Below are 56,243 nucleotides of genomic sequence, written 5' to 3' on the forward strand. Positions count from 1 at the left end.
GTCGATACCACGGCGCCTGGTCGAGAGTCCCGCTCCCGGGCCGTCCGGTCGTCTTCCCTCGCGCGGTGGAGGGACGGGAGTCAAGGGTGGAGCGCAGCGCAATCGGCGCAGCCGACGCGCAGCGCAGCGGAGCGCCCTTGACGCCCGGCCCGGAACCGCCAAACTCCAGGGAACCGGACGGCACCGGCAACCCACACCGTCGCCGGACCAGCACAGCCCCCGCTCCGGCACGGCACCGCACCGCACCGCACGACGGACGTACGCGCATGTTTCCGGCCCTCCGTGGTACCTGTGGAGTGGCTTGGCCACAGCCGGGGGCAGGTGCCGCAGGGCCCTCTGTCCGTTCGCGGCATCTGTGCCATCCGCAGTGCCATCCGCAACGAATTCGGGTGGCGGACGGTTCGTCTACGGAAGGGCGGCGCGCTACGGCGTACGCATATGACCAGTGCCTTGCCCCCTGAAAGGGCCGGGAGTTTACCCCTCTCAAGTAGCGCTCATGCGCCTCGCGGCCACTTTTTCTTACCCTATCGGGCTGAACTTTTGTTGATCGTGGGTCAGTTGGCCCACGGCGAGCCCTACCCTTCAGAGGGTGAACCAACTGATGTCACGAGATTCCGAGCGCGAGTCCGAGCGCGAGTCCGAGGCCGATCTGCCCGGCGAATCCGCAGGGGGCGCATCCGGGGGAGCCGCACTCCCCGGCACCCTCCCGGCCGCCCTGCGCAGCGAACTCATCGCCTTCCGGCGCGACTTGCACATGCATCCCGAGCTCGGCAACCAGGAGTTCCGTACCACCGCGGCCCTCAAGGCCCGGCTCGAAGACGCGGGGCTCCGGCCGCGCGTACTCGACATCGGCACGGGCCTCGTCTGTGACATCGGCACCGAGGAGTGGGACGGCGTACGCCCCATGCTCGCCCTGCGCGCCGACATCGACGCCCTGCCCATTCCCGACACCAAGACCGGCGTCCCGTACCGCTCGACCGTGCCCGACCGCGCCCACGCCTGTGGGCACGACGTGCACACCACCGTGGTGCTCGGGGCCGGGCTAGTCCTCGCGGAGTTGGCGAAGGAAGGGAAACTGCCGCAGCCCGTGCGGCTGATCTTCCAGCCCGCGGAGGAGGTCCTGCCCGGCGGCGCGCCCGACGCCATCGAGTCGGGGGTGCTCAACGGCGTGGGACGCATCGTCGGCGTGCACTGCGACCCGCGCGTCGACGCCGGGAAGATCGGGCTGCGGCACGGCCCCATCACCTCCGCCTGTGACCGGCTCGAGGTTTCGCTCGACGGCGCAGGGGGGCACACCGCGCGGCCCCACCTGACGACCGACCTGGTGACCGCCGCCGCCAAGGTCGTCACCGAGGTCCCCGCCCTGGTCGCCCGGCGTATCGACGCCCGCTCGGGGCTCGCGGTGACCTGGGGCCGCATCGAGTCCGGGCACGCCTGCAACGTCATCCCGCAGCACGCCGAACTCTCCGGCACCGTCCGCTGCCTGGACCTCACGGCCTGGCGGCAGGCGCCCGACCTGGTGCACGGCGCCGTCCAGGAGATCGCCGACCTCTACCGCGCCAAGTCCGTGGTGAATTACATCCGTGGCGTGCCGCCCGTCGTGAACGACCCCGACGTGACCGACCTGCTGCGCGACTCCATGGAGCTGCGGCGCGGCACGCACTCCGTGGAGGACACCGAACAGAGCCTCGGCGGCGAGGACTTCTCCTGGTACCTGGAGCACGTGCCCGGCGCCATGGCCCGCCTCGGCGTCCGTACGCCCGGCGAGCGCACCGTTCGCGATCTGCACCAGGGCGACTTCGACGCGGACGAGTCGGCGATCACGGCGGGCGTCGAGATGTTCACCGCGGCGGCGCTGCTCGACGGCGCGCACCGGTAACCACCGCTATCGGCCGGTTACGACGGACCCGTTCACCCGGACGTAACCGGCCCTCGGCACGAATAGGTAACGGCAGTGCGAAACCCCGTTCCCCTCCCTTTCTACGCGCGTTACTGTGCGCCGCAAACAGGCCCCGCCAAGGGTGCTCTGGGGAACGTGAGGGGTGCGTCCTATGCGTCTTCGTCGAGGATCTCGAGGATCTCGTGCAACCGGCGGAACCCGTGAAAACGGTGGAACCCGTGGAGCACGGGCATCAAGGCTTTCCCTAGTGGCCGTGGGCGTGGCTTCTCTCGCCCTCGCGGCATCAGCATGCGGCAAGACCAGCAGCGAGGCGTCCTCGGACGACGACGGCAAGGACGACAAGGCCGGAGGTTCGTCGAAGTACGACGCCAAGGGCATAGGCCTCGCGTACGACATCGGCGGGCAGGGCGACCAGTCGTTCAACGACGCCGCCTACGCCGGATACGAGAAGGCCCGCAAGGACTTCAAGATCGGCGGCGTCGACATGGAGCCCGGCGACGGCGAGTCCAGCGCCGACAAGGTCCAGCGCATCGAGCAGCTGGCCAAGCAGGGTTACGACCCGGTCATCGGGGTGGGCTACATCTACGCCCCCGCCATCAAGGAAGTGGCCTCGAAGTTCCCGAAGACCACCTTCGGGATCATCGACGACAACACCGTCAAGGCCGACAACGTGGCCGACCTGGTGTTCCACGAGGAGCAGGGGTCGTATCTCGCGGGCGTCGCCGCCGCGAAGGCGACCAAGGCCGATCACGTCGGCTTCATCGGCGGCGTGGACATCCCGCTCATCCACAAGTTCGAGGCCGGCTTCACGCAGGGCGTCAAGGACACGAACCCCAAGGTCAAGGTCGAGAAGCAGTACCTGACCGAGAAGCCCGAGGACGGCGGCTTCTCCAGCCCCGACAAGGGAGAGAACGCGGCCAGCGGCCAGATCGAGTCGGGCGCCGACGTGCTCTACCACGCGGCGGGCCTCTCTGGGCAGGGCGTGATCCAGGAGGCCGGCTCGCAGAAGGTGTGGGCGATCGGCGTCGACTCCGACCAGTACAAGCAGAAGGCCCTGGCCAAGTACAAGGACTACATCCTGGGCTCGGCGCTCAAGGACGTCGGCGGCGCTGTCTACGACCTGACGAAGTCCGTCGTCGAGGGCAAGCCGATCACGGGCGAGCAGCGCTACGACCTGAAGTCGGGCCGCGTCGGGTTCTCCGACACGAACCCGAAGTACACGGCGATGAAGGACGTGGTCGCCGCCGTGGAGAAGGCCGAGAAGGACATCGTCGACGGCAAGGTCACCGTCAAGACCACTCCGTAGCCGACTTCGTGACCGGTGGGGCGCCCCTTGCGTGAGGGGCGCCCCACACTGCGTACATGCTCGCGCAACCTCGCGGCCACAGCTCGATAACGGACGGGACAGAAGGGTTCTTATGTCGGGTCTACGCGCGTTACGCTGCGGCGAAATCAGCGCCAGGTGAGGCGCTCGTACGTGCTTGTGCTTGCTTGTACATAAGGAGTTCCTCTCTATGCGCCGGGTTTCCCGAATTGCCGCAGCGGGCGTCGCGACCGCCGCACTCGCCGTATCCGCCACCGCCTGCGGCGGCACGTCCAGCGACGCCGCCGGTTCCAAGAACGACGGCAAGAGCAAGGGCGTCGCCATCGCGTACGACGTCGGCGGCAAGGGCGACCAGTCCTTCAACGACGCCGCGACGGCCGGTATGGACAAGGCCGCCAAGGACCTGAAGATCGGCAAGAAGGCCGTCGAGCCGAACGACGGCGAGTCCGACGCCGACAAGGCCCAGCGCCTCACCCAGCTGGCCAAGCAGGGCTACAACCCGGTGATCGGCGTCGGCTACGCCTACGCCCCCGCGGTCAAGGAGGTCTCGGCGAAGTTCCCGAAGGTCACCTTCGGCATCGTCGACGACGAGACCGTCAAGGCCAAGAACGTCGCCGACCTGGTCTTCAGCGAGCAGGAGGCGTCCTACCTCGCGGGCGTCACCGCCGCCAAGACGACCAAGAGCAAGACCGTCGGCTTCGTCGGCGGTGTGGACGTGCCGCTGATCCACAAGTTCGAGGCCGGCTTCACGCAGGGCGTCAAGGACACGAACCCCAAGGTCAAGGTCGTCAAGCAGTACCTGACGGAGAAGGCCGAGGACGGCGGCTTCACCAGCCCCGACAAGGGCAAGACCGCCGCGCAGGGCCAGATCGAGGACGGCGCCGACGTGGTCTACCACGCCGCCGGTCTCTCCGGTCAGGGCGTCATCGAGGCCGCCGCCGCCAAGAAGGTCTGGGCGATCGGCGTCGACTCCGACCAGTACAAGCAGGACGCGCTCGCCAAGTACAAGAAGTACATCCTGACCTCCGCGACGAAGGACGTCGCCGGTTCGGTGTACAACCTGGCGAAGTCCGTCGTCGACGGCAACGCCGAGGGCGGCGTCGTCCGCGCCGACCTCAAGTCCGGCGGTGTCGCGCTCGCCGACTCGAACCCCGAGTTCAAGAAGAACGCCGACCTCCAGGCTGCCCTGAAGAAGGCCGAAGAGGGCATCACCAGCGGCAAGATCAAGGTCAAGGCGACGCCGTAACGGCAGTCGTGACGGCCGTCGTAACGACAGTCGTGACGGCAGTCGTGACGGCTGCGGCGACCGCTTCGACGGCGCTCGCCACAGCCGTAACAACAGCGTGATGGTCGCGGCACGGGGTGTGGGGGACGATGGTTGCCCCCGCGCCCCGTTCGCGCGGCCCACAGCCCAACTCCCGTCGAACCAGGGGCGCTACGCGCGTAGGTGGCCCCTTTCCTGAGGATTCCCGAGGAGAGTGCGCCATCGACGCGTCCACAAGCCCCGAGAAGGGCACGGCAACGGCCCGGGCCGTTGCCGTTGAACTCAACGGCATCACCAAGCGCTTCCCGGGCGTCGTGGCCAACCACGACATCCGCCTGATCGTCCGCAAGGGCACCGTGCACGCCCTCGTCGGCGAGAACGGCGCGGGCAAGTCGACCCTGATGAAGATCCTCTACGGCATGCAGAAGCCGGACGAGGGCACCATCGCGGTCGACGGCACCCGGGTGAGCTTCTCCAGCCCCGCCGACGCCATCGCGCGCGGCATCGGCATGGTCCACCAGCACTTCATGCTCGCGGACCAGCTCACGGTCCTGGAGAACATCGTTCTCGGCAGCGAGAAGCTGCACGGCATCGGCGGCGCGGCCCGCCGCAAGATCGCCGAGATATCCGAGCGCTACGGCCTCGGGGTCCGCCCCGACGCCATGGTCGAGGACCTCGGCGTCGCCGACCGGCAGCGCGTGGAGATCCTCAAGGTCCTCTACCGCGGCGCCACCACGCTGATCCTCGACGAGCCGACCGCGGTCCTCGTGCCGCAGGAGGTCGACGCGCTCTTCGACAACCTGCGCGAGCTGAAGTCCGAGGGCCTGTCCGTCATCTTCATCTCCCACAAGCTGGGCGAGGTCCTCTCCGTCGCCGACGACATCACCGTCATCCGGCGCGGCACGACGGTGGGCACGGCGATCCCCTCCGAGACGACCCCGCGCCAGCTCGCCGAGCTGATGGTCGGCAGCGAGCTGCCCACCCCGGAGACGGCCGAGTCGACGGTCACCGACCGGGCGATGATCGAGGTCGACAAGCTCAAGCTGCTCGCCGACGGCGAGTCCGGCCGCGCCCTCCTCGACGACATCTCCTTCACCATCCACGAGGGCGAAGTGCTCGGCCTCGCGGGCGTCGAGGGCAACGGCCAGACCGAGCTGATCGACGCGCTCATCGGCCTCAAGCACGCCGACTCCGGCGTCATCCGCATGGCGGGCGAGGACATCACCGACCTGGCCACGCGCCACCGCCGCGAGCAGGGCATCGGCTACATCCCCGAGGACCGCCACCGCCACGGCCTCCTCCTGGAGTCGCCGCTCTGGGAGAACCGCATCCTCGGCCACGTCACCGAGAGGCCGAACGCGAAGGGCTTCTGGCTCGACCCCAAGGGTGCCCAGGCCGACACCCGGCGCATCGTCGAGCAGTACGACGTCCGCACCCCCGGCATCGACGTCACGGCGGCCTCCCTCTCCGGCGGTAACCAGCAGAAGCTGATCGTCGGCCGCGAGATGAGCCACAAGCCCCGCTTCCTGATCGCCGCCCACCCCACCCGCGGTGTGGACGTCGGCGCGCAGGCCCAGATCTGGGACCAGATCCGCGAGGCACGCCGCGAAGGACTGGCCGTCCTGCTGATCTCGGCGGACCTGGACGAGCTGATCGGCCTCTCCGACACCCTCCGCGTGATCTATCGCGGACGGCTCGTCGCCGACGCCGACCCGGCCACCGTCACGCCGGAGGAGCTCGGCTCGGCCATGACGGGTGCCGCCTCCGGCCACCTCGAACACGTAGAAGAAGACCCCGAAGAGGGCTCTGCCGACGCTTCGGAGGACGAGGCCCGATGAAGAAGTTCGACAAGGAGCGCGTGCTCCTCGCGGTGGCCGGACCGGTCATCGCGCTCGTCGTGGCCGTGGCGCTGACCTCGGTCGTGCTGCTCGCCTCGGGCAAGAACCCGATCGAGCCGTACACCCTGATGCTGGAGCAGATCAGCTACTCCGACGTCCAGGTCCTGACCATCAACCAGGCCGGGATGTACTACCTGGCCGCGCTCGCGGTGGCCGTCGGCTTCCGCATGAACCTGTTCAACATCGGCGTGGACGGGCAGTACCGCCTCGCCGCGATGACCACCGCCGTGGTCGGCGCGCACGTCGCGCTTCCGGCTCCGCTCCAGATCCCGCTCCTGATGCTGGTCGCCATGCTCACCGGCGCCTTCTGGGCGGGCATCGCGGGCATCCTGAAGACCACCCGCGGGGTCAGCGAGGTCGTCGCGACGATCATGCTCAACGCCATCGCGACGAGCGTCATCGGCTACATGACCCTCACCGAGAACTTCGGTGTCCCGGTCGGCAACAACCAGACCACCGGCGAGATGCACGAGTCCGGCTGGTTCCCCGGCATCAGCATGGGCGAGTCCGGCGAGATCTACGGCTTCGTGATCATCGCCGCGCTGGCGGGCGTCCTGTACTGGGTGATCCTCAACCGCACCCGCTTCGGCTTCGACCTGCGTGCCACCGGCGCCTCGCCGTCGGCCGCCGCGGCCTCGGGCGTCAACGCCAAGCGCATGGTGCTCAGCGCGATGCTGATCTCCGGCGCGGTCGCGGGCCTCGCGGGCATGCCGATCCTGCTCGGCGACACCCACACCTACAGCCTCAGCTTCCCCGCCGGGCTCGGCTTCACCGGCATCGGCATCGCCCTGCTCGGCCGCAACAACCCGGTCGGCATCGCGTTCGCCTCGCTGCTCTGGGCCTTCCTCGACAAGGCATCACCCGCCCTCGACTACGCGACCCCGGTCGCGTACGACAAGGAGATCGCGGTGATCATGCAGGGCCTCATCGTGATCGCGGTCGTCGTCTCGTACGAGGCCGTACGCCGTTGGGGCCTCAAGCGCCAGCAGCGCCGCGTCGGCGAGGAACTGGCCGCCGCCGCCCGTGACAACAACGGCAACAACGACACCGTGAAGGAGGTGGCTGCCCGATGAGCTCGGCAACCGTAGCCAAGCCCCCGGCCAAGCAGCCCGCGCCGGGCCGCCGCCGCATATCGCTCCCCGTCCTCCTCCTGATCATCGCGGGCGTGCTCGTCCTGACGTCCGTGGTCCGGCTCATCACCGACGCGAACGGCATCACCTCCACCGGCCAGATGTCGACCGCCCTGCGCCTCGCCGTGCCGATCGGCCTCGCGGGCCTCGGCGGTCTGTGGGCCGAGCGCGCGGGCGTGGTCAACATCGGCCTCGAAGGCATGCTCATCCTCGGCACCTGGTTCGGCGCCTTCGCCGGCTACCAGTGGGGCCCGTGGGTCGGCATCCTGTTCGGCATCCTCGGCGGCGCGCTCGGCGGTCTGCTGCACGCGATCGTCACGGTCACCTTCAACGTCAACCACATCGTCTCCGGTGTGGCCATCAACATCCTCGCCCTGGGCGTCACCCGCTACCTCTCCACCTTCGCCTTCGAGAGCAAGGAGGGCGGTACGTCCAAGCAGTCGCCGCCGGTGGACTCGCTCGGGGAGTTCTCCGTGCCGGGCCTCTCCGACTGGTTGCAGGACCTGAACGAGAAGCACTGGTTCCTCGTGTCTGACATCGCCGGCCTGCTCGGCGGCCTGTTCACGAACCTGTCGCCGCTCACCGTCATCGCCATCGCGATGGTGCCGCTGAGCTGGTGGGTGCTGTGGCGCACGTCGTTCGGTCTGCGCCTGCGCTCCTGCGGCGAGAACCCGGTCGCGGCCGAGACCCTCGGCGTGAACGTCTACAAGTACAAGTACCTCGCGGTGGTCATCTCCGGCGGTCTCGCCGGACTCGGCGGCGCCTTCCTCTCCCTGGTCGCCTCCAACATCTACCTGGAGGGCCAGACCGGCGGGCGCGGCTACATCGGCCTCGCCGCCATGATCTTCGGCAACTGGATGCCGGGCGGACTCGCGCTCGGTGCCGGCCTGTTCGGTTACACCGACAGCCTGAAGCTCCGGGGTGGCGGCACGAACGTGCACGCGCTGCTCCTGCTCCTCGCGATCCTGCTGGTCATCGGCGCGATCTACCTCGTATGGCGCAAGCGGTACATCCCCGCGGTGATCACCGCGGCCGTCTCGGCGCTGATGTTCGCGTGGTACGGCTTGACCGACGAGGTGCCCAACCAGGTCGTCACCGCGACGCCGTACGTCGTCACGCTGCTCGTGCTCTCGCTCTCCGCCCAGCGGCTGCGGATGCCGAAGGCGGACGGCCAGCCCTACCGAAAGGGTCAAGGAACGTGACCGAGACCGACTGGGACGCGCTGCGGGACGCGGCGCGCGAGGCCATGTCCCGTGCGTACGCGCCCTACTCGGGCTTTCCGGTCGGTGCCGCCGCCCTCGTGGACGACGGCCGCACGGTGTCGGGCTGCAACGTCGAGAACGCGTCGTACGGCCTCGGTCTGTGCGCCGAATGCGGCCTCGTCTCGCAGCTCCAGCTCACCGGGGGCGGCCGACTGACGCACTTCACCTGCGTCGACGGCAAGGGCGAGATCCTGATGCCGTGCGGTCGCTGCCGCCAGCTGCTCTACGAGTTCGGCGGCCCGACGCTCCTCCTGGAGACGGCCGCGGGCATCCGGTCACTGGGGGACATGCTGCCGGACGCGTTCGGTCCGGAGCACCTCAACTGAGAGCCGGCCCCTGCCTGTTGTGGATCTTCGGGCGGGGGCCGCCTTCATCGCGCGGCTCTATGCGCGTAGAGTCGCCTCACCGTTTTAAGGCGCAAAGAGGGGTTATGCCATGGACGTCATCTCCGTGATTCGTACGAAGCGGGACCGGGGCGAGCTGAGCGGCGAGCAGATCGACTGGGTCATCGACGCGTACACCCGTGGCGTGGTCGCCGACGAGCAGATGTCCGCCCTCGCCATGGCGATCCTCCTGAACGGCATGAACCGCGGCGAGATCGCCCGCTGGACGGCCGCGATGATCGCGAGCGGCGAGCGCATGGACTTCTCGTCCCTGTCCCGCCCCACCGCCGACAAGCACTCCACGGGCGGCGTCGGCGACAAGATCACGCTGCCGCTCGCCCCGCTGGTCGCGGCGTGCGGCGCGGCGGTCCCGCAGCTGTCGGGCCGGGGCCTCGGCCACACGGGCGGCACCCTGGACAAGCTGGAGGCGATCCCGGGCTGGCGCGCGCTCCTCTCGAACGAGGAGATGCTGTCGGTCCTCGACGGCGTGGGCTCGGTGATCTGCGCGGCGGGCGACGGCCTGGCCCCGGCGGACAAGAAGCTGTACGCGCTGCGGGACGTGACGGGCACGGTGGAGGCGATCCCGCTGATCGCCTCGTCCATCATGTCGAAGAAGATCGCCGAGGGCACGGGCTCGCTGGTCCTGGACGTGAAGGTCGGCACCGGCGCGTTCATGAAGACGCTGGAGGACGCGAGGGAACTGGCGTCGACGATGGTGGGCCTGGGCACGGACCACGGCGTACGCACGGTCGCGCTCCTCACGGACATGTCCACGCCGCTCGGCCTGACGGCGGGCAACGCCCTGGAGGTCCGGGAGTCGGTGGAGGTCCTCGCGGGCGGTGGCCCGGCGGACGTCGTCGAGCTGACCCTCGCCCTGGCGCGGGAGATGCTGGACGCGGCGGGTCTGAAGGACGTGGACCCGGCGAAGGCGCTGGCCGACGGCTCCGCGATGGACGTGTGGCGCCGGATGATCTCCGCCCAGGGAGGCGACCCGGACGCCACGCTCCCGGTGGCCCGCGAGACGCACGTCGTGACGGCGCCGTCGTCGGGCGTCCTGACCCGCCTCGACGCGTACGACGTGGGTGTCGCCGCGTGGCGCCTGGGTGCGGGACGTGCGCGCAAGGAGGACGTGGTGCAGGCGGGGGCGGGGGTGGAGCTGCATGCGAAGCCGGGCGCGGCCGTGACCGCGGGTCAGCCCCTGATGACCCTGCACACGGACACTCCCGAGCGCTTCGAGTACGCCTTGCAGGCGGTGCAGGGCTCCTTCGACATCGCCCCGGAGGGCACGGGCTTCGCGGCGACGCCGATCGTGCTGGACCGGATCGCGTAGGGGCTTTCCCCGCTCCTCGAGCGCCGGAGGGGCTGGATTTTCAGCCCGTCCGGCGTTTGAGGACGAACTCGGCGAAGCCGGTGATGACGGTACGCACAAGGCCCTCGCGCCGGCGAGTTTTCGGGAAGGGGCGGGGTTGGGGAAAGGCCCGCCGCAGGCGCAACGGCGGACCTACCGATGAGTTCCAGCCCCCCGCCCAGTCATCCCCACGTGAACCCCAACCCGCACCCAACCCTGACCCTCACCGGCACCCTCGACCGAGAGGTCACGCAGCGCCTCTGCGAAGAGGCCCGCGCCGCGCTGCAAGCGACCGGCGCGGACGTCCTCGACTGCGACGTGGCGGGCGTGGGCCCGCCCGTGCTCGCCGCGATCGACGCCCTCGCGAGACTCCAGCTCACCGCCCGCCGCGCGGGCGGCCGGATCCGCGTACGGAACCCGGCCCCGCACCTGCGCGAGCTACTGGACCTCGTCGGGCTCCCCATTGAGGTCGAGATGGGCCGGCAGGCCGAACAGCGGGAACCACCGGGGCGTGTCCAGGAAGCAGTGGAAGCCCGCGATCCGCCCCTCTGAGATCTCGATGACCTGAACCGCCCACGGTGCGTACCCGCCGTTCTCCGGGTCGGGCTTGTAGTGGGCGAATCCCGGCGTGCCGTTGACGTTGACCGGGAAGAGCCGGCTGTTCGCGCAGGAGGCGCCGATGGTCGACATGAAGCCGGTGATGTCGGACGTGCCGCGCAGCCACAGGTCGAACGGGGGCATCGTCATGATGGCGTCTTCGTGCAGCAGCGCCGTCAGCGCCGCCATGTCGTAACCCTCGAAGGCCGCGACGTACCGCTCGAGCAGCTTCTGCTGTTCGTCGTCCAGGGGATCGGACACCGCCGTATCGTCCCCCGGCCCCTCGGCCAGCGTCGCCCGCGCCCGCTGCAACGCGCTGTTGACGGAGGCCACCGAGGTGTCGAGCAGTTCGGCCGCCTCGCTGGCCTTCCACGCGAGGACCTCGCGCAGGATGAGCACCGCCCGCTGTTTGGGCGGCAGTTGCTGCAGGGCGGCGACGAACGCGAGCCGCACGGACTCCTTGGCCACGGCTGCCTCCGCCGGGTCGCTGACGGACGGCAGCATGCGCGCGTCCGGCATCGGCTCCAGCCATACGTTGTCCGGGCGGGGGGAGAGCGCTGCCTGCGCCAGCGGAGCCGCCGCCGTCAGGTCCATGGGCCGGGCGCGGCGGTTTCCCGCGTTCAGCATGTCCAGGCAGACGTTCGTCGCGATGCGGTACAGCCACGAACGGAGGCTGGAGCGGCCTTCGAACTTCTCGTAGCTCCGCCAGGCGCGGACCATGGTGTCCTGCACCGCGTCCTCCGCCTCGAAGGCCGAGCCCAGCATGCGATAGCAGTACCCGGTCAGTTCGACCCGGTGTTTCTCCAGCGTGACGTCCAGTTCGGACGTCGTGCCTGCGATGTCAGTCATCCCAACCCACCCCTGCGGCTGCCACGAATGTCCCGGCACTTCGGAAGCTACCGCAGCCCACTGACAACGGCCCCCGGAGTCGGAAAACCCGCAGGTGGGAGAGGGCCGCCCGGACGGCTGGCAGACGGCCGGCGGACAGCTAGTGCGCCGCCACGAGCCCCCGCCGCCGCTGCTCCCGCTCCTGGACGCGTGCCGCGTGCGACCCCCACACGGTGATGGACGCGACGCCGAGCACCGCCAGGAGCCCGAGGCCCACCGTCCCGGCCCAGCCCCCGGCGTGGAACGCGACCGCGCCGAGCGTGCCGCCCGCGCTGGAGCCCAGGTAGTACGCGGACTGGTAGAGCGCCGATGCCTGTGCGCGCCCCGCGGTGGCCGTACGGCTCACGGACGAGGAGGCGACCGCGTGACCGGCGAAGAACCCGGCGGTGATCAGGACGAGCCCGAGCAGCACCATGACCAGGGAGTCGGAGAGGGAGAGCAGCAGACCGCCCGCCGTCGTGCTCACCGCCAGGTACAGCGCGCCGCGCCTGCCGAGCCGCGTCACCAGCTTCCCCGCGGCGGCCGACGAGACCGTACCGACGAGGTAGACCAGGAAGATCGAGCCGATGATGCCCTGCGGGAGCGAGAAGGGCGCCTCGGTGAGGCGGTAGCCGATGACGGTGTAGACCGCGCCGAACACCGTCATGAACAGCGCGCCGATCGCGTACAGCCTGCACAGCAGCGGGTTGGAGAGGTGCGAACGGATCGTGCGGCCAAGGGCCTTGGGGTTGAGCGACCCGGCCGTGAAGTGGCGCGGCGCGGGCAGCAGCGCGCGGAAGGCGAGTGCGCACAGGACGGCCACGACACCCACCACGCCCACGGCCACGCGCCAGCCCCATGCCTGCGCGACCCAGCCGGTGATGATGCGCCCGCTCATGCCGCCGATGGAATTGCCCGCCACGAACATGCCGATCGCGGCGACCAGCGCCTTGGGCCTGACCTCTTCCGCGAGGAAGGCCATCGCGGACGCCGGAAGCCCGGCGAGGGCCGCGCCCTGCACGGCACGCAGCGCGATGAGCACGCCGATGGAGGGCGCGAAGGGGACGAGCAGCCCCACGACCACCGCGACCGTCAGCGAGACCGTCATGAGCGTGCGCCGCCCGAACCGCTCGCTGAGCGCGCTCAGGGGCAGGACGAAGAGGGCCAGAGCGCCCGTCGCCGCCGACACCGTCCAGCTCGCCGTGCTCGCGGTGACGCCGAAGTCGGCGGAGACGAGGGGGAGCAGCGCCTGCGTGGAGTAGAGGAGGGCGAAGGTGGCGACACCCGCGAGGAAGAGGGCGAAGCTCATGCGCCGGTAGCCGGGGCCGCCGGGGTTCAGGCGCGTGTCGGCGGGTTCGGTCTGCGGGGACGACGGGGTGAGGGCGGCCGCGTGGGTGGCGGACGCCCCGCTACTGGCAGGAGGCATACGTCGAACGTAGGCACACACGACTCATCCGTCCAATGCATGGACTGGCCATAATCGTTCCCATGGTGCATGAGCGCAGTTCAGAGCGGCGTCTGTCGCAGAGCAGTTACGCAGGAGACATCGGAGCGGCGGCGTCCGCGCCGGCCGAGCTGACCCCGGAGTCCTGGTCCGCGCTGCTCTCGCCGCGCCTCGCGTACTTCGCGGGGGTCGCGCGGACCGAGCATGTGACGCGGGCCGCACAGGAGATGCAGGTCCCGCAGTCGACGCTCTCGCGTGCACTGGTCCGCCTCGAACAGGACCTGGGCGTCGACCTGTTCGCGCGCCACGGCCGCACGGTGTCCCTGACCCCGGCGGGCCGTACGTTCCTCGCCTCCGTCGAGCGGGCGCTCGGCGAGGTGGAGCGGGCCGCGGAGTCCGTACGGGCGGACGCGGACCCCGCGTCGGGCAAGGTGGCCTTCGGGTTCCTGCACACGATGGGCTCGGAGACCGTCCCCGGCCTGATCCGCGCCTTCCGGGCCGATCATCCGAGGGTCCGCTTCAGCCTCGTACAGAACTACGGGGAGGCGATGATCGAGCGCCTGCGGGCGGGCGAGCTGGACCTGTGCCTGACCTCGCCCGTGCCGGACGCGCCCGATCTGGTGGCCCGCCGCCTCGACGAGCAGCGGTTGCGCCTGGTCGTACCGGACGAGCACCGCCTCGCCTCCCGCAAGCGGGTGCGTCTCGCGGAGGCGGCGGAGGAGGCCTTCGTGACCCTCGAACCGGGCTACGGCCTGCGCCGCATCACGGACGACCTCTGCCAGGAGGCGGGCTTCAAGCCCCGCGTCGCGTTCGAGGGCGAGGAGGCGGAAACGCTGCGGGGCCTTGTAGCGGCGGGCCTGGGCGTCGCCCTGCTCCCGCCACCGGCCGTCCCCCGGCCGGGAGTCGTGGAGCTGACGGTGACGGGCCAGCGGGCGGTACGGGAGATCGGCGTCGCCTGGCTGGACGGCCACCCGGACACGCCACCGGTGGCGGCATTCAAGAAGTTCCTGCTGGGCAGGCGGGGGCGGCTGCTGCCGGAGTAGCGGGGCGTTCGTCCTCGAACGGGCCGAAATCCTTCGGCCCGTCCGGCGTTGAGGACGCCGTAACGCGCCCCGCTCCTCAGCGTCGCATCGACTTCCCGAAGCCGGCGGCGAGCGGCATGCGCAGTCCCAGCGGCGGCGGTGCCGCCAGCGCGTCCTCCAGGGGGCGTGCGTACGCGTGCCCGAAGAGCGAGCCCATCACGAAGTCCGATGCCAGGGCCTGCACTTCGGCCTGGTGCTGGTGCAACCGGTGGCGATCGGAGTGGACTTCGAACCGGCACACCTCCCGGTTCGCCTTCTTCGCCCGCTCCGCGAGCCGGAACGAGAGCTCGGGGTCGGTCCGCTCGTCGTTCGTGCCGTGCACGATCAGGACCCGTCGCCCCGCGAGCTGCTTCACCGGTTCGGGAGGGGCGGCCACATCGTCCTCGGGCAGCCAAGGTGCCAGCGCGAGAACGGAGTTGACGGCCTCGTGGCCGCTGGCGCGCAGTGCGGCCCGGCCGCCCATGTCCATGCCGACGAGGCAGATCGAGACGTCGCCGTAGAGGCGTACGACCTCGTCCGCGGCCCACTCCGCGTCCCGTGCGAGATGCGCCTGCGGCCCGTTCCAGCCGCGGCAGCGGTAGTGCACGACGTGCGCCGCGAGCCCCTCGGCGCGGCCGTCCAGGGCGAGCCTGCGGCCGAGCGCGCGCACCGCGTTCGCGGCGAACGGGGACGGCTTGCGGGCGGAGGTCTCGTGGCCGCCGGGGAGCAGCAGCACAGCGCCGCTGACCGCCGTGGGCCGGGCGCCGATCACGCGCCCGAGCCTGGCAGCGCGCGCGGAATCGGGCGTCGCTTGCTGAGCCATGACAGAACAGTGTCAGAAGCAAGGGTGTACGCCACCCGTCCGCGGGGTCACTGTTACGTATCGACCCGTGAGATCCACCCGGCGATCTACGCGCGTAGGCGCTAGAGTGCCGAGATGACGAGCCAGACCACCAAAGCCGGTCAGACGGACCGCGAAACGCCCAGCGCCGACCAGATCCGCCGCGCCCCGAAGGTGCTCCTGCACGACCACCTCGACGGCGGCCTGCGCCCCGGCACGATCGTCGACCTCGCCCGCGAGGCGGGGTACGAGGGTCTGCCCGAGACCGACCCCGACAAGCTGGGGATCTGGTTCAGGGAAGCCGCCGACTCCGGTTCGCTGCCGCGCTATCTGGAGACCTTCGCCCACACCTGCGCGGTGATGCAGACGAAGGACGCCCTCAAGCGTGTGGCGGCCGAGTGCGCCGAGGACCTCGCCGAGGACGGCGTCGTCTACGCCGAGATCCGCTACGCCCCCGAGCAGCACCTGGAGCGTGGCCTCACCCTCGAAGAGGTCGTCGAGGCCGTCAACGAAGGCTTCCGGGAGGGCGAGCGGCGCGCGAAGGCCAACGGCCACCGCATCCGCGTGGGCGCGCTCCTCACCGCCATGCGCCACGCGGCCCGCGCCCTGGAGATCGCCGAACTCGCCAACCGCTACCGCGATCTGGGCGTCGTCGGCTTCGACATCGCGGGCGCCGAGGCGGGCTTCCCGCCCACCCGGCACCTCGACGCGTTCGAGTACCTCAAGCGCGAGAACAACCACTTCACGATCCACGCCGGCGAGGCCTTCGGCCTGCCCTCGATCTGGCAGGCCCTGCAGTGGTGCGGCGCCGACCGGCTCGGTCACGGCGTGCGGATCATCGACGACATCCAGGTCGCCGACGACGGCACGGTGAAGCTCGGCCGCCTCGCCAGCTACGTACGCGACAAGCGCATCCCCCTGGAGATGTGCCCCAGCTCCAACCTGCAGACCGGCGCGGCGACCTCGTACGCCGAGCACCCCATCGGCCTGCTCCGCAAGCTGCACTTCCGGGCCACGGTGAACACCGACAACCGTCTGATGTCGGGAACCAGCATGAGCCGTGAATTCGAGCATTTGGTCGGCACTTTCGGCTACACGCTCGACGACATGCAGTGGTTCACAGTCAATGCGATGAAATCAGCGTTCATTCCTTTCGATGAACGCCTGGCCATGATCAATGACGTGATCAAGCCCGGATATGCCGAGCTGAAGTCCGAATGGCTGTTCCGGCAGACCGCTTCCACCAGCGCTTCTGTCGATGTGTAACAGAATTTGAAGCAATGCGGACGCGGCCGGGAACATTAATTCCCGGCCGCGTTTTTGCTGTTTCGCTGTTTGCGGACTGCCCCATCACATGTTTACGGTCATGGGCCGCTCGAAAGTCCCCGTCATCAAGGACGCATTGAAGATGAAGCAGTCTGCCGCCAAGACCCTCGGTGTCGCCGCTCTCGGCGCCGCCTTCGCCGCCGCCGGCGCGGGTGCCGCCAACGCCGCACCGGGCCTGCCCGACGCCACGGACGCGCTGGGCTCCGCCACCGCGATGCTCCCCGTCGAGCAGGTCGCCGACAACCTGCCCGCCGGTGGCCCCGAGGCCGTCGCCGCCGGCCAGAACGCGGTCGGCAGCACCCTCGAGGCAGCCGCGCCGACCGTCGCCAAGCTCGGCGAGAGCACCAAGCCCGCCGCCGACAGGGCCGCCAAGCCCGTCAACCCCGCCTCCGGTCTGCTCGGCGGCCTGCCGATCGCGAACGCCCTGCCCACCCAGGGCCTGCCGCTGCAGGGTCTGCCGCTGAACGGTCTGCCGCTCGGCTGATCCTCGCCGACTCGCGCATACGCCGATGGGGCGCGCCCTTGTCTCAAGGGTGCGCCCCATCGGCGTACGTATGCGGCAGCGTAAGCCGCCGGTTCACCAGGCGGCCTGGCTGGTCTTGCTCTGGGTGGGCAGCAGGACCCACAGGGCGATGTAGAGCAGGAACTGCGGTCCGGGAAGAAGACACGAGAGCACGAAGATCACGCGCATCGTGGTCGCCGAAGTGCCGAAGCGCTTGGCGAGGGCGGCACAGACTCCGCCGATCATCCGGCCGTTCGTGGGGCGGGCAAGGGCGGTCATGAGGGCTCCTTCGTGAACCGTAGGCGTGTGGTCCGGGACGTGTTCCCCGAGGTCCGGGGCGTGCCCCCGACGTCCGGGGCGTGTACCCCGATGACTCAAAGCTACGTTCACGAAGCGGGCAAAGCGTCGCTCTAGGGTGCGATACCGACCCTGGGAATCGTCGGGGTCGGCCCCTGAGACGTGTCCTCCCGCAGGAGGGCCGGGCGGTGATCCGCATCAGTCCGGCGGCGGAGTCTCGCCCTGGCCGCGGGCACCACGGCGAGGTGCGCGAGGGCCACGCCCAGCGTGTTCAGGAACAGCGAGTCGATGTCGACGACCTGTCCCGGAACCCCGGTCTGGAGCAGTTCGATGCCGAGCGAGATCAGCGCGCCCGCCGCGACCGTCCGCACCAGCGAACCCAGCGGCGAGACATGGACCCGCCCCCCGGCGAGCGGAAGCAGCACTCCGAGCGGGGCCAGAAGCAGCAGACTGCCGCCTATCTGCCGGGCGGCCTGCGCAGGACCGAGCGCCAGATCCGCCTTGATGCCGGCGAACGGCTGAAGGTTCGCCGCACTGACCCAGGCCACGTCCAGTGGACGCAGCGTGAGCCACGCGACGAGCAGAAGATGCGCGACGAGGAGGAATGCCCCTGTCGCACGGAAGCGGATGGCGGCCCCGTGGCCGCCCGAGCCTTGACGCACGCACCCCAAGACGCGCCCAGCGGCAGGATCGGTTCCGCGCATCTCGTCCCGTCACGCGGCACTGTCCTGATCGCACAGGGTGACTGTCCTGTTCGGCCCTACTTCAGCGTCTCGGTCGGCGGAGCCACCGTGCCGGGGCGCTGGCGGACCGCCTGGGTGCATTCGTAGCGGCGCAGCGGGTCGTCGCCAGGGCCGCCCAGAAGCACCGCACGATCGTCGCCCGCCGCCGCGCTGTCCGCGAAGGTGCAAACAATCTGTGCCAATGCGAACGCCGAAAGGTCCTCCGGCGACGTACTGAACCGCAGCGCGTCCCCGGGGTCGCCCTTCGCCGGACCGCTGACGACCGTCCCGCCGCGCACGTCCGTCGCGAAGCCCGCCTGCTTCTCCGGGCCCGACGGCGCCTTCGCCAGCTCGTCGAGGAGCGCCTGGGCGATGCGCACCCGGTCGGTCGTCGCCTTCCGGGCAGGAATCCGCACCGAGCGGTCCACGGTCACGAGCTGCGCGGCGCACACCAGGAAGACCTGCACAGGGACCCCGCTGGTGGACTGCGAGGCGATGCTCGAACCCGACATCACGCACGGCACCCGCGAGGGTCCCGGCCCGAAGTCCGTCGGCACCTCCGTCGAGCGGATCCCGCAGCCGGCGAGCGTCGCGGTCAGCGCGGCGGCGATGAGGGCGGCACGCAGCCGTCGGCGGTTCATGGTTTGTCTCCCTCGACGGCCTCGTCACCGTCCGTGCCCTCGTCCGTCTCGTCCGCCGGCTGCAACGCCGACAGGTCGCGCGGCAGCCACAGCGTGAACACCGCGCCGCCCTCCGGCGAGTTCGCCGCGGTGATCTCACCGCCGTGGATGTGCGCGTTCTCCAGGGCGATGGAGAGCCCGAGTCCGCTGCCCTCCGAGCGCGGCCGGGACGCGCTGGCCTTGTAGAAGCGGTCGAAGACGTGCGGAAGGACGTCCTCGGGGATGCCGGGGCCTCCGTCGTGCACCGCGATGACGAGCCGGTCGCCCGCGATCCGTACCGAGACCTTCACCGGGGAGCCGCCGTGCTTGAGGGCGTTGCCGATCAGGTTCGCCAGGATGACGTCGAGGCGGCGCGGGTCGAGCCGCACCATGATGCCGCGCTCCGCGTCGAGCTCGACCGCGTCGAGCCAGGCACGGGCGTCGATGCAGGCCGTGATCTGGTCGGCGATGTCGACGTAGTCCAGGACGAGTCTGGCCGTACCCGCGTCGAAGCGGGTCACCTCCATCAGGTTCTCCACCAGGTCGTTGAGCCTGCGGGTCTCGCTGACCACGAGGCGCACGGCGGGCTCGATCATCGGATCGACGCTGCCGGTCTCCGCGTCAAGCTCCTCTTCGAGCACCTCCGTCACCGCGGTGATCGCGGTCAGCGGCGTCCGCAGCTCGTGCGACATGTCGGCGACGAAACGCCGCGACGCCTCGTCACGGGCGCTCATGTCGTCGACCTTCTTCTCCAGGCTCTCCGCGGTCCGGTTGAACGTCCGTGACAGATCGGCAAGTTCATCCGTGCCCGACACCCGCAGACGCGTGTCGAGCTTGCCCTCGCCGAGCCGCCGCGCGGCGACGCCGAGCCGGTGCACCGGCTTGAGCACCGTCGTCGCAGCGGCCTGCGCGAGCAGCGCGGAACCGATGAGCGCGAGCCCCGTGGCGATCGCGAGCGACCACCCCAGAGAGCTCAGGTCCTTCGCCTCCGGCTCCAGGGACTTGAGCATGTAGCCGGTCGGCCCGCCGCCGATGACCTTGGCACCGCCCACGAGATACGGGGTGCCGTCGTCGACGGTCCGCTGCCAGTACAGGTGGTACGGGCTCTTGTTGCCGGACGTGAGCGGCTGCTCCTTGTTCACCGTCTTGCGCAGCGACCCGGGCACGTCGGCGAGCGTGAAGGCGTCCAGGTCGGAGTAGCCGACGATCGGGTCACCGTCGGCGTTCTCCCCGATCAGGAGCACGCTGTAGCGCTGGCTGCTGTTGGCCATCGTCCCGGCGGCCTGCTGCAGTTCGTCCTGGGTCGGGTTGGGCGGCAGCGCGCCGGCGCGGGTCTGCATCTCCTGCTGGAAGTCCTTCAGGGCCGCGTCCTGCGCACGCGTCAGGACCGCCTCGCGGTTCAACCAGTACGCGATTCCGGAAGCCGTCACGGCGGCCGTGAGCGCCACCAGACCGAACACGACCACGAGCCGCAGCCGCAGGCTCGTGAAACGAAGTCCCGCCAGTATCGCCTTGCGCGCCGCGGCCCAGCCGCGGAGCCTGTCCTGCGGTTTGGTCACTGAGGAGTGTCCAGCCGGTAGCCGACCCCGCGGACCGTACGGATCAGTGTCGGCGAGGACGGCACGTCCTCCACCTTCGCGCGCAGGCGCTGCACACACGCGTCGACGAGCCGTGAGTCGCCGAGGTAGTCGTGCTCCCACACCAGGCGCAGCAACTGCTGCCGCGAGAGCGCCTGTCCGGGCCTGCGGCTCAGCTCCAGGAGCAGCCGCAGCTCGGTCGGCGTGAGCTGCAGGTCCTCGCCGTTCTTCGTGACGGTCATCGCGGCCCGGTCGATGACGAGCGAACCGAACGTCGCCGCGTCATTGGCCTCGCGCTCACCGCGGCGGAGCACCGCGCGGATACGGGCGTCGAGCACCCGCCCCTGCACGGGTTTGACCACGTAGTCGTCGGCCCCGGACTCCAGGCCGACGACCACGTCGATGTCATCGCTGCGCGCGGTCAGCAGGATGATCGGCAACTGGTCGGTGCGCCGGATACGACGGCACACCTCGAAGCCGTCGATGCCCGGCAGCATCACATCCAGCACGATCAGGTCCGGCCGCTGCTCACTGAGCAGCTTCAGGCCGTCCTCGCCGGTGGCAGCAGTAGCCACCCGATGCCCTTGGCGGGTGAGCGAAAGCTCAAGGGCCGTACGGATGGCGTCGTCGTCCTCGATCAGCAACAGGGAAGGCACGGACGTCATTCTGTCCCATGGCAAGGGCACAGTTCGACTGTTGGAGCTCCCCGGGGTCCTCAAAGGGCCGGCAGGGCCGTCATCCACACGTCTCCCCCACACATGGAAGGGCTGTTGCAGGCCTGTGACAGTCGGCGGACACCGTCATGAAGTGGGGCGTGCAGAGTTTTGGTCACACGGAAAAGCCGGACACCACCGACGGGGGGCGCGAGATGAACTCACTGCACAGCACCAGCTCAAGCGCAGTAATCACGCGACTCCACGACGTGATCCGGACCGCCGAGAGGCACGAGAAGTCCGGTGCCGTGAGCGGGCGGGGGTGCGCTCGCGGCACCGGGCGTCAGCACACCGCGTACATGACGGTGGTTGACGCGTTCCGGGGGGAAACCCACGGGGGTAACGGCGGTACCGATGGGGGGGCTCACGGGGGAGCCGCGTACAGGGAGGACACGGGGGAGCGCACATCGGCTTCGGAGGCGGAGTTCACCGCCTACGTCCAGGAGCGTCGTGCCTCCCTGTACGCAACCGCCTATCACCTGACCGGTGACCGTTTCGAGGCCGAGGACCTGCTGCAGAGCGCCCTCTTCTCGACGTACCGGGCCTGGGACAGGATCAGCGACAAGGCCGCGGTCGGCGGTTACCTCCGCCGCACCATGACCAACCTGCACATCAGCGCCTGGCGGCGCCGCAAGCTCAACGAATACCCGACCGAGGAGCTGCCGGAGACGGCGGGCGACACGGACGCGATGCGTGGCACCGAACTCCGCGCGGTTCTCTGGCAGGCCCTGGCCCGCCTTCCCGAACTGCAGCGGACGATGCTGGTCCTTCGTTACTACGAGGGCCGCACGGACCCCGAGATCGCGGACATCCTCGACATCAGCGTGGGCACGGTGAAGTCCAGCATCTGGCGCTCTCTGCGCCGGCTGCGCGAGGACGACGTCCTCAGCTTCGGCCGTGACCAGGAGGAGTCCTTCGGCGAGTTGGTCGCCTAGGGATCACGGGGGCGCCGCTTCCGGGGGGAGGCGGCGGAGCAGGGGGGACACGGGGGACAACGGGGATCACGGGGGATCCACGGGGGAAAAGTGGCAGGACCGGAAGGCCGGGGGGTCTTTCCGGTCCTTCTGCTTTTGGTGCGGGCTGCTTTTGGCGGGCTGCTTTTGGTACGGGCGGACCGGGGCCCTTAGATGGCGGCCCCCGGAGCCTTCGCGCACCGCCCGGCCGCGGCGGCGGCGACCCGGCCCAACGCCTCGTCCTTCCCGCACGGGTGCGCGCCCAGCGCGGTGTGCCGGGCGACGATGGCGCGCTCGTCGCGCATCAGCCGCCACCCGCGCCGCAGCAGGAACGGCACGGACTTGCGCCCTTCGCGCAGATCCCGCAGCAGCCGCCGCCGGAAAGTGGTGGAAGGGCGGCCCCGCAGGCAGATCGCGTCGGCGAGCACGCCGGTCTCACGGCAGCGCTCCACGATGTCCGCGGCGAAGATCCCCTCGGCGATGAAGAGCGGTGTGCGGTCGATGTCCATGGCGGTCTCGCCCGTACGCGAGCTGCTGGCGATGTCGTAGACGGGGACGTTCGTACGTCCCGTGCGGCACAGCTGCTCGATGGCGTTGAGGGCGGCTTCCGTGTCCCAGGACGCGGGGGAGTCCCAGTCGATGTCGCTGCTGCCGGGGACCTGAGGCAGGGTCGGGTCGTCGGCTTCCTTGTAGAAGTCGTCGAGACACAGGACGGGCAGCCCGGAGCGGGCGGCGAACGACGACTTGCCTGAACCGGAGGGGCCGCAGAGCAGCACGACCCGGGTGGGTATCGGGGGATGGGAACTCACGAGAGACCAGTGTGCTGCATTGCGCCGCCCGGGCGACCCGACGGGTAGGGCTTTGGTGCCCGCGTCACCGCTCAACTACGCTACGTGGGCATCTGATTACTCAAGAGGATATGGGCGGTACCCATGGCACGGCACGCAACAGCCTCCAAGCACCTCTCCCGCGCTCTGCTGCGCGCGGGTCTGACGGTCTCCGTCGCGGGCACGGCGCTCGGTATCGGCGGTGCGGCCACGGCGAGCGCCGCACCGGTCCCCGTGCCGCAGGCGTCGGACAATCTGCCGGCGGCCGGTGCGGGGGTGCTCCGGGCGGTGGAGGAGGTTTCCGCGGGCGGGATCGGACCGCTCAAGCAGCTGAAGCTCAACCCGCTCGCGGGTACCGGGTCCGACCCCCTGGACAACGCCCTCGGCACCCAGATCGCGGACTTCAAGCCGGTCTCGACGGCGCCCCTGACGGCCCCGCTGACGCAGGGCGCCGCGCTGGCCGACCTGCCGCTGGTGGGTCAGGCCGCTGGGCTGCTGCCCGGCTAGCGGCCGGTGGCCGGCAGCCGGCGGATTGCGGCGCGGAGTTCCCCTGTCATCCCTTCCGCAGGGGGACTTCCCGTACCAGCCAGGCCACCGCGAAGGCCGCCGCGCCGAGCAGCGCGGCGCCGAGGACCACGCCGTGCATGCCGCCGGTGACCGCCGTGCGCACCGCTTCCCGTACGCCCTCCGGCATCTTCCCGACCGCCTCGGGAGTCCATGAAGTGCCGCCCTCCGGCATGCCGCCCGATGCCAGACGGTTCGAGTAGACGGCGCCCATGACGGCGATGCCCAGTGAGCCGCCGATCGTGCGCAGGAGTGTGGTGGTGCCGGTGGCGGCGCCCATGTCGCGCGGCTCGGCGCTGTTGATGGTGATGAGCAGGGTGCTCTGGATCAAAAAGCCCATGCCCGCGCCGAGCACCAGCGTCAGGGCGGACGTCACGGCGGTGGGGGTGTCCGCGCCGACCGCGAGGAGCAGGGCGCCGCCGACGGCCGTGAGCGCGCCGCCGATGACGGTATAGGCGCGGTAGCCGCCGCCGTTGGACGTGATCCGGCCCAGCAGGAGTTGCGCCCCGAACATGCCCGCCATCAGCGGGAGCAGCAGCATGCCGCTGGCCGTCGAGGACGCGCCGCGTACGAACTGCATGTACTGCGGCAGATACGCGGATGCCGCGAGCATGGCGGCGCCGGTCAGGAAGGTCAGGATCTGGGCGAGCGTGAAGTTGCGGTCGGCGAAGAGGCGGGGCGGGATGACCGGTTCGGCCGCCCGCCGCTCGACCCGCGCGAACCAGACCAGGGACCCCGCGCCGAGCACGCCGAGCCCGAGGATCTGCGGTGACGACCAGCCGTACGTCGTGCCGCCCCAGCTGCCGAGCAGTGTCAGGGCGAGGATGCCCGTGGAGAGGAGGGCGGCGCCCGCGAAGTCGATGCGGGCCTTCACCCGCTCGGTGCGCAGGTGAAGGCGCAGGCCGATGATGAGCAGGGCGAGTGCGCCGATGGGCACGTTGACGTAGAAGACCCAGCGCCAGTCCAGCTGGTCGGTGAGGAAACCGCCGAGCAGCGGGCCGCCGACCAGCGCCACGGGCATCATCGCGCCGACCATCGACTGCGAGCGGCCCGCCTGTGACGGCGGCAGCATGACGCCGATGATCGAGATGGCGCCGACCATCAGGCCGCCCGCGCCGAGGCCCTGCACGGCGCGGAAGGCGATGAGCTGCCCCATGTCCTGCGCGAGCCCGGAGAGGACCGAGCCCGCGAGGAACACCGCGATCGACCAGATGAAGCTGCCCTTGCGTCCGTACAGGTCGCCGAGTTTTCCCCAGATGGGCGTGGAGATCGAGGCGGTGAGCAGATAGGCCGTGATCACCCAGGAGAGGTGGTCGAGACCGCCGAGGTCGCCGACGATGGTGGGCAGCGCGGTGCCGACGATCGTGCCGTCGAGCAGTCCGAGCATCAGGCCGAGCAGCAGTCCGAAGAGGACCAGTTTCGAGGGTCCGGACTCCTCGGGGGGCCGTGGACCGGCGTCCGCGGGATCGGCGCCCCTGGTGTTCGTCTCTTCCGTGGTCCGGCTCATCGTTCCCCCTGGTGTGCAGCTGGAGTGAAGTGGCGTCGGGTCAGGCGGCGTACGGGGTGTGGGACCTGGCCTCGCGCAGGGCGTGCGCCCACCAGGCCAGTTGGTCGAGCAGCGCCTTGGCCGCCGTGTCGACCGCGGGGTCGTCGACGGCGCCGTCCTCGCCGAACGCGCCGAAGGCGTTGTGGAAGCTGACCGTGTTGCGGATGGTCATGGCGTTCAACTCGGCCATCACCAGGCGCAGTTGTTCCACCGCGCGCAGGCCGCCGGAGAGGCCGCCGTACGAGACGAAGCCGATCGGCTTGCCGTGCCACTGCGTGTTGTGCCAGTCGACGGCGTTCTTCAGGGACGCCGGGAAGCTGTGGTTGTACTCCGGCGTGACGAAGAGGAAGGCGTCGGCCGCCGCGAGGCGCGGCGAGACCAGGGCGAGCGCTTCCTCGGTGCCGGGCGCGGGCGGCCGGCCGAACGCGGGGAAGACGGTGGGCAGCGGCGTCTCGGCGAGGTCGACGACGTCGGTGGTCATGTCGTCGCGCTGGTCGAGGTGCCCCGTCAGCCACCGGGTGACGACGGGCGCGAACCGGCCCTCGCGGGTGCTTGCGACGACGACGGCCACGCGGAGAGGCGTGCTGGTGCGGCTGTTGCTGGACATGGGATCCCCCTGGAGCGCGGATGTGTACGGCGTATCTGGCTGCGTACAACGTACACAGGTAATGTGTACGGCGTCTACTGAGAGATACGTTGTACGCTCACGATCCGATGGGCCGGGAGACGGCCCGGGAGATGACTCCGAGAGACGACTCCGAGAGAGGTGCCCGGCTGTGGCTGGCCAGAAGAAGGACGGCAAGGCGGCGCCGGACAAGACGCTCTGGGAACGCCTGGAGCAGCCGGCCGCCCCCCGCGCCTCGCTCTCCCTGGAGCGGATCGGCGCCGTGGCGGTGCAGGTCGCCGACGCGGAGGGCTTCGCCGCCGTCACCATGCGACGGCTCGCCACGGAGCTGGGGGTCGCGCCCATGGCCGCCTACCGGCACGTCTCGGGCAAGGATGATCTGTGGGCGCTGATGGCCGAGCGGGTGGCGGCCGAGTACCGGATCCCCGACGAGCTGACCGAGTGGCGCGAGGTGCTGCACGCCTACGCCCTGCTTACCCGGGAGCTGATGCTGCGCCACCCGTGGGTGGGCGAGCTGCCCACGGCCCTGTTCGTGCTCACGCCGGGCCGGATGGCCATCGCCGAGCGGCAGTTGGCGGCGCTCGACGGCCTCGGGCTCGACGAGGACACGATGATGGTGGCTTTCCGCACGGTCAGCGCCTACGCGCACGGCGCCGTCTCGTCCGAGGTGGCCGTGCGGGAGTGGACCCAGTCCGAGGGCTGGTCGTCGGGCGCCGAGACCCGGATGGGCCTCGCGCCGCAGATGACGTACCTCATGGACAGCGGCCGCTACCCCACCTACCGGCGCTACGGTCTGCGCTCGCGCCGCAAGGACGACGCCACATGGATGTTCGAGACGGGCCTCGAGTGCGTCCTTGACGGGATCGCGGCCCGGCTGGGCATCTGACGCCGGCCGCGACGACGAAGCCCCGGCCCTCCTGGACGGAGGAGGGCCGGGGCTTCGCCGGGCGGGAAGCGGCTCAGTACGAGGAGCCGGACGCGCCCAGCGAACCCGTGGGGTGCCAGACCGTCTTGGTCTCCAGGAAGGCCGTCAGGCGGTGCGTGCCGGGATCGGCCGACCAGTCCACAGGCTGTGGACGGACGACGCGCTTGAGGTTGTCGGCGGCGGCGACCTCGAGCTCCTTGGCCAGGTCGTCGTCCTCGACGCCCGCGAGGTCGATCGCGTTCACGTCCTGGTGCGAGGCGAGCGACGGGGTGATCTCCGCCGTACGGCCCGAGAGGATGTTGACCACGCCGCCCGGCAGGTCGGAGGTGGCGAGCACCTCGCCGAGGGAGAGCGCGGGGAGCGGGGAGTTCTCGCTCGCGATCACCACGGCCGTGTTGCCCGTCGCGATCACCGGGGCGATCACCGAGACCAGGCCGAGGAACGACGACTCCTGCGGGGCGACGACCGTCACCACGCCCGTCGGCTCCGGCGAGGAGAGGTTGAAGAAGGGGCCCGCGACGGGGTTGCCGCCGCCCACGATCTGGGCCACCTTGTCGGTCCAGCCCGCGTACCAGACCCAGCGGTCGATCGCCGCGTCGACGACAACGGCGGCCTTCGACTTGGACAGGCCCTCCGCGTCGGCGACCTCACGCACGAACTGGTCCTTGCGGCCCTCCAGCATCTCCGCGACGCGGTAGAGGATCTGCCCGCGCAGATAGGCCGTCTTGCCGGCCCAGCCGCCCTGCGCCTTGCGCGCGGCCACGACCGCGTCGCGCGCGTCCTTGCGGGACGAGAGCGGGGCGTTGGCCAGCCACTTGTTCTTCGAGTCAGTCACCTCGTACACCCGGCCGCTCTCGGAACGCGGGAACTTCCCGCCGACGTACAGCTTGTAGGTCTTCAAGACCGTGAGTCGATCAGACATCGAGGTACGCCTCCAGGCCGTGGCGACCGCCCTCGCGGCCGTAACCCGATTCCTTGTAGCCGCCGAAGGGCGAGGTCGGGTCGAACTTGTTGAACGTGTTGGCCCAGATCACGCCCGCGCGCAGACGGTCGGCGACCGCGAGGATGCGGGAGCCCTTCTCCGTCCAGATGCCGGCGGAGAGGCCGTACTGGGTGTTGTTGGCCTTGGCGACGGCCTCTTCCGGCGTACGGAAGGTGAGCACCGAGAGCACCGGTCCGAAGATCTCGTCGCGGGCGACGGTGTGCGCCTGCGTGACGTTCGTGAAGAGCGTCGGCGCGAACCAGTAGCCGGAGGAGGGCAGTTCGCACGGGGCGGACCAGCGCTCGGCACCCTCCGCCTCGCCCGTCTCGGTGAGGGCGGTGATACGGGCGAGCTGCTCGGCGGAGTTGATCGCGCCGATGTCGGTGTTCTTGTCGAGCGGGTCGCCGAGGCGGAGGGTGGAGAGCCGCCGCTTGAGCGCGTCGAGCACCTCGTCCTGGACCGACTCCTGTACGAGGAGGCGCGAGCCCGCGCAGCAGACCTGGCCCTGGTTGAAGAAGATGCCGGTGACGATGCCCTCGACGGCCTGGTCGATGGGGGCGTCGTCGAAGACGATGTTCGCGCCCTTGCCGCCCAGTTCGAGCGTGACCTTCTTGTCCGTGCCCGCGACCTGGCGCGCGATCGCCTTGCCGACGGCGGTCGAGCCGGTGAAGGCGACCTTGTCCACGTCCGGGTGGGCGGTGAGGGCGGCGCCCGCGTCGCCGTACCCGGGAAGGATGTTGACGACGCCCTTGGGCAGGCCCGCCTGGCGGCAGATGTCCGCGAAGAACAGGGCGCTCAGGGGCGTGGTCTCGGCGGGCTTCAGGACGACCGTGTTGCCCGTCGCGAGCGCCGGGGCGATCTTCCACGCCAGCATCAGGAGCGGGAAGTTCCAGGGGATGACCTGGCCCGCGACGCCCAGCGGCCGCGGGTCGGCGCCGTACCCCGCGTGGTCGAGCTTGTCGGCCCAGCCCGCGTAGTAGAAGAAGTGCGCGGCGACCAGGGGGAGGTCGGCGTCGCGCGTCTCCTTGATGGGCTTTCCGTTGTCCAGGGTCTCCAGGACGGCCAGTTCGCGGCTGCGCTCCTGGATGATCCGCGCGATCCGGAAGAGGTACTTGGCGCGCTCGGCGCCCGGCAGCGCCGACCACTTCTCGAACGCCTTGCGGGCGGCCTTCACGGCGCGGTCGACGTCCTCGGAGGAAGCCTGCGCGACCTCGGAGAGGACCTCTTCGGTGGAGGGCGAGACGGTCTTGAAGACCTTGCCGTCGGCCGCCTCCGCGAACTCGCCGTCGATGAACAGGCCGTACGAGGGCGCGATGTCGACGACGGAGCGGGACTCGGGCGCGGGGGCGTACTCGAAAGCCGCGGAAGCCGAAGGTGTGGAAGTCATGGGTCAGTCCACCGTCACGTAGTCGGGGCCGGAGTAGCGGCCCGTGGCCAGCTTCTGGCGCTGCATCAGCAGGTCGTTGAGGAGCGAGGAGGCGCCGAAGCGGAACCAGTGGTTGTCCAGCCAGTCCTGGCCCGCGGTCTCGTTCACCAGGACGAGGAACTTGATCGCGTCCTTGGAGGTGCGGATGCCGCCCGCCGGCTTCACCCCGACCTGGACCCCGGTCTGCTCACGGAAGTCACGGACGGCCTCCAGCATCAGGAGGGTGTTCGCGGGGGTGGCGTTGACGCCGACCTTGCCGGTCGAGGTCTTGATGAAGTCCGCGCCCGCGAGCATGCCGATCCAGGAGGCGCGCCGGATGTTGTCGTACGTGGACAGCTCGCCGGTCTCGAAGATGACCTTGAGCCGGGCCTCGCCGGAGGCTTCCTTCACGGCGCGGATCTGCTCGAACACCGTCATGTAGTCGCCGGCGAGGAAGGCGCCGCGGTCGATGACCATGTCGATCTCGTCGGCACCCGCGGCCACGGCCTCGCGGACGTCGCCGAGCTTCACGTCGATGGCGGCGCGGCCCGCGGGGAAGGCGGTCGCGACGGAGGCGACCTTGACGCCGCTGTCGCCGACGGCCTCCTTGGCGGTGGCCACCATGTCCGGATAGACGCAGACCGCGGCGGTCTTCGGGGTGCCGCGGTCGGTCGGATCGGGGTTCACGGCCTTCGCGCCGAGCGCCCGGACCTTGCCCGGGGTGTCGGCGCCCTCCAGCGTCGTCAGGTCGATCATCGAGATGGCGAGGTCGATGGCGTACGCCTTCGCCGTCGTCTTGATCGAACGGGTCCCGAGCGCCGAGGCGCGCGCCTCCAGGCCGACCGTGTCGACGCCGGGTAGCCCGTGGAGGAAGCGGCGCAGCGTGCGGTCCGACGTTGTGGCGTCGGTCAGTGCGTGTGCGGGTGCAGTGGGCATGGTCACGAGGGGAGCATATCTACGCGCGTAGCGGCTGTACAGGGGGCGGTCGCGGAGAGGGCGCGGGAGAGGTTGTGGGAGGGGGCGCGGGAGAAGTCGCGGGGTGCGGGGCGGGGGTACGGGAGGACCCGCAGGCCCCCCGTGCCAGGCCTCAGGCAGAATCAGGGTATGACCGACCCCCAGCATCCCGTGGCGGAGCCCGAGGACCCCAAGTACAAGGACCGGACGTACCGGTCGTCCGGCGGTATCGCCGGAGGCGTCCTGTTGCTCGCTCTCGGCGGCTGGCTCGGCATCGACGCGATGGTCCGGGGCGAGGGCCGCACCCCGTGGCTCGCGCTCGCCGGGCTGCTCCTGGCGGTGCCGCTCGTCGTCGCCTTCACCGTGCGCCCCGCCGTCTACGCCAACGACGACCGGCTCCGCATCCGCAACCCGTTCCGGACCATCACGCTGCCGTGGGCGTCCGTCTCGGGGCTCCGCTCCGGGTACTCGAACGAGGTCTTCACCCAGTCGGGCACCAAGTACCAGCTCTGGGCCATCCCCGTCTCCCTGCGCGGCCGCAAGAAGGCCGCGAGGAGGAAGTCGCAGGGGGCGGCCGCCGGTGACCCGAGCCTCCTGGACCCGCGTCGCCCCCCTCGGCCGGAAACCCTCCGCGCCCCCGGCGACCAGATCATGGACGACCTGCGCGAACTCTCCGAGCTCCGCGCCTCCGCGAAGTCCGCGCAGGGCGAGCCCGAGGTGCGCTGGGGCTACGAGGTCATCGCCCCGGCCGTCGCGGGAGCGATCCTGCTCGCGGTGCTGCTCGCCGTCGGTTAGGAGCGCGCCGGGGCCAGCGTCGAGCCGCTTACGGGGGCCCGTTCCAGGCGAGGAGCATGTGGCCGCCGAACGCCGCCGACGTCAGCGCCGCCGCCAGGAGCACCGTGACGGTGACGTGCGTACGCGCCCGTGCCAGGGCCGTGGCGAGCGGCAGCAGCAGGGGGAACGCGGGGAGCAGGAAGCGGGAGCGCGGGAAGTAGACGCCCTTGCTGCCGAGGACGATCAGCAGCAGAAGGCCCGTGAAGAGCAGCAGCGGCAAGGGCTGGCGGTCGGCCGCCGACAGGACGAACAGCGCCACCGACCCAAGCAGGGTCGCCGTCACCATCATCAGGAACAGCTGGGGCCGCTCGACCGACAGCAGGTCGAGGATGGTCCGCAGGGTCCCCACCCCGCCGTCCCACTCGTTGCGCCACAGCTTCTGTACGGCGAAGTAGCCGTCCCAGCGGCCGAGCCGGAACCCGACCCAGACGACGTACGAGAGCCAGCCGAGCGGGGCGAGTACGGCGCCCGCCAGGACGCGTACCGCGACACGGCGGCCCCTGCCCCTGCCCCTGTTCCTGCCCCGGCGCCACAGCGTGAGCAGCGCCGTCAGGGAGACCGCCGCGGCGAGCGCGACGCCCGTGGGGCGGGTCAGGCCCGCGAGCGCGGCCAGCGTGCCCGCCCAGATCCAGCGTCCGGTGAGCACGGCGTACAGGGACCACGCGGTGAGTGCCGTGAACAGCGACTCGGTGTAGCCCATCCACTGGACGAGCGCCACGGGCAGCGAGCCCCAGAGCGCCGCGAGCAGGACACCGGCCTTGCGCCCGTACAGGTGGTCCCCGACCGCGAAGATCCCCCACGCCGCGAGGAACGAGCACGTGACGGCGATCGCGAGCCCCACGGCCCCGCGCGGCTCCGGCACGAGCACGCTGCCCGCCCTGATGAGCAGGGGGTGCAGGGGGAAGAACGCGAGGTTGTTCGCGTCGATCCGCGTGCCCAGGGTGTCCGCGTAGCCCTGGTCGGCGATCTTCAGGTACCAGTCGCAGTCCCACGATTCCGCCAGGAGGTGCCATACGTCCCGGCGCTCACCGCGCGCCCAGAGGGCGAAGACTCCGGCACCCAGGAGACGTACGGCGGCGTACGCGAGGAGCGCCGGGGACGCGTGCCGCAGGGCGGAGAGGTTCCGTGCGCCGAGGGTGGCGCGCGGCGGGGGCGGGATGCGGGGTGCTGCGGAGGGGGCCGGGGCCGGGGCGGCCGAGGTCTCTGGGGTCGGTCCGTACGGCACTGCGGCAGCTCCCGGAACGTGATCGTGCGCTGCCGGTCACCCTTTCCCAGGGGACCGGCGGCGCACCGGATCACTGCGGCAGCCGCACCGGCACAACCACTCGTACGGGTGGCCTCACCGGGGTGCGGGTGGCGGGTGGCTCTGCCGGGGCGTCTGCTTCAGGCGGGCGTCAGATGCCCGCCGCCGCGGAGAGGTCGCGCTTGATCGCCGCGAGGAGGTCCGCCGCCCTGGTGCGGGCGGCGGGCAGATCGGCCTTCGCCGTCACCGGGACCACGACTTCCAGGTAGCACTTCAGCTTCGGCTCCGTGCCGCTCGGGCGGACGATGACGCGGGCCCCGTCGAGCGTGTACCGCAGGCCGTCGGTGGGCGGCAGCGTGTCCGTGCCCCGTGTCAGGTCCTCGGCTTTCGTCACCGGCAGGCCGGCGAGCGCCGTGGGCGGCTGCTCGCGCAGGCGGCGCATCGCGTCGGCGATCAGGGAGAGGTCCTCCACGCGGACGGACAGCTGGTCGGTGGCGTGCAGCCCGTGCTCCACGGCCAGGTCGTCCAGGAGGTCGGGGAGCGTGCGCCCCTGCTCCTTCAGCTCGGACGCCAGCTCCGTGAGGAGCAGCGCCGCCGTGATGCCGTCCTTGTCGCGTACGCCCTCGGGGTCCACGCAGTAGCCGAGGGCCTCTTCGTAGCCGTAGCGCAGGCCGTCCACGCGCGCGATCCACTTGAAGCCGGTGAGGGTCTCCTCGTACGCGAGACCCGCCTTCTCCGCGATCCGGCCCAGCAGGGACGAGGAGACGATCGACTCGGCGAACGTGCCGCGGGCGCCCCTGCGCACGAGGTGCGCCGCCAGCAGCGCGCCGACCTCGTCGCCCCGGAGCATGCGCCAGTCCGAGTTGTCGGGGCCGTCCTTGACCGCGGCGGCGCAGCGGTCCGCGTCCGGGTCGTTGGCGATGATCAGGTCCGGGTCCACCTCGCGGGCCTTCGCGAAGGAGAGGTCCATCGCGCCCGGCTCCTCCGGGTTGGGGAACGCGACGGTGGGGAAGTCCGGGTCCGGCTCCGCCTGCTCGGCGACGAGTACGGGGGCGGGGAATCCCGCCCGCTCGAACGCCGCGAGGAGGGTGTCCTTGCCGACGCCGTGCATCGCCGTGTAGACGGTGCGGGCCGTACGGGGGGAGCCGGGGGCGAGGACGGCGTCCGTGCGGGCGAGGTAGGCGTCCAGGACGTCGTCCGTGAGGGTCTCCCAGCCGGACTCGGGGCGGGGGACGTCGTGGAGGGAGGCCACCGCGTCGATCCGCGCGGCGATCTCCGCGTCCGCGGGCGGGACGATCTGGGAGCCGTCGCCCAGATAGACCTTGTAGCCGTTGTCGCGCGGGGGGTTGTGGCTCGCCGTCACCTCTACGCCGGCGACCGCCCCGAGGTGCCTTATGGCGAAGGCGAGTACGGGGGTGGGGAGGGGGCGGGGGAGTACCGCTGCCCGGAGTCCCGCGCCCGTCATCACGGCCGCGGTGTCGCGCGCGAAGTCCGCCGACTTGTGGCGGGCGTCGTAGCCGATGACGACGAGGCCGTCGGTCTGACCCCGGTCCTTGAGGTACGCGGCGAGGCCCGCGGCGGCGCGGATGACCACGGAGCGGTTCATGCGCATGGGGCCGGCGCCGAGCTCGCCGCGGAGGCCTGCGGTGCCGAACTGGAGGGTGCCGGTGAAGCGGGCGGCGAGCTCTTCGGTGGCCGCGGTGTCTTCGGTGCCCGCAGCGCCTGTGGTGTCTGTGCTGTCTGCGGTGGCCGCGGTGGCCGCGGTGGCCGCGGTTTCGATGAGCTTGGCGAGTTCCTCGCGGGTCTCGGGGTCCGGGTCCTCGGCGAGCCAGGCCTTGGCCCGCGCGATGAGTTCAGAGTCGTCCGGCACGTTTCTTCAGCCTCTTCTCGTATGCGGTTCCTTGGCGGGGGCCTGGCGGGTGTTCCTGTACCGCCGCTGTGCGGCGGAGTCTGCCGCCTCGCCGCGGGGTCTCCTTGCCCCGCCGCCGGCGCGGCGGAACTTCCCCACCTACCCCCGCCTGCTTACCCCGCGTGCGACGGGGGCTTCCGGCCCGGCCGCCGGCGCGGGGGTTTCTCCCACCCACCCGCCCGATTACCCCGCGTGGGCGGGGGTCCTCCGGCCCGGCTGTCGGCGCGGCGGGTTCTCCCCGCCCACCCGCCCGATTACCCCGCGTGGGACGCGGGGCTTTCCTGTCCCGCCGCTGGCGCGGCGGATCTCTCCCACCCGCCCACCCGGTTACCCCGCGTGGGCGGGTTTCCGACTCGTCCCGTCCGTCCACCCGAGCACCCCGCGGCGGGACGGGCTTGTGCCTCGCTCGGTATCGCGGGGCGATCGGGCGGGTGGGCGGGAAAGCCTGTGCGGCAGCAGGCGCCACCGAGCGCCAAGGCACGGCACGAGCCCCCCGCCGGACCAGGCCGCGCCGGGCGCCCCCACCGGGCAAGACGCCCCGCCGGCCAAGGCAGAGGCCCCGCCAGCCAAAGAGCACCCCCGCCCAAGGCCCCCGGCCAGCCAAGGCGTCCCCGCCCGCTAAATGCGCCCCAGCACCTGTCCCAGCAGCTCCCCCATGCGGGTGGCGCTGTCGCGGCCCGCCTGGAGGACCTCCTCGTGGTTGAGGGGCTCGCCCGTCATGCCCGCGGCGAGGTTCGTGACCAGGGAGATGCCGAGCACCTCCGCGCCCGCCTCGCGCGCGGCGATCGCCTCGAGGACCGTCGACATGCCCACCAGGTCCGCACCGATCGTGCGGGCCATGCGGATCTCCGCCGGGGTCTCGTAGTGCGGGCCGGGGAACTGTGCGTAGACACCCTCCTCGAGGGAGGGGTCGATCTCCTTGCAGAGGGCGCGCAGCCGCGGGGAGTACAGGTCCGTGAGGTCCACGAAGTTCGCGCCGACGATCGGCGACGTGGCCGTCAGGTTGAGGTGATCGCTGATCAGGACCGGCTGACCGGGTCGCATCCCCTCGCGGAGCCCGCCGCAGCCGTTCGTCAGCACGATCGTCTTGCAGCCCGCGGCCACCGCGGTACGCACGCCGTGCGCGACGGCGGCGACGCCACGGCCCTCGTAGTAGTGGGTGCGGCCCAGGAAGACCAGGGCGCGCTTCTCACCGATCTTGATGGAGCGGATGCTGCCGCCGTGGCCCTCGACCGCCGGCGCCGGGAAGCCGGGAAGCTCGGTGACGGGGAACTCCGCCTCCGGCTCGCCCAGCGCGCCGACGGCCGGCGCCCAGCCGGAGCCCATCACGAGGGCCACGTCGTGGGTCTCGGCGCCCGTCAGGTCACGCAGACGCGTGGCGGCGGCGTCGGCGGCAACGTAGGGGTCGCCCTGGTCGTCCGAAATAACTGAAGCGTTCACGCGGACGAGAGTAGCCGCTTACGCCCTACGCGCGTAGATGACGATGCTCACGGGATTCGGATCGTTGTCTTGTCGTTTCCGACGAGAGCCCTCCGGGCACCTCCGGGCACCCCCTGGAACTCCCTGGAACCTCCTGGGCGGCCTAGCAAGGCCGCTTGCGCAGCTCCATCACATAGTCGTGCGGCGCCCCCGCCGTCTCCGCCGCGTCCGCGAGCTCCCCCAGGTAGCGCGCGGACGGCAGGCCGCCCTCGTAGCCGTTGAGGACGTACACCCAGGCCGGTTCCTCGCCGTCGAGGGTGTGTACGCGCACCCGCATCCGGCGGTAGATGTCGAGGCCCACGCCTTCCCACCGGTCCATGGAGTCCTCGTCCATGGGGGCGACGTCGTACAGCGTCACGAAGACCTGCGAACGCGGCGCCTCCACGAGGGTGGCAAGCGCGCCCTCCCACCCCATGTGCTCCCCGCCGAACGTCAGCCGCCAGCCGTTCAGCCAGCCCGTCTGGCGCAGCGGCGAGTGCGGGGCGCGGCGGGACATGAGCCGCGGATCCAGATTGCCGGCGTACGCGGCGTAGAGCGACATGGGGTCGAGGGTACGGCAGGCGCCACGTGCGTCACTCCGGTGACGGAAGTGCCCTTCTTGTAAGAAGAACAGACTGGATCGGCCCGGATGGCGCCCCCGGGGGCGAAGCACCTTGAAGCGTGCGGGACAATGGAGTACGTGACTCGGATCGTGATCATTGGCGGCGGACCCGGCGGATACGAGGCGGCACTCGTTGCCGCCCAGCTCGGCGCGGAGGTGACCGTCGTCGACTGCGACGGTCTCGGCGGGGCGTCGGTGCTCACCGACTGCGTCCCGTCGAAGACTCTGATCGCCACGGCCGAGGTGATGACGACCTTCGACTCCTCGTACGAGGAGCTGGGCATCATCGTCGCGGACGACACCCCGCACATCGACACCCCCGCGCGTGTGGTCGGCGTCGACCTCGGCAAGGTCAACCGACGGGTGAAGCGCCTCGCGCTCGCGCAGTCCCACGACATCACCGCGTCCGTCACGCGTGCGGGCGCGCGCGTGCTGCGCGGCCGCGGCCGTCTGGAGGGCCAGCAGGACACCGACGGCTCGCGCAAGGTCGTCGTGCGCGCGGCCGACGGGACCGAAGAGACGCTGGTTGCCGACGCCGTGCTCATCGCCACCGGCGGGCACCCGCGCGAGGTCCCCGACGCGCTGCCCGACGGCGAGCGGATCCTCAACTGGACCCAGGTGTACGACCTGGACGAGCTCCCCGAAGAGCTCATCGTGGTCGGCTCCGGTGTCACCGGTGCCGAGTTCGCCGGTGCCTATCAGGCGCTCGGGTCGAACGTCACGCTCGTATCCAGCCGTGATCGCGTGCTGCCCGGCGAGGACCCGGACGCCGCCGCCGTCCTGGAGGACGTCTTCCGGCGCCGCGGCATGAACGTGATGTCGCGCTCGCGCGCCGCCTCCGCCAAGCGGGTGGGCGACCGCGTCGAGGTGACGCTCGCCGACGGCCGCGTCATCTCCGGTACGCACTGCCTGATGGCCGTGGGCGCCATCCCGAACAGCAGCGGCATGGGCCTGGAGGAGGCCGGGGTCCGGCTCAAGGACTCCGGGCACATCTGGACCGACAAGGTGTCGCGGACGTCGGCGCCCGGTGTGTACGCCGCCGGTGACGTGACCGGGATCTTCGCCCTGGCCTCCGTCGCCGCCATGCAGGGGCGCATCGCGATGTACCACTTCCTGGGCGACGCGGTGCAGCCGCTGAACCTGAAGACGGTGTCGTCGAACGTCTTCACCGACCCCGAGATCGCGACCGTCGGCTACAGCCAGTCCGACGTCGACGGCGGCAAGATCGACGCCCGCGTGGTCAAGCTGCCGCTCCTGCGCAACCCGCGCGCGAAGATGCAGGGCATCCGCGACGGCTTCGTCAAGATCTTCTGCCGCCCCGGTACGGGCATCGTGGTGGGCGGTGTGGTCGTCGCGCCGCGCGCTTCGGAACTGATCCATCCCATCTCGATCGCGGTCGACAACAATCTGACGGTCGAGCAGATCGCGAACGCGTTCACCGTGTATCCCTCCCTTTCGGGCTCGATCGCCGAGGTCGCTCGTCAACTTCACACGCGTAAGTCGGCGGGCGAAGCCTGATCGCGAAGTGATCGTCGGTTGAACGCCGAATGATCGAGGTTCGTGCGGGGTAGTAACTCCGCGCAGGTCACGGGCTGTTGTCGCCCATTCGCCCGGCATAGTCGGGGTGAGTAGGCGCCTATACCACTTCCCACCCTGCCGTGCGAACAACTTCTGTAATTCGGCGCAAACTGCTGAAAGCAGACGGTCGTTGGGGTTACTGTCAGTTTCGTGTTCGCTGCAGAACGTCGCCAATTGATCCTCGAAATGGTGCGGGCCAACGGAGCTGTATCGCTCCGGGAGCTCGCCCGCGTCGTCCAGACCTCCGAAGTGACCGTACGGCGGGACGTGCGCGCGCTGGAGGCAGAAGGACTCCTCGACCGCCGACATGGCGGTGCGGTATTGCCGGGCGGATTCACGCGGGAGTCCGGCTTTCCGCAGAAATCACATCTCGCGACCGCCGAGAAGACGGCTATCGCCGATCTCGCGGCGGGACTCGTCGAAGAAGGCGAAGCCATCGTCGTCGGGGCGGGTACGACCACGCAGGAGCTGGCCCGACGGCTCGCGCGGGTATCCGGTCTGACCGTCGTCACCAACTCCCTGCTGGTGGCACAGGCCCTGGCCCACGCCAACCGTGTGGAAGTCGTCATGACCGGCGGCACCCTGCGCGGTTCCAACTACGCACTCGTGGGCAGCGGGGCCGAACAGTCCCTCCAGGGCCTGCGCGTCACGCGCGCCTTCCTCTCGGGCAGTGGTCTGACCGCCGAACGCGGGCTCTCCACGTCCAACATGCTCTCCGCGAGCGTGGACCGTGCGCTCGTCCAGGCGGCCGCCGAGGTCGTGGTCCTCGCCGACCACACCAAGCTCGGCACCGACACGATGTTCCAGACGGTGCCGACGGACCTCATCACCCGCCTGGTCACGGACGAACCGCCCGGCCACGACGACCGCGCGGCCACCGAGTTGCAGGCCCTGGCGGATCAGGGCGTGCAGATCGCGGTCGCGGGCGGAGGGGCCGGCTCCAACTCCGGACCAGGCATGGATACCGTCCCGGCGCGGCAGCCGCGCCGGGACGTGCCACTGCCGGGGCAGCGCCGTAACCACGGCCACGGGGCAGGTCCGGGTGCGCAGTTGCGCAGTGCGGTGCTCGGGGAGCCACAGCCCGGCGAGCGTGCCGCGCGGGTGGCGGATCTACGCCGCCGCTGAACCGGCGGCCCGGCCCGTGCCGGGCTCGTCGGGTGCCGATCCTTCGGGCTTCAGGCCGCGCAGGGTCAGCATCAACAGGCGGTCGGCCAACTCCGGCTCTTCGGGGGTCTCTTCGGCGGCCAGCGCGATCGCGTTGGTCAGCTGCATGAGGTCGCCGATCGAGACGCCGTGGCGCACGGCCCCTGCCTGCTGTGCCCGTACGAGCAGGGCCGTGCCCGCCTCGCGCATCGGCCTGCTGCATCGGGAGAGTGCCGAACTGTCGTCGTGCGACGCCGACATGAGGGCGCGGGAGAGCCCGCGGTACTCACCCGCATGAGTGATGATGGCGCGGAGCCAGGTCACCAGGGCGGAGCAGGGCTGCGGGTCTTCCAGGAGCGCGCGGGAGCGGTCAAGGAGATCGCTCACCGCCTCTTCGAAGACGGCGCTCATCAGGGCGTGCCGGTTGGGGAAGTGGCGGTAGAGGGTGCCGATGCCTACGTTCGCGTGGCGGGCGATGTCCTCCAGCGAGGCGCCTGTGCCGTGTTCCGCGAAGGCGGCGCGGGCCTCTGCGAGGAGCCGGTCGTAGTTGCGGCGCGCGTCCGCTCTTTTCAAGCGGGGGCGCTCTTGCGGGCTCTCTGCCTCTGCCATGCCGGCCTCCCTGGACGTACGCCTGCCTCAAGTCTGCCCGAAGCGTGCGTGCCGTCTGTCACCGGCTTCGCCGAGTTCGTCCTCAAACGCCGGACGGGCTGACAACCGCCAGCCCGTCCGGCGATTGGTCAGTCCTTGATCTCGCAGATGACCGCGCCGGAGGTCAGGCTCGCGCCCACCTCCGCCGTGAGGCCCTTGATGGTGCCCGAGCGGTGGGCGTTCAGGGGCTGTTCCATCTTCATGGCCTCCAGGACGACGATCAGGTCGCCCTCCTGCACCTCCTGCCCCTCCTCGACAGCGATCTTGACGATCGTGCCCTGCATCGGGGAAGCGAGGGTGTCGCCGGAGGCGGCCGGGCCCGACTTCTTCGCCGCGCGCCGCTTGGGGCGGGCGCCGCCCGCGGCAGCCGTGCGGGCGATGGTCATGCCGAGCGAAGAGGGGAGCGAGACCTCGAGGCGCTTGCCGCCGACCTCGACGACCACCGTCTCGCGGCCGGGCTCCTCGTCCGTCTCGGCGTCAGCCGTCGCGGCGAACGCCGGGATCTCGTTGACGAACTCGGTCTCGATCCACCGCGTGTGGACCGTGAACGGGTCGGCGGAGCCGGTCAGTTCGGGGGCGAACGCCGCGTCCCTGACGACCGTACGGTGGAAGGGGATGGCGGTGGCCATGCCCTCCACGTTGAACTCGTCGAGGGCACGCGCGGCCCGCTGAAGAGCCTGCTGACGCGTCGCGCCGGTCACGATCAGCTTGGCGAGGAGCGAGTCCCACGCCGGGCCGATCACCGAGCCGGACTCCACGCCCGCGTCCAGGCGCACGCCCGGACCCGACGGCGGGTCGAAGACGGTCACCGTGCCGGGCGCGGGCAGGAAGCCGCGGCCCGGGTCCTCGCCGTTGATGCGGAACTCGAAGGAGTGGCCCCGCATCTCGGGGTCTCCGTAGCCGAGCTCCTCGCCGTCCGCGATGCGGAACATCTCGCGGACCAGGTCGATGCCGGTGACCTCTTCGGTGACCGGGTGCTCCACCTGCAGACGGGTGTTGACCTCCAGGAAGGAGATCGTGCCGTCCATCCCGACGAGGAACTCGACGGTGCCCGCGCCCTCGTAGCCGGCCTCCTTGAGGATCGCCTTCGACGCCGCGTACAGCTCGGCGTTCTGGGCCTCGCTCAGGAACGGCGCGGGGGCCTCCTCCACGAGCTTCTGGTGGCGGCGCTGGAGCGAGCAGTCACGCGTCGACACGACGACGACGTTGCCGTGCTTGTCGGCGAGGCACTGCGTCTCCACGTGCCGCGGCTTGTCGAGGTAGCGCTCCACGAAGCACTCGCCGCGGCCGAAGGCGGCGACGGCCTCGCGCACCGCGGAGTCGTACAGCTCGGGGACCTCTTCGAGGGTCCTCGCGACCTTCAGGCCGCGTCCGCCGCCACCGAAGGCGGCCTTGATCGCGATCGGCAGGCCGTGCTCCTCGGCGAAGGCCACGACCTCGTCGGAACCGCTGACGGGGTCCGGCGTACCGGCCACCAGCGGGGCACCCGCGCGCTGCGCGATGTGCCGGGCGGCGACCTTGTCACCCAGGTCGCGGATGGCCTGCGGCGGCGGGCCGATCCAGATCAGGCCCGCGTCCAGGACGGCCTGCGCGAAGTCGGCGTTCTCCGAAAGGAAGCCGTAACCGGGATGGACCGCGTCCGCCCCCGCGTCCTTGGCCGCAGCAAGCACCTTGGAAATGTCCAGGTAGCTGGTGGCCGGAGTGTCACCGCCCAGCGCGAACGCCTCATCTGCCGCGCGGACGTGCAGAGCGTCCCGGTCAGGATCTGCGTAGACGGCTACGCTCGCGATTCCTGCGTCCCGGCATGCCCGAGCAACGCGGACAGCGATTTCGCCACGGTTGGCGATGAGCACCTTGCGCACGATGGCTCCCTCCTTGAAACAAGCCGAGTTTAGGGACTGCCGACACGACCTTTCGACCCGTCCCCAATGGTGAGCTTGCCCACACGGAGCGTGATCCGGGGCCTGCCCGTCCGCGAAATCCCTTGTCGCACCACGGTACGCAGGGTCCCTTCTCGGCAGACTAGCGCGCCGATGTGGTCAAGGTCTCTGTGAGAGCGTGCCGCGCCACAGGGGCAATCTTTGTGGAGTCCCTACGAATGGCCCAATGATTCTTTGCCCCTGGCAGGGCCCTTGTCCCCTGGTTTACCCGTTAGTAGCGTTCGCGATGTCTGGCACGTACTAGCGGTAACAGGGGAAGTGGGTGGGCGCCGTGGCGCGTAGACCGGTGGCCTGGGCGGGCGCGATCGTGCTCCTGGCGGAGGCGGTGGGCATCGCGTTGCTCAACTGGTTCCTGGGGCTCGTCGTGAACAAGCAGGACATGTCGCTCGCCGGGCTCGACCCACACGCGATGTCCGTCTCGACGTGGATCGCGGGCGGTGTCTTCGGCCTCTACCTCGCGCTGTGCGCCGTCGTCATGCTGCGCTCGGCGATCCGCGACCGTGCCCCGGGACGCCTCGGCAGGATGCTCCTGATCAGCGCCGCCGTGGTGCACGGAGTGCTCGGCGCGTTCTCGGTGGGCCTGGTGGGCTGGCCCGCCTTCGTCTTCATGATGGTCGTGCTCGGCCTGATCGTCCTGACCCTGGTGGCGTACGACAAGAAGCCCGCCGAGGCCGCCGACGAGCCCCGCGCCCCGCAGCCCGCCTGAGCCTCGCCTCTCGGGGCGTCCGGGCCGCTACTTGGCCCACAACTCCGTGATGCCGACGCCCAGTTCGCCGAGGAGCCGGCGGAGCAGCGGCAGCGAGAGGCCGATGACGTTGCCGTGGTCGCCCTCGATCGAGTCGACGAAGGGGGCCGAGAGGCCGTCGAGCGTGAACGCGCCCGCCACGTGCAGCGGTTCGCCGCTCGCCACGTACGCGGCGACCTCCTCGTCCGACGGCTCACCGAAGCGGACGATGGTCGAGGCGAGCGCCGACACATGCCGTCCCGCCACCGTGTCGTACACGCAGTGGCCGGTCTGCAGGATGCCCGCGCGGCCGCGCATGGACTTCCAGCGGGCGGTGGCCTCCTCGGCGTCGGCGGGCTTGCCGAGCGCCTGTCCGTCCAGTTCCAGGACCGAGTCGCAGCCGACGACCAGGGCGCCCTTGGCGTCCGGGCGTGCGGAGACGACCGACGCCTTGGCCTCGGCCAGCGCGACGGCGAGTTCGGCGGGGGTCGGCGCGGAGATCGCGTCCTCGTCGACCCCGCTGACGATCACCTCGGGGGCGAGGCCGGCCTGACGGAGCAGACCGAGCCGGGCGGGGGACTTGGAGGCGAGGACGAGGCGGCGGGCCTCGGGCTGATCACTCATGCGATCAGGTTAGCGAGCCCCGGTGGGCGCCGGTGTTTCAGTGCATGCCCAGGACGAACATCGCCACGACCATCGCCAGGGCGAGGACGAGACCGGCACGGCGCATCTTCGCCTGCATGTCCCGCATGTCCTTGGGCGGGTTGTTCTCCGGGTCGGACCACAGCATGCAATCGATACTGCGCTCGGTCACGGCGGGGCGCCTGAGTACGCGTACTCAGGCGCCCCGGCCCGTCCCACTCATTCCGGACTGTCCGGCCCGCTCAGCCGGGCCAGTACGTACGGCCCCAGGCCGTCGGACCCGGTGCGGGCAGGCGGTCGCGGGCCACGCGGGCGGGGTCCGCCCAGGCGTCGAGGGCCGCGGGCGCGCCGGACGGCTGGTTCGCGACCGCCGCGGCGCGCGCCTGGACCACCGCGAGCGCGGCGGCGAGCTCCTCCGGGGTGGGATTGCCCCGTACGACCTTGATCATGAGAGGTCTCCTTACTGCGGCACGGCCTGGAGGGGGCCTGGAGGGGCCTAGAGGGGGATGTTGCCGTGCTTCTTCGGGGGAAGGGATTCCCGCTTCGTACGCAGCTGACGCAGGCCCCGCACCAGGTGCGCGCGGGTCTCCGACGGCATGATCACGGCGTCGATGTAGCCGCGCTCGGCCGCGGTGTACGGGTTGAGGAGGCGGTCCTCGTACTCCTGGATCAGGCGGGCCCTGGTCGCCTCGACGTCACCGGTGGCCTCGGCCGCGGCGATCGTCTTGCGGTGCAGGATGTTCACCGCGCCCTGCGCGCCCATCACCGCGATCTGCGCGGTCGGCCAGGCCAGGTTGAGGTCGGCGCCCAGGTGCTTGGAGCCCATGACGTCGTACGCGCCGCCGAACGCCTTGCGGGTGATGACGGTGATCAGCGGGACGGTCGCCTCCGCGTACGCGTAGATCAGCTTGGCGCCGCGGCGGATGATGCCCGTGTGCTCCTGCTCGACGCCCGGCAGGAATCCCGGCACGTCGACGAAGGTGATGACCGGGACGTTGAACGCGTCGCAGGTGCGGACGAAGCGGGCGCCCTTCTCGGAGGCGTCGATGTTCAGGCAGCCGGCGAACTGCGTCGGCTGGTTGGCGACGATGCCCACCGGGCGGCCCTCGATACGGCCGAAGCCCGTGACGATGTTCGGCGCGAACAGCGGCTGCGTCTCGAAGAACTCGGCGTCGTCCAGGACGTGTTCGATCACCGTGTGCATGTCGTACGGCTGGTTGGCGCTGTCCGGGATGAGGGTGTCGAGCTCGCGGTCCTCGTCCGTCAGCTCCAGGTCCGCCTCCTCGGGGAAGGCGGGCGGCTCGCTGAGGTTGTTCGAAGGCAGGTAGGAGAGAAGGGACTTGACGTACTCGATCGCGTCCTTCTCGTCGCCCGCCATGTGGTGCGCGACGCCGGAGGTGCTGTTGTGGGTGCGGGCGCCGCCGAGCTCCTCGAAACCGACGTCCTCGCCGGTGACCGTCTTGATGACGTCGGGTCCGGTGATGAACATGTGCGAGGTCTGGTCGACCATGACGGTGAAGTCGGTGATGGCGGGGGAGTAGACCGCGCCGCCCGCGCAGGGGCCGACGACCAGGCTGATCTGCGGGATCACGCCGGAGGCGTGGGTGTTCCTGCGGAAGATCTCGCCGTACATCCCAAGAGCCATGACGCCCTCCTGGATGCGGGCGCCGCCGGAGTCGTTGATGCCGATGACCGGGCAGCCGGTCTTCAGGGCGAAGTCCATGACCTTGACGATCTTCTGCCCGAAGACCTCGCCGAGGGCACCGCCGAAGACGGTGAAGTCCTGCGAGAAGACGGCCACGGGACGGCCGTCGACGGTGCCGTAACCGGTCACGACCCCGTCGCCGTACGGACGGTTGGCCTCCAGGCCGAAGTCGGTCGAGCGGTGCTGGGCGAACTCGTCGAACTCGATGAAGGAGTGCTCGTCCAGGAGCAGTTCGATGCGTTCACGCGCCGTCAGCTTGCCCTTGGCGTGCTGCTTCTCGACCGCGCGGGCCGAACCGGCGTGCTTGGCCTCCTCGATGCGGCGCTGCAGATCGGCGAGCTTGCCCGCAGTCGTATGGATGTCGATGCCCGTGTCTCCCGCGCCGGGGGCGGTGGGGGTGGCGGGGCTATCGATTGCGGCGCTTGGCACGGGCACGTTGGGCTCTTCCGGCTCGGACATCGGGATGCGGCTCCCTGCCTGCTCAAAGGGGCGGCTTGCGGTTGCGGCTGTGGCTTTGCGGCTGTGGCTTTGCGACTGCGTGGGTTGTGACTCTGCTGTACGGCTGTACAGCCGTACGGCTCTGTTGCTGCTGGTGATCGCTTGCTACTGACTCGTAGGGTAGCGGCGCGCATACGGTTCGGCAGTGCGGCGTTTACCACACCTAAGGTGGCTTGCATGACGCCGCGAGATGCTTCAGAAGACCCTGCCGACCTCCCCGGGGCCAACCGCTGGTCCGACCTCGAAAGGCCGCCGCTGAATGCCGCTTCGTTGCGGCGCGCGCTGGTGCGGGGAGGCCTGTGGACCTCTTTGGAGGTGGTGCCCGCGACGGGGTCGACCAACACGGATCTGGCCGCCCGCGCCGACGAGCTGCCCGAGGGGGCGGTCCTCGTCGCCGAGGAGCAGAGCGCGGGGCGCGGCCGGCTCGACCGGCGCTGGTCCGCGCCTGCGCGCTCCGGTCTCTTCTTCTCCGTGCTCCTGAAACCGGGGTCCGGGGTGCCGGTCGAACGGTGGGGGTGGCTGCCGCTGCTCGCCGGGGTCGCGGTCGCGACCGGGCTCTCGCGGGCGGCGGGGGTGGATACGGCGCTGAAGTGGCCGAACGATCTTCTCGTGACGGTGGGGGGAGAGGAGCGCAAGGCGGGCGGGATCCTCGCGGAGCGGGCTGGTTCGGCGGAGGGCGGTGGCGTGGTCGTCGGCATCGGGCTCAACGTCACCCTGCGTGCGGACGAGCTGCCGGTGCCGGGCGCGGGGTCGCTTGCGCTGGCCGGAGCGGCGACGACGGACCGGGACACCGTGCTGCGGGCCGTGCTGCGTTCTCTGGAGCAGTGGTACGGGGACTGGCGCGCGGCTGCGGGTGATCCGGTGGCCTCCCGCCTCCAGGAGACGTACGCGGCGGGCTGCGCGACGCTCGGCCGCAAGGTCAGGGCGGAACTCCCGGGTGACCGCTCGATCACGGGCGAGGCAGTAGCCCTGGACGGCGACGGCCGCCTGGTCCTGGCCACGGGGGAGGGCATGCAGGAGCCTGTGGGGGCGGGGGATGTCGTGCATTTGCGGGGGGTTTAGGGGGACCGGCTGGGGGTGCGTTGCGGTACGGGGTGGCTCGGGGGCTTGCTGGTGGGGCCGTCCCCTGGTGTCCCTACGCGTGTCGCTACGCCGGGTGCGGGTGCCTTCGGCGCGGGGGCTGTGCCGGTACCTCTGTCTTCGTCCTCCGCCGCCACGTGCGGACCGTCCCGCACGCACCGGCGGCCCCGGGCACGCGCCTGCCCGTCTGTCCGGCGGGGTGGTCGTTCGGGGAATCGGCCGGCCCGCACGTGGCGGAGGCCTCGGGCGCGCACCCGCCCGTCTGTCCGGCGGGGTGGTCGTTCGGGGAATCGGCCGGCCCGCACGTGGCGGAGGCCTCGGGCGCGCACCCGCCCGTCTGTCCGGCGGGGTGGTCGTTCGGGGAATCGGCCGGCCCGCACGTGGCGGAGGCCTCGGGCGCGCACCCGCCCGTCTGTCCGGTGAGGCGGTATTGCGGTGAGGCGGGTGGGTGGGCGGGAGAGCCTGTTCGCTCAGAGGCGGACACGGGGAATCGGGTGGGGATCCGGGGCAAACGGGCGGGACGGGCGGGGGAGCTGTGTTCGATGGGCCCGCCACCGGGGACCCAGTGTCCAAGGCGCCCCGCCAGGCAAGGCGTGAGCTGCGGCACACCTGCCGTAAAGTTGGCGCCGGTCGATACCTGACCGCGGCAGATCGGAAGGGCAGCAGGCGTGACCGTCGACGACACCGGCTCCGGAGCGGGTGCATCCCCCGGCCCAGACGGTGAGCCCGGACGCACCACTGGGTCCGTCGATGCGTTCGATTCCCTGGACTCCTCGCTGAACGGCTCGAACTCCTCACTGGACTCCGGGGACGAAAAGCCGGACGACCCGGAGAAGGACCCCCTCGCCCTGCGCCTGGAAGGGCTGATCCTCGGCGCGGACCGCCGCTACACCCCGTTCCAGGCGGCCCGCAGCGCCGGCGTCTCCATGGAGCTGGCCTCCCGCTTCTGGCGGGCCATGGGCTTTCCCGACATCGGCCAGGCCAAGGCCCTGACCGAGGCGGACGTACTGGCCCTGCGCCGCCTCGCGGGTCTCGTGGAAGCGGGCCTGCTCAGCGAGGCGATGGCCGTACAGGTGGCACGGTCGACCGGACAGACCACCGCCCGCCTGGCCGAATGGCAGATCGATTCCTTCCTGGAGGGTCTGACGGAGCCGCCCGAGCCGGGCATGACGCGGACCGAGGTCACGTATCCGCTGATAGAGCTGCTGCTGCCCGAGCTGGAGGAATTCCTCGTCTACGTGTGGCGGCGACAGCTCGCCGCCGCCACCGGACGCGTCGTACAGGCCGCGGACGACGAGGAAATGGTCGACCGGCGCCTCGCCGTCGGCTTCGCCGATCTCGTCGGCTTCACGCGGCTCACCCGGCGGATGGAGGAGGAAGAACTCGGCGAGCTCGTCGAGGCCTTCGAGACCACCGCGGCCGACCTTGTCGCCGCACACGGTGGACGCCTCATCAAGACGCTCGGCGACGAAGTCCTCTACGCCGCCGACGACGCGGGTGTGGCCGCGGAGATCGCCCTGCGCCTCATCGAGACCATGGCCAACGACGAGACGATGCCGGAGCTGCGCGTCGGCATCGCCTTCGGCACGGTCACGACGCGCATGGGCGACGTCTTCGGTACGACGGTGAATCTCGCGAGCCGCCTCACGTCGATAGCGCCCAAGGACGCGGTCCTGGTGGACGGCGCGCTCGCCGAGGAGCTGACGCGGACGGGGGACGCGCCCGCCTCCGAGACCGAGGCGGCGGAGGCTGCCGAGGCCGCGGAGAAGGAGGGGACCGAGCCGCCTTCGTACCGCTTCGCCTTGCAGCCGATGTGGCAGCGCCCTGTGCGAGGCCTCGGTGTGGTGGAGCCCTGGCTCCTTGCCCGGCGCGGCTGAGGTCCTCTCTCGTCGCGGTCCCGTCGCGGTCCCTTCGCGGCGGATTTCCCGTCCGCCCGCCCGTTCGCTCGGTAGCGGTGGCATGATCCGCAGGGTGGCCCGGTAACGGGCGTTAACCAGACGCGGAGGAAAGCCATGGGTGGCGAGCAGCGGTTCGGGGAATTTGTCAGCGTCCGGCGGCACGCCTATGTCGCCGAGCTCGTCCTGGACCGGCCGGGGGCCATGAACGCCGTGTCCACGGACATGGCCCGCTCCATCGGCTCCGCCTGCGCCGCCCTCGCGGAGGACCGCGACGCCCGCGTGGTGGTCGTGACCTCCACCCACGCGCGGGCCTTCTGTGTCGGCGCCGACCTGAAGGAGCGCAACTCCTTCTCCGACGCCGAGTTGGTCCGCCAGCGCCCCACGGCGCGCGCCGCCTACACCGGCGTACTGGAACTGCCCATGCCGACCGTCGCCGCCGTGCACGGCTTCGCGCTCGGCGGCGGGTTCGAGCTCGCGCTCGCCTGCGATCTCGTCGTCGCCGACCCGACCGCAGTGGTCGGGCTCCCCGAGGTGTCGGTCGGCGTGATCCCGGGCGGCGGCGGCACGCAGCTCCTTCCGCGCCGCGTGGGCGCGGCGCGGGCCGCCGAGCTGATCTTCACCGCGCGGCGCGTCGAGGCGGCCGAGGCGCGGGAGTTGGGGCTCGTCGATCTGCTGGTGGGCGAGGGCGAGGACCGTACGGAAGCGCTCGCGCTCGCCGAGCGGATCGCCGCCAACTCGCCCGTCGGGCTGCGTGCCGCCAAGCGTGCCCTGCGTCTTGGTCACGGCCTCGACCTGCGTGCCGGCCTTGAGGTCGAGGACGCGGCCTGGCGCTCGGTGGCCTTCTCCGGTGACCGGGCGGAGGGCGTCGCGGCGTTCAACGAGAAGCGGAAGCCCAAATGGCCCGGTGAGTGAGCGGGGCCCGGGGGGCGTGCGCCGCAGGGCTCGCTTATGCCCCTCCCCCCTGTCCACACGCTGAGTGATGTTACAAACGCCCAAAATGTCGTAAATCTCCTAGCCTAGGGAGATGGGAGAGGACGTTCGGCTCAGGGCCGTGGTCGTGCTGGCGCAGGGGATGGCCGCCGCGCACACTCCGCGTGAGTCCTGGCGGGCGGCTGCCCGCGGCGCGTGCCGTGCGCTGTCCGGAAGTTTCGCGGCCCTGTCCGTCTGGGAGCGCGACCTCGGGCGGTTGCGGGTGCTCGTGAACGTGGGCGAACGGGCCGAGGGGGAGGAAGAGTTCCCGGAGCGCGAGGCGTACCCGGTGAACGAGTTCCCGGAGATCACCGAGTTCCTGCACGAGCGCTGGGCGGGCGGCGGTGAGCCGCACGCCTGGGTCGAGACGGCGGCGGGCCCCTCGGAAGCCTCCGTGCCGGGCTACTGCCACCAGCGCGTCGCCGCCCTGCGCAGGCGGGGTCGCGGGTGCTGCGTGGTGGCGCCGGTCGTGCTGCACGGGCGGGCCTGGGGCGAGCTCTATGTGGCGCGCCCGGTGGGGGCGCCGGTCTTCGGCCGCAAGGACGCGGACTTCGCGACGGTGCTCGCCTCGGTGGTCGCGGCGGGCATCGCGCAGACCGAGCGCCTGGAGGAGGCGCGTCGGCTCGCCTTCACCGACGCGCTGACGGGCCTCGCCAACCGGCGCGCGGTCGATCTGCGTCTTGAGGAGGCGGTGGAGCGGCACCGTGCCGAAGGGGCGGTGGTGAGTCTGGTCGTATGCGACGTGAACGGTCTCAAGCGGGTCAACGACACCAGGGGCCACGCGGTCGGCGACCGGCTCCTCGAACGCTTCGGCTCGGTCCTCTCGCTGTGCGGGGCGATGCTGCCGGGGACGCTTGCCGCGCGGCTCGGCGGGGACGAGTTCTGCCTGCTCGCGGTGGGGCCGCCGGCCGACGACGTGGTGCGGGTCGCCGACGAACTCTGCGTACGGGCATCTGAGTTGGAGCTGGGGGACGGGGTCGCCTGCGGGGTCGCCTCCACGCAGGACCCGATCGGCGAGGTCCACTCGGCCCGCCGCCTGTTCCGTCTCGCGGACGCGGCCCAGTACCGCGCGAAGGCCGCGCGCGCGGTGAAGCCGGTGGTCGCGGGCCGCGAGGGCGCGGACGACCCGGTGGTACGACTCGCGAACTCCGAAACCACACGGCCACCGGGCGAGCGCCGCCGCTTCCGGGGGCGGTGGGCGCGGCCCTGAGCGGTGGGGTGGCGGGGCAGTGGGTCGGCAGGTCGACGGGGGTCGGAGCCGCAGGTAAGTGGCTCAGTCCGTATCCGCCCGTGACACCTGGCGATTCAGTCCGTACGCTGCTGAATATGGATATGCACACCGTGGTCCTGGGGACGTCCGGGACAACCGCAGCGGACGTCATCGCCGTCGCACGTGGCAACGCCCGCATCGAGCTTTCGGCCGAAGCCGTGACCGCCCTCGCCGCGTCGCGCGAGATCGTCGACGCCCTCGCGGCCAAGCCCGAGCCCGTCTACGGCGTATCGACCGGCTTCGGCGCCCTCGCCACCCGGCACATCGGCCCGGACCTCCGCGCCCAGCTGCAGCGCAACATCGTCCGCTCGCACGCGGCCGGGATGGGCCCGCGCGTCGAGCGCGAGGTCGTGCGCGCGCTGATGTTCCTGCGGCTCAAGACGGTCTGCTCCGGCAGGACCGGCGTACGCCCCGAGGTCGCGCAGACCATGGCCGACGTGCTCAACGCGGGCATCACGCCCGTCGTCCACGAGTACGGCTCCCTCGGCTGCTCCGGCGACCTCGCGCCGCTCAGCCACTGCGCCCTCACGCTGATGGGCGAGGGCGACGCCGAGGGCCCGGACGGCGAGCTGAAGCCGGCGGGCGAGCTGCTCGCCGCGCACGGCATCACCCCCGTCGAGCTGCGCGAGAAGGAGGGCCTCGCCCTCCTGAACGGCACCGACGGCATGCTCGGCATGCTGGTCATGGCCCTCGCCGACCTCGACGCCCTCTACAAGTCCGCCGACATCACCGCGGCCCTCACCCTGGAGGCGCTCCTCGGCACCGCCAAGGTCCTCGCCCCCGAACTGCACGCCATCCGCCCGCATCCGGGCCAGGGCGCGTCCGCCGCCAACATGCTCGCCGTACTGGAAGGGTCGGGCCTGACCGGCCACCACCAGGACGACGCGCCGCGCGTCCAGGACGCGTACTCGGTGCGGTGCGCGCCGCAGGTCGCGGGCGCCGGGCGCGACACGATCGCGCACGCCCGCCTCGTCGCCGAGCGCGAACTCGCCGCCGCCGTCGACAACCCGGTGGTCCTGCCCGACGGCCGCGTGGAGTCGAACGGCAACTTCCACGGGGCCCCGGTGGCGTACGTCCTGGACTTCCTCGCGATCGCCGCCGCGGACCTCGGGTCGATCTCGGAGCGCCGCACCGACAGGTTGCTGGACAAGAACCGTTCGCACGGGCTGCCCCCCTTCCTGGCGGACGACGCGGGCGTCGACTCGGGCCTGATGATCGCCCAGTACACGCAGGCGGCCCTGGTGAGTGAGATGAAGCGGCTCGCCGTCCCGGCGTCCGCCGACTCCATCCCCTCCTCCGCGATGCAGGAGGACCACGTCTCGATGGGCTGGTCCGCGGCCCGCAAGCTGCGTACCGCCGTCGACAACCTGACCCGCATCGTCGCCGTCGAGCTGTACGCGGCGACGCGCGCGGTCGAACTCCGCGAGGGCCTCACGCCGGCCCCGGCGACGCGGGCGGTCATCGAGGCGGTCCGCAAGGCAGGCGTCGAGGGCCCCGGCCCGGACCGCTTCCTCGCCCCGGATCTCGCGGCTGCCGACGAGTTCGTCCGCTCCGGCGCGCTGCTCGACGCGGTCGAGCAGGTCACGGGCCCGCTGGCCTAGCCACGGCACGTCGTACTACGACGAAGCGTGTCGTACGACGAAGCACCGCGTACGACGAAGGGGGCGACGTCACCCGGTGACGGCGCCCCCTTTCGGCGTTTCTGCTTCGCTGGTGACGGCGCGTCAGTCGCGGTCCACGTGCTCGTGGGTGATGTTGCCCTTGACCGCGTCGACCTCGAAGTCGGTCTTGTTCCAGTCCTTGGAGACGACGTCGACGGACCAGACGAGGTCGCCGCTGTCGTTGTCGTCGAGGCCGACCGCGGTGACCGTGCCCTTCGTCTTGTCCGTGGCGGTCTTGGCCGCCTGCTCCGGCGTCTGCTTGACGCGGGAAAGCCAGTCGGCCGTCTCCTTCTTGTCGTCGGCGTCCCGGTCGCTCTCGGGGGCGGAACTGAGCACCTTGCCGGATACGGCGTCGATACGGACGGTGTGCGAGGTGCCGTCCTTTTCGGCCACCTTCGCGACCCACTGCGGGCCGTCCGAGCTGCTGCTCGGACTGGGGCTCGCGCTCATGGCGTCATCATCGTCGTCCGCGTCGTCCTTGACGTCTGCGGCGCTCTTGAGGTCCAGGTCGGTCAGCTTGCCGCCGGAGACCTTGTCCACCGCCGTGGCGGCGGCCTTGTCGTAGGTGACCTTGGTGTCGCCGAGCAGCGCCTTGCGCTCCTTCTGGTCCTGCGTCATCGACGCGCTGCCCGAGGGGGTCGGGGTGGCCTCCCCCTCCGGAACGGTCTTCGCGGCCTTCGAGGTCGCCGCGGACGACGACGTGCCGCTGTCCTCCCCGCAGCCTGTCACCAGTGCCGCGGAGGCCGCGACGGCGCACACGGCGCCGACGATACGGAGGTGGCGGGCGCGCGGGGCGCCGCTCTTGCTGTGCCGGGGTTCGAGTCTCATGCCGGATGCCTAGCCGCCCGGCCCCCCGCCCATGTTCACCGGCGGCCAGGGTCACCCGATCGACGTTGCGGCATCAGCGCCGCACGGAGGACGCGGCGCCGGAGCGGTGCTCGGCGAGGCGCCCGGTTCAGTACGCCGGGCCCGGGCGTTCCCGACGTACCGAGTACGCCACGAATCCCGCTCCGAGGCCCAGGAACGCCGTCCCGCCGATGAGGTACGGAGTCGTGTCGACGCCGGCGCCCGTGTCCGCCAGGCGGGCGTCGGCGGGCGCCGCCGTCTCCTGTGACGACAGCGTCGCGCGGCGCTGCTCGGTGTGGACGACCTGCCGGGCGTCGGGGGCCTGCGGTGATCTGAACGTCGCCGTCGCGTTCGCGGAGGGAACGAACCACAGGGCGCCGAGGAGGACACCCGCGGCAGTGGCGGTCAACAGCGATCGACGTGCGGACACGGAATCGGATCCCCCTTGTGGCGCTGGCGAATTGGCCGTGTGGGGCGATGGTAATGAAAGGCGCGGGTCGCGGGAAAGTCGCGGGGGCCCCGGGCCGTACGCTCCGATCCATGAGCACACCTGAGACATCACGTTTTGTACGGCTCCGCGTAGAACTGGTCGTGGAGGTCGACGGCTCCGGCGAGCTGTCGGCCACGGCACTGCGCCGCATCGCGGAGGACGAGCACATGCCGACCGAGGAGCGGCAGCACGCCGAGACGGCCGTCAAGGAGGACGACGCGGAGGCGCTCGCCTATTTGGTGGATCCGTTCGACCTGGTCAGCCAGGTGCCGGGGGTGGAGCTCTCGCAGGCTTCCTGGAGCAGCGAGCTGATCGACTACGACCCCGATTCACCGGACTGGGAGGGGGACGAGGATGATGAGGACGACGAGGTTGAGGGTGGGGACGGCGTCGGCGGCCGGGGGCTCTAGCCGGTAGGCGGAAATTCATACGTCTACCGGACGGAAAAAACGGAACCCGTAGCCCCGGACGGCAACCGCCGCCCGGGGTTCCGTCGTCTCAGAGGTGCACGGCTGTCTCCGGCGCATCGCACGACGTGGTGTTCCCCACATCTTCCGCGGTAGTGGAACGGGACGAACCGGGCAGGACGTTGTACGGGATTACGGGGACTCCCGGCGTTCTTGGCGTGTTGGGGATTTCAGCAACGATGGAGAAGCGTGTGATGACGGACAGTAGGCGGCGGCGCGGGCGGCGCAAGGGCCTTGCGGCCGTGTCCGCCCTGGTCGGCGGCGTCCTTGTGCTCTCGGCCTGTAGCAGCGACGACGGCGACAAGAGCAGTGCCGGCGGCGGCAAGGAGTCCCAGAACCAGGTCGACGAAGCAGCCGCCAAGAAGACCTCCGAGGCGGATATCAAGATCGCGCCCAAGGACGGCTCCGACAACGCGGGCATCAACAACGCGGCCAAGGTCAGGGTGAGCAAGGGTTCACTGACGGACGTCACCATGACGACCGACGACGGCACCGCGGTCGAGGGACAGATAGCGGCCGACAAGAAGAGCTGGAAGCCCAGCGCCCAGCTCGACCGCGCCAAGACGTACAAGATCACCGCCACGGCCGTGGACTCCGAAGGCCGCAAGGCCCACGAGAACGCGAAGTTCACGACGGTCTCCCCGAAGAACAGCTTCATCGGGAACTTCACGCCCGAGGACGGTTCCACGGTCGGCGTGGGCATGCCGGTGTCGATCAACTTCGACAAGGCGATCACGAACAAGAAGGACGTGCAGTCCCACATCAAGGTGTCGTCGAGCAGCGGCCAGGAAGTCGTCGGCCACTGGTTCGGCGACAACCGCCTGGACTTCCGCCCCGAGGACTACTGGAAGGGCAACTCCACGGTCACCCTGAAGCTGGCCCTCGACGGCGTCGAGGGCGCGGACGGCGTCACCGGCGTCCAGCAGAAGACGGTCCAGTTCAAGATCGGCCGCAACCAGGTCTCCGTCGTGGACGCCAAGACCAAGCAGATGAAGGTCATGCGGGACGGCAAGGTCATCAAGACCATCCCGATCTCCGCGGGCTCGCCGGAGAACAAGACGTACGAAGGCCAGATGGTGATCTCCGAGAAGTTCAAGGAGACCCGGATGGACGGCGCGACGGTCGGCTTCACGGACGGCGACGGCAAGGGCGAGTACGACATCAAGGACGTGCCGCACGCCATGCGCCTGTCCCAGTCGGGCACGTTCATCCACGGCAACTACTGGGGCGCCAAGTCGATCTTCGGTGGCGCCAACACCAGCCACGGCTGTGTCGGTCTCCAGGACGCCAAGGGCGCGAACGACAAGAGCACGCCGGGCGCCTGGTTCTACGACAACTCGATGATCGGTGACGTCGTGGACGTCAGGAACACCGGCGACAAGACGATCCAGCCCGACAACGGCTTCAACGGCTGGGTCATGGACTGGGCGCAGTGGAAGGCCGGTTCGGCGGTCTGAGACCCCGCACGGCCATCCGAACGGCGGCGGCCCGCACCCCTCGACGGGGGTGCGGGCCGCCGCCGTTCGGGCTTCTCATGGTTCTCTCAAGCCGTCCTTATCCGTTCATCACGGGGCGTCCATAGCTTCACGCACATGTTCTTCACCTACCTGCGGCGCGAGCTGCGCCGCCGCAGAAAAGCGGCCCTCGTCGTGGCCTCCGGACTCGCGCTCGGCATCGCCCTTGTCATCGTCGTGAGCTCCGTGTCGTCCGGCATGGAGCAGGCGCAGGGCAAGGTCCTCCAGTCGCTGTACGGGCTCGGCACGGACATGACTGTCACCAAGGCGGCAGCCCCCGCCGAGGACGGCAGCGGTCAGACGGAGGGGCGTCCGCGGTTCAGGTTCGACGCGACGGACGGCGAGGACTCGGACGCGGGCGGCAAGGAGCAGAGCAGCGACCGCGTCATGGTGCAGGGCTTCCAGACGCTGTCCGCGTCGACCGTCTCCAAGGTCGGCGGCCAGAGCGGTGTCGCGGACGCCGTCGGCGGGCTGAGCCTCCAGGTCATGAAGGTCAACGGCCGTTTCGAGCGGGGCGCGTTCGAGCAGGCGCCGGGCTCCGCCGGCGGCAGGGCGCAGCCGCCCGGCGGTGGTGGTGGCAGTGATCAGCAGGGAGGGCGGGTGCGGGGCGGCGGCGCCGATTTCGACGTCGACTCCTACAGCGTGTACGGGACCGATGTCGGCAAGCTCGACCTGGGCCCGCTGACCTCTTCGAAGATCAGCAAGGGCCGTACGTTCACGGGGTCGGAGGCCGATGCCAAGGTGGCCGTCGCCGATGCCTCGTACGCCGAGGAGAAGAAGCTCTCCGTCGGTGACACCGTCACGATCTCCGGCACCAAGATCAAGGTCGTCGGCATCGCGACGCCCGACAGCGGGGACGCGGCGGCCGACCTCTACCTCCCGCTGAAGCGCGCGCAGACCCTCGCCGACTCGAAGAACAAGATCACGACGGTGTACGTCAAGGCCGCGGACTCGCAGCGGATCGACGCCGTCAAGAGCGCCATCCAGAAGAACGTCTCCGGTACGACCGTGACCACGTCGGCGGACCTCGCCGACACCGTCTCGGGTTCGCTCTCCACCGCGTCGGACCTCGCGTCCAGCGTCGGCAAGTGGCTGTCGGTCGCCGTTCTCGTCGCGGCCTTCCTCGTCGCGGGGCTGCTGACCTCGTCGGCGGTCAGCCGTCGCGTACGGGAGTTCGGCACCCTGAAGGCGCTTGGCTGGAAGAGCGG

The 56,243-nt window shown here is 70.6% G+C and carries 53 protein-coding genes (1 of these 53 running past the window's edge); 27 read left to right on the plus strand and 26 right to left on the minus strand.

The features are described 5' to 3' along the window. The first annotated feature begins 601 nt into the window (after nt 1–601). From IE226_RS33380 to IE226_RS33420, 9 genes are all read left to right on the plus strand, one after another. Nucleotides 602–1,879: a M20 family metallopeptidase gene (locus tag IE226_RS33380; protein WP_190085189.1), complete on the plus strand. Its 1,278-nt coding sequence runs from the start codon at nt 602–604 to the stop codon at nt 1,877–1,879. 274 nt (nt 1,880–2,153) lie between these two features. Continuing rightward, nucleotides 2,154–3,206, plus strand: a complete 1,053-nt coding sequence (locus IE226_RS33385; RefSeq protein ID WP_229871682.1) for a BMP family lipoprotein — start codon at nt 2,154–2,156, stop codon at nt 3,204–3,206. A gap of 208 nt (nt 3,207–3,414) precedes the next feature. Continuing rightward, nucleotides 3,415–4,470, plus strand: coding sequence for a BMP family lipoprotein (locus tag IE226_RS33390; protein ID WP_190085191.1), 1,056 nt, complete (start codon nt 3,415–3,417; stop codon nt 4,468–4,470). A 239-nt stretch (nt 4,471–4,709) separates the two neighbouring features. Then, the gene (locus IE226_RS33395; RefSeq protein ID WP_190085281.1) at nt 4,710–6,326 is read left to right on the plus strand and encodes an ABC transporter ATP-binding protein; all 1,617 of its coding nucleotides are present in this window, start codon (nt 4,710–4,712) and stop codon (nt 6,324–6,326) included. Further along, on the plus strand, nt 6,323–7,459 hold the full coding sequence (locus tag IE226_RS33400) for an ABC transporter permease (protein WP_190085192.1): 1,137 nt from the start codon (nt 6,323–6,325) through the stop codon (nt 7,457–7,459). The genes IE226_RS33395 and IE226_RS33400 overlap by 4 nt, the downstream gene beginning before the upstream one ends. Then, nucleotides 7,456–8,718, plus strand: coding sequence for an ABC transporter permease (locus IE226_RS33405; RefSeq protein ID WP_190085193.1), 1,263 nt, complete (start codon nt 7,456–7,458; stop codon nt 8,716–8,718). Before IE226_RS33400 ends, IE226_RS33405 begins: the two co-directional genes overlap by 4 nt. Further along, nucleotides 8,715–9,104: a cytidine deaminase gene (locus IE226_RS33410; RefSeq protein WP_190085194.1), complete on the plus strand. Its 390-nt coding sequence runs from the start codon at nt 8,715–8,717 to the stop codon at nt 9,102–9,104. The genes IE226_RS33405 and IE226_RS33410 overlap by 4 nt, the downstream gene beginning before the upstream one ends. A gap of 109 nt (nt 9,105–9,213) precedes the next feature. After that, complete coding sequence (locus tag IE226_RS33415; RefSeq protein ID WP_190085195.1) at nt 9,214–10,491, plus strand: thymidine phosphorylase; 1,278 nt, start codon at nt 9,214–9,216, stop codon at nt 10,489–10,491. Nucleotides 10,492–10,701: 210 nt separating this feature from the next. Then, nucleotides 10,702–11,061, plus strand: coding sequence for an STAS domain-containing protein (locus IE226_RS33420; protein WP_229871683.1), 360 nt, complete (start codon nt 10,702–10,704; stop codon nt 11,059–11,061). Here the strand turns inward: IE226_RS33420 and IE226_RS33425 are convergent. Both IE226_RS33425 and IE226_RS33430 read right to left on the minus strand, forming a co-directional pair. Next, nucleotides 10,948–11,955: a sigma-70 family RNA polymerase sigma factor gene (locus tag IE226_RS33425; RefSeq protein WP_190085197.1), complete on the minus strand. Its 1,008-nt coding sequence runs from the start codon at nt 11,953–11,955 to the stop codon at nt 10,948–10,950. The genes IE226_RS33420 and IE226_RS33425 overlap by 114 nt on opposite strands. Before the next feature lie 139 nt (nt 11,956–12,094). Next, a complete protein-coding gene (locus IE226_RS33430) occupies nt 12,095–13,399 on the minus strand; it encodes an MFS transporter (RefSeq protein WP_190085198.1) in 1,305 nt (434 codons plus the stop codon). 62 nt (nt 13,400–13,461) lie between these two features. Between IE226_RS33430 and IE226_RS33435 the strand changes: the two genes are divergently transcribed. Then, the gene (locus IE226_RS33435; RefSeq protein ID WP_190085199.1) at nt 13,462–14,460 is read left to right on the plus strand and encodes a LysR family transcriptional regulator; all 999 of its coding nucleotides are present in this window, start codon (nt 13,462–13,464) and stop codon (nt 14,458–14,460) included. Between the two features lie 76 nt (nt 14,461–14,536). Here the strand turns inward: IE226_RS33435 and IE226_RS33440 are convergent, their stop codons facing one another. Next, nucleotides 14,537–15,301, minus strand: a complete 765-nt coding sequence (locus IE226_RS33440; protein ID WP_190085200.1) for an alpha/beta hydrolase — start codon at nt 15,299–15,301, stop codon at nt 14,537–14,539. Between the two features lie 114 nt (nt 15,302–15,415). Between IE226_RS33440 and IE226_RS33445 the strand changes: the two genes are divergently transcribed. Further along, nucleotides 15,416–16,585 carry an adenosine deaminase gene (locus IE226_RS33445; RefSeq protein ID WP_190085201.1) on the plus strand — a complete coding sequence of 390 codons (1,170 nt, stop codon included), beginning with the start codon at nt 15,416–15,418 and terminating at the stop codon, nt 16,583–16,585. Between the two features lie 142 nt (nt 16,586–16,727). After that, nucleotides 16,728–17,129, plus strand: a complete 402-nt coding sequence (locus IE226_RS33450; protein ID WP_190085282.1) for an ATP-binding protein — start codon at nt 16,728–16,730, stop codon at nt 17,127–17,129. 93 nt (nt 17,130–17,222) lie between these two features. Here IE226_RS33450 and IE226_RS33455 read toward each other — a convergent pair whose 3' ends face one another. The 5 genes from IE226_RS33455 to afsQ1 all read right to left on the minus strand — a co-directional run bounded on the left by IE226_RS33455 (nt 17,223) and on the right by afsQ1 (nt 21,058). Further along, nucleotides 17,223–17,426 (minus strand): PspC domain-containing protein, encoded by a 204-nt coding sequence (locus tag IE226_RS33455; RefSeq protein WP_190085202.1) that lies wholly within the window; start codon nt 17,424–17,426, stop codon nt 17,223–17,225. A gap of 131 nt (nt 17,427–17,557) precedes the next feature. Continuing rightward, complete coding sequence (locus tag IE226_RS33460) at nt 17,558–18,148, minus strand: VanZ family protein (RefSeq protein WP_190085203.1); 591 nt, start codon at nt 18,146–18,148, stop codon at nt 17,558–17,560. A 56-nt stretch (nt 18,149–18,204) separates the two neighbouring features. Further along, complete coding sequence (locus tag IE226_RS33465; protein ID WP_190085204.1) at nt 18,205–18,807, minus strand: hypothetical protein; 603 nt, start codon at nt 18,805–18,807, stop codon at nt 18,205–18,207. Beyond that, nucleotides 18,804–20,384, minus strand: a complete 1,581-nt coding sequence (locus IE226_RS33470) for an ATP-binding protein (protein ID WP_190085205.1) — start codon at nt 20,382–20,384, stop codon at nt 18,804–18,806. Before IE226_RS33470 ends, IE226_RS33465 begins: the two co-directional genes overlap by 4 nt. Next, the gene (gene afsQ1 / locus IE226_RS33475) at nt 20,381–21,058 is read right to left on the minus strand and encodes a two-component system response regulator AfsQ1 (protein WP_030562528.1); all 678 of its coding nucleotides are present in this window, start codon (nt 21,056–21,058) and stop codon (nt 20,381–20,383) included. The genes IE226_RS33470 and afsQ1 overlap by 4 nt, the downstream gene beginning before the upstream one ends. 212 nt (nt 21,059–21,270) lie before the next feature. On the opposite strand from afsQ1, the gene IE226_RS33480 reads away from it, so the two are divergent. Further along, on the plus strand, nt 21,271–22,050 hold the full coding sequence (locus tag IE226_RS33480; protein ID WP_190085206.1) for a SigE family RNA polymerase sigma factor: 780 nt from the start codon (nt 21,271–21,273) through the stop codon (nt 22,048–22,050). 188 nt (nt 22,051–22,238) lie between these two features. On the opposite strand, the gene IE226_RS33485 is transcribed toward IE226_RS33480, so the two are convergent. Continuing rightward, nucleotides 22,239–22,877 carry a uridine kinase family protein gene (locus IE226_RS33485; protein WP_229871684.1) on the minus strand — a complete coding sequence of 213 codons (639 nt, stop codon included), beginning with the start codon at nt 22,875–22,877 and terminating at the stop codon, nt 22,239–22,241. A gap of 123 nt (nt 22,878–23,000) precedes the next feature. On the opposite strand from IE226_RS33485, the gene IE226_RS33490 reads away from it, so the two are divergent. Then, nucleotides 23,001–23,402: a hypothetical protein gene (locus IE226_RS33490; protein ID WP_190085208.1), complete on the plus strand. Its 402-nt coding sequence runs from the start codon at nt 23,001–23,003 to the stop codon at nt 23,400–23,402. A 46-nt stretch (nt 23,403–23,448) separates the two neighbouring features. On the opposite strand, the gene IE226_RS33495 is transcribed toward IE226_RS33490, so the two are convergent. Together IE226_RS33495 and IE226_RS33500 are read right to left on the minus strand one after the other, a co-directional pair. Continuing rightward, complete coding sequence (locus IE226_RS33495) at nt 23,449–24,966, minus strand: MDR family MFS transporter (RefSeq protein WP_190085209.1); 1,518 nt, start codon at nt 24,964–24,966, stop codon at nt 23,449–23,451. Nucleotides 24,967–25,006: 40 nt separating this feature from the next. Further along, nucleotides 25,007–25,612, minus strand: coding sequence for an NADPH-dependent FMN reductase (locus IE226_RS33500; protein WP_190085210.1), 606 nt, complete (start codon nt 25,610–25,612; stop codon nt 25,007–25,009). Between the two features lie 169 nt (nt 25,613–25,781). Between IE226_RS33500 and IE226_RS33505 the strand changes: the two genes are divergently transcribed. Continuing rightward, nucleotides 25,782–26,516, plus strand: a complete 735-nt coding sequence (locus IE226_RS33505) for a TetR/AcrR family transcriptional regulator (RefSeq protein WP_229871685.1) — start codon at nt 25,782–25,784, stop codon at nt 26,514–26,516. Nucleotides 26,517–26,589: 73 nt separating this feature from the next. Here the strand turns inward: IE226_RS33505 and IE226_RS33510 are convergent, their stop codons facing one another. Genes IE226_RS33510 through deoC form a run of 3 tightly spaced genes read right to left on the minus strand, consistent with a single transcriptional unit; the run spans nt 26,590 to nt 29,878 of the window. Further along, nucleotides 26,590–27,477: an aldehyde dehydrogenase family protein gene (locus IE226_RS33510; RefSeq protein ID WP_190085212.1), complete on the minus strand. Its 888-nt coding sequence runs from the start codon at nt 27,475–27,477 to the stop codon at nt 26,590–26,592. Then, complete coding sequence (locus tag IE226_RS33515) at nt 27,470–28,924, minus strand: aldehyde dehydrogenase family protein (RefSeq protein ID WP_190085213.1); 1,455 nt, start codon at nt 28,922–28,924, stop codon at nt 27,470–27,472. The genes IE226_RS33510 and IE226_RS33515 overlap by 8 nt, the downstream gene beginning before the upstream one ends. A gap of 3 nt (nt 28,925–28,927) precedes the next feature. Further along, nucleotides 28,928–29,878, minus strand: a complete 951-nt coding sequence (deoC, locus tag IE226_RS33520) for a deoxyribose-phosphate aldolase (protein WP_190085283.1) — start codon at nt 29,876–29,878, stop codon at nt 28,928–28,930. Nucleotides 29,879–30,046: 168 nt separating this feature from the next. Between deoC and IE226_RS33525 the strand changes: the two genes are divergently transcribed. Then, entirely contained in the window at nt 30,047–30,691 is a 645-nt protein-coding gene (locus IE226_RS33525) for a PH domain-containing protein (RefSeq protein ID WP_190085214.1), read from the plus strand. A gap of 28 nt (nt 30,692–30,719) precedes the next feature. Here IE226_RS33525 and IE226_RS33530 read toward each other — a convergent pair whose 3' ends face one another. The 4 genes from IE226_RS33530 to IE226_RS33545 all read right to left on the minus strand — a co-directional run bounded on the left by IE226_RS33530 (nt 30,720) and on the right by IE226_RS33545 (nt 35,902). Continuing rightward, the gene (locus IE226_RS33530; RefSeq protein ID WP_308429578.1) at nt 30,720–31,955 is read right to left on the minus strand and encodes a glycosyltransferase family protein; all 1,236 of its coding nucleotides are present in this window, start codon (nt 31,953–31,955) and stop codon (nt 30,720–30,722) included. A gap of 169 nt (nt 31,956–32,124) precedes the next feature. After that, nucleotides 32,125–33,843 (minus strand): phospho-sugar mutase, encoded by a 1,719-nt coding sequence (locus IE226_RS33535; protein WP_190085215.1) that lies wholly within the window; start codon nt 33,841–33,843, stop codon nt 32,125–32,127. A 657-nt stretch (nt 33,844–34,500) separates the two neighbouring features. Next, complete coding sequence (locus IE226_RS33540) at nt 34,501–35,322, minus strand: purine-nucleoside phosphorylase (protein ID WP_190085216.1); 822 nt, start codon at nt 35,320–35,322, stop codon at nt 34,501–34,503. Between the two features lie 142 nt (nt 35,323–35,464). Further along, nucleotides 35,465–35,902 carry a gamma-glutamylcyclotransferase family protein gene (locus IE226_RS33545; protein ID WP_190085217.1) on the minus strand — a complete coding sequence of 146 codons (438 nt, stop codon included), beginning with the start codon at nt 35,900–35,902 and terminating at the stop codon, nt 35,465–35,467. A gap of 129 nt (nt 35,903–36,031) precedes the next feature. Here IE226_RS33545 and IE226_RS33550 point away from each other — a divergent pair, with 129 nt between their 5' ends. Continuing rightward, nucleotides 36,032–37,480 (plus strand): NAD(P)H-quinone dehydrogenase, encoded by a 1,449-nt coding sequence (locus IE226_RS33550; RefSeq protein ID WP_190085218.1) that lies wholly within the window; start codon nt 36,032–36,034, stop codon nt 37,478–37,480. A 246-nt stretch (nt 37,481–37,726) separates the two neighbouring features. Beyond that, nucleotides 37,727–38,665 carry a DeoR/GlpR family DNA-binding transcription regulator gene (locus IE226_RS33555; RefSeq protein ID WP_229871694.1) on the plus strand — a complete coding sequence of 313 codons (939 nt, stop codon included), beginning with the start codon at nt 37,727–37,729 and terminating at the stop codon, nt 38,663–38,665. On the opposite strand, the gene IE226_RS33560 is transcribed toward IE226_RS33555, so the two are convergent. Continuing rightward, the gene (locus IE226_RS33560) at nt 38,651–39,292 is read right to left on the minus strand and encodes a TetR/AcrR family transcriptional regulator (RefSeq protein WP_190085220.1); all 642 of its coding nucleotides are present in this window, start codon (nt 39,290–39,292) and stop codon (nt 38,651–38,653) included. The genes IE226_RS33555 and IE226_RS33560 overlap by 15 nt on opposite strands. A gap of 128 nt (nt 39,293–39,420) precedes the next feature. Beyond that, nucleotides 39,421–41,193, minus strand: coding sequence for an acetyl/propionyl/methylcrotonyl-CoA carboxylase subunit alpha (locus IE226_RS33565; RefSeq protein ID WP_190085221.1), 1,773 nt, complete (start codon nt 41,191–41,193; stop codon nt 39,421–39,423). A gap of 349 nt (nt 41,194–41,542) precedes the next feature. On the opposite strand from IE226_RS33565, the gene IE226_RS33570 reads away from it, so the two are divergent. Next, nucleotides 41,543–41,977 carry a hypothetical protein gene (locus IE226_RS33570; RefSeq protein WP_190085222.1) on the plus strand — a complete coding sequence of 145 codons (435 nt, stop codon included), beginning with the start codon at nt 41,543–41,545 and terminating at the stop codon, nt 41,975–41,977. 27 nt (nt 41,978–42,004) lie between these two features. Here the strand turns inward: IE226_RS33570 and IE226_RS33575 are convergent, their stop codons facing one another. The 4 genes from IE226_RS33575 to IE226_RS33590 form a co-directional block, all read right to left on the minus strand. After that, entirely contained in the window at nt 42,005–42,619 is a 615-nt protein-coding gene (locus IE226_RS33575) for a nucleoside triphosphate pyrophosphatase (protein ID WP_190085223.1), read from the minus strand. 37 nt (nt 42,620–42,656) lie between these two features. Then, the gene (mmpB, locus tag IE226_RS33580) at nt 42,657–42,785 is read right to left on the minus strand and encodes a morphogenic membrane protein MmpB (protein WP_360777023.1); all 129 of its coding nucleotides are present in this window, start codon (nt 42,783–42,785) and stop codon (nt 42,657–42,659) included. 94 nt (nt 42,786–42,879) lie between these two features. Then, nucleotides 42,880–43,086, minus strand: coding sequence for an acyl-CoA carboxylase subunit epsilon (locus IE226_RS33585; RefSeq protein ID WP_190085224.1), 207 nt, complete (start codon nt 43,084–43,086; stop codon nt 42,880–42,882). 47 nt (nt 43,087–43,133) lie between these two features. Next, the gene (locus IE226_RS33590) at nt 43,134–44,801 is read right to left on the minus strand and encodes an acyl-CoA carboxylase subunit beta (RefSeq protein WP_229871686.1); all 1,668 of its coding nucleotides are present in this window, start codon (nt 44,799–44,801) and stop codon (nt 43,134–43,136) included. Nucleotides 44,802–45,017: 216 nt separating this feature from the next. On the opposite strand from IE226_RS33590, the gene IE226_RS33595 reads away from it, so the two are divergent. The 5 genes from IE226_RS33595 (at nt 45,018) to hutH (ending at nt 51,658) form a co-directional block, all read left to right on the plus strand. Then, a complete protein-coding gene (locus tag IE226_RS33595) occupies nt 45,018–45,902 on the plus strand; it encodes a biotin--[acetyl-CoA-carboxylase] ligase (RefSeq protein ID WP_190085225.1) in 885 nt (294 codons plus the stop codon). A 686-nt stretch (nt 45,903–46,588) separates the two neighbouring features. Next, nucleotides 46,589–47,797, plus strand: coding sequence for an adenylate/guanylate cyclase domain-containing protein (locus IE226_RS33600; protein ID WP_190085226.1), 1,209 nt, complete (start codon nt 46,589–46,591; stop codon nt 47,795–47,797). A 135-nt stretch (nt 47,798–47,932) separates the two neighbouring features. Continuing rightward, nucleotides 47,933–48,730 (plus strand): enoyl-CoA hydratase/isomerase family protein, encoded by a 798-nt coding sequence (locus IE226_RS33605; protein WP_190085227.1) that lies wholly within the window; start codon nt 47,933–47,935, stop codon nt 48,728–48,730. Nucleotides 48,731–48,842: 112 nt separating this feature from the next. Further along, a complete protein-coding gene (locus IE226_RS33610) occupies nt 48,843–49,997 on the plus strand; it encodes a GGDEF domain-containing protein (RefSeq protein WP_190085228.1) in 1,155 nt (384 codons plus the stop codon). A 122-nt stretch (nt 49,998–50,119) separates the two neighbouring features. Further along, the gene (hutH, locus tag IE226_RS33615; protein WP_190085286.1) at nt 50,120–51,658 is read left to right on the plus strand and encodes a histidine ammonia-lyase; all 1,539 of its coding nucleotides are present in this window, start codon (nt 50,120–50,122) and stop codon (nt 51,656–51,658) included. A 123-nt stretch (nt 51,659–51,781) separates the two neighbouring features. On the opposite strand, the gene IE226_RS33620 is transcribed toward hutH, so the two are convergent. Together IE226_RS33620 and IE226_RS33625 are read right to left on the minus strand one after the other, a co-directional pair. Next, complete coding sequence (locus IE226_RS33620) at nt 51,782–52,546, minus strand: PepSY domain-containing protein (protein ID WP_190085229.1); 765 nt, start codon at nt 52,544–52,546, stop codon at nt 51,782–51,784. Between the two features lie 127 nt (nt 52,547–52,673). Then, complete coding sequence (locus IE226_RS33625; RefSeq protein WP_190085287.1) at nt 52,674–52,976, minus strand: hypothetical protein; 303 nt, start codon at nt 52,974–52,976, stop codon at nt 52,674–52,676. 128 nt (nt 52,977–53,104) lie between these two features. On the opposite strand from IE226_RS33625, the gene IE226_RS33630 reads away from it, so the two are divergent. The 3 genes from IE226_RS33630 to IE226_RS33640 form a co-directional block, all read left to right on the plus strand. Further along, nucleotides 53,105–53,464, plus strand: coding sequence for a hypothetical protein (locus IE226_RS33630; RefSeq protein WP_190085230.1), 360 nt, complete (start codon nt 53,105–53,107; stop codon nt 53,462–53,464). 251 nt (nt 53,465–53,715) lie between these two features. After that, nucleotides 53,716–54,978, plus strand: coding sequence for a L,D-transpeptidase (locus IE226_RS33635; protein ID WP_190085231.1), 1,263 nt, complete (start codon nt 53,716–53,718; stop codon nt 54,976–54,978). 135 nt (nt 54,979–55,113) lie between these two features. After that, nucleotides 55,114–56,243 carry the 5' portion of an ABC transporter permease gene (locus IE226_RS33640; protein WP_190085232.1) on the plus strand. The gene runs 373 nt beyond the window's last position, so 1,130 of the gene's 1,503 nt are visible here — the first part of the coding sequence; its start codon is at nt 55,114–55,116; its stop codon lies off the right edge, out of view.

The organism is Streptomyces longisporoflavus (genome assembly GCF_014649775.1).
GTDB classification, from domain to species: domain Bacteria; phylum Actinomycetota; class Actinomycetes; order Streptomycetales; family Streptomycetaceae; genus Streptomyces; species Streptomyces longisporoflavus.

Coding starts and splice junctions, on each gene's coding strand:
- IE226_RS33555 (WP_229871694.1), top strand. CDS start 37,727: ATGGTGCGGGCCAACGGAGCTGTATCGCTCCGGGAGCTCGCCCGCGTC.
- IE226_RS33435 (WP_190085199.1), top strand. CDS start 13,462: ATGGTGCATGAGCGCAGTTCAGAGCGGCGTCTGTCGCAGAGCAGTTAC.
- IE226_RS33390 (WP_190085191.1), top strand. CDS start 3,415: ATGCGCCGGGTTTCCCGAATTGCCGCAGCGGGCGTCGCGACCGCCGCA.
- IE226_RS33460 (WP_190085203.1), bottom strand. CDS start 18,148: ATGCGCGGAACCGATCCTGCCGCTGGGCGCGTCTTGGGGTGCGTGCGT.
- IE226_RS33500 (WP_190085210.1), bottom strand. CDS start 25,612: ATGTCCAGCAACAGCCGCACCAGCACGCCTCTCCGCGTGGCCGTCGTC.
- IE226_RS33430 (WP_190085198.1), bottom strand. CDS start 13,399: ATGCCTCCTGCCAGTAGCGGGGCGTCCGCCACCCACGCGGCCGCCCTC.
- IE226_RS33595 (WP_190085225.1), top strand. CDS start 45,018: ATGACGCCGCGAGATGCTTCAGAAGACCCTGCCGACCTCCCCGGGGCC.
- IE226_RS33560 (WP_190085220.1), bottom strand. CDS start 39,292: ATGGCAGAGGCAGAGAGCCCGCAAGAGCGCCCCCGCTTGAAAAGAGCG.
- IE226_RS33495 (WP_190085209.1), bottom strand. CDS start 24,966: ATGAGCCGGACCACGGAAGAGACGAACACCAGGGGCGCCGATCCCGCG.
- IE226_RS33585 (WP_190085224.1), bottom strand. CDS start 43,086: ATGATCAAGGTCGTACGGGGCAATCCCACCCCGGAGGAGCTCGCCGCC.
- IE226_RS33405 (WP_190085193.1), top strand. CDS start 7,456: ATGAGCTCGGCAACCGTAGCCAAGCCCCCGGCCAAGCAGCCCGCGCCG.
- IE226_RS33455 (WP_190085202.1), bottom strand. CDS start 17,426: ATGACCGCCCTTGCCCGCCCCACGAACGGCCGGATGATCGGCGGAGTC.
- IE226_RS33630 (WP_190085230.1), top strand. CDS start 53,105: ATGAGCACACCTGAGACATCACGTTTTGTACGGCTCCGCGTAGAACTG.
- IE226_RS33550 (WP_190085218.1), top strand. CDS start 36,032: ATGGAGTACGTGACTCGGATCGTGATCATTGGCGGCGGACCCGGCGGA.
- IE226_RS33610 (WP_190085228.1), top strand. CDS start 48,843: ATGGGAGAGGACGTTCGGCTCAGGGCCGTGGTCGTGCTGGCGCAGGGG.
- IE226_RS33575 (WP_190085223.1), bottom strand. CDS start 42,619: ATGAGTGATCAGCCCGAGGCCCGCCGCCTCGTCCTCGCCTCCAAGTCC.
- IE226_RS33525 (WP_190085214.1), top strand. CDS start 30,047: ATGACCGACCCCCAGCATCCCGTGGCGGAGCCCGAGGACCCCAAGTAC.
- IE226_RS33415 (WP_190085195.1), top strand. CDS start 9,214: ATGGACGTCATCTCCGTGATTCGTACGAAGCGGGACCGGGGCGAGCTG.
- IE226_RS33425 (WP_190085197.1), bottom strand. CDS start 11,955: ATGACTGACATCGCAGGCACGACGTCCGAACTGGACGTCACGCTGGAG.
- IE226_RS33590 (WP_229871686.1), bottom strand. CDS start 44,801: ATGTCCGAGCCGGAAGAGCCCAACGTGCCCGTGCCAAGCGCCGCAATC.
- IE226_RS33545 (WP_190085217.1), bottom strand. CDS start 35,902: ATGTCGCTCTACGCCGCGTACGCCGGCAATCTGGATCCGCGGCTCATG.
- IE226_RS33440 (WP_190085200.1), bottom strand. CDS start 15,301: ATGGCTCAGCAAGCGACGCCCGATTCCGCGCGCGCTGCCAGGCTCGGG.
- IE226_RS33605 (WP_190085227.1), top strand. CDS start 47,933: ATGGGTGGCGAGCAGCGGTTCGGGGAATTTGTCAGCGTCCGGCGGCAC.
- IE226_RS33450 (WP_190085282.1), top strand. CDS start 16,728: ATGAAGCAGTCTGCCGCCAAGACCCTCGGTGTCGCCGCTCTCGGCGCC.
- hutH (WP_190085286.1), top strand. CDS start 50,120: ATGCACACCGTGGTCCTGGGGACGTCCGGGACAACCGCAGCGGACGTC.
- deoC (WP_190085283.1), bottom strand. CDS start 29,878: ATGCCCACTGCACCCGCACACGCACTGACCGACGCCACAACGTCGGAC.
- IE226_RS33620 (WP_190085229.1), bottom strand. CDS start 52,546: ATGAGACTCGAACCCCGGCACAGCAAGAGCGGCGCCCCGCGCGCCCGC.
- IE226_RS33400 (WP_190085192.1), top strand. CDS start 6,323: ATGAAGAAGTTCGACAAGGAGCGCGTGCTCCTCGCGGTGGCCGGACCG.
- IE226_RS33480 (WP_190085206.1), top strand. CDS start 21,271: ATGAACTCACTGCACAGCACCAGCTCAAGCGCAGTAATCACGCGACTC.
- IE226_RS33490 (WP_190085208.1), top strand. CDS start 23,001: ATGGCACGGCACGCAACAGCCTCCAAGCACCTCTCCCGCGCTCTGCTG.
- IE226_RS33465 (WP_190085204.1), bottom strand. CDS start 18,807: ATGAACCGCCGACGGCTGCGTGCCGCCCTCATCGCCGCCGCGCTGACC.
- IE226_RS33510 (WP_190085212.1), bottom strand. CDS start 27,477: ATGTCTGATCGACTCACGGTCTTGAAGACCTACAAGCTGTACGTCGGC.
- IE226_RS33635 (WP_190085231.1), top strand. CDS start 53,716: ATGACGGACAGTAGGCGGCGGCGCGGGCGGCGCAAGGGCCTTGCGGCC.
- IE226_RS33445 (WP_190085201.1), top strand. CDS start 15,416: ATGACGAGCCAGACCACCAAAGCCGGTCAGACGGACCGCGAAACGCCC.
- IE226_RS33380 (WP_190085189.1), top strand. CDS start 602: ATGTCACGAGATTCCGAGCGCGAGTCCGAGCGCGAGTCCGAGGCCGAT.
- IE226_RS33515 (WP_190085213.1), bottom strand. CDS start 28,924: ATGACTTCCACACCTTCGGCTTCCGCGGCTTTCGAGTACGCCCCCGCG.
- mmpB (WP_360777023.1), bottom strand. CDS start 42,785: ATGCTGTGGTCCGACCCGGAGAACAACCCGCCCAAGGACATGCGGGAC.